This window comes from Phocaeicola paurosaccharolyticus JCM 15092, assembly GCF_000613805.1.
Lineage (GTDB): Bacteria > Bacteroidota > Bacteroidia > Bacteroidales > Bacteroidaceae > Phocaeicola > Phocaeicola paurosaccharolyticus.
In genome coordinates this window covers 1-44,079 of record NZ_BAJR01000028.1, presented here as the reverse complement: position 1 = coordinate 44,079, position 44,079 = coordinate 1, and the positions used below count along the sequence as shown (strand labels likewise).

Sequence of the window (44,079 nt, the reverse complement as noted above, 5' to 3'; positions counted from 1 at the left end):
CTTTCGAATATTTTTTTCTTTAAATATAACCTAGTCCTTAGTTGCACCTCCGTTTTCTATAAACTCACCTGGTTTAACTCCAAACTGCTTTTGGAAACATTTAGAAAAATATGATGGGTTGTTAAAGCCAACCATATAGCAGATTTCGTTTATACGATATTTATTCTCCAATAATAACATTGCTGCTTTCTTAAGTCTGACTAGCTGGATCAATTCATTTGGAGTGACATTTGCTAATGACTTAATCTTAGCAAATAGTCCTGAACGACTTATACACAACTTTTCTGTGAGGAAGTCTACAGTTAGGTCAGGATTTGAGAAATTCTGTTCAATTAGTTCATTCATTCTTTTGAGGAATTGATCATCTAAACTATTGGCAGCTATTGAACTTATTGGCATCAATGGCATCTTAGAAAATTTCTGGCGCAGCAGAGCTCTAATATCTATTATATTTTTAATACAAGCTTCAAGATACTGAATTGAAAATGGTTTTTCAATATATGCATCAGCGCCGCAATCCATTCCTTCAATTTTAGAATTAATATCAGTTTTTGCCGTAAGCAAAATAAATGCGATATGGCTTGTTGAATTATTTGAGCGCACAGCTTTACATAACTCTATTCCATTAATTTTAGGCATCATTAAATCACTTATAATAAATGAGATATCATTTTTCTTAAGTATTTTCAAAGCCTCTTCCCCATCTTCTGCAGTTATTGTGTTATACTTATCACAGAAGTTCACAGACAAAAATTTAAGCATATCCTTGTTGTCATCGACAATCAATATTGTCTGCTTCTCTTTATTATCATCTTCTATTTCTGCATCAGCAATTATATCCTCAGGCACCAATGACAAATCCTCTATAGAGTCCTCTTCAAACATATTTTGACCGTTTCCTATAGGCAAAGTAACGATAAATGAAGACCCTCCCCCTGTTGTAGAATCAATTTCTATTGATCCATTATGAGCATCCACGATATTCTTTACAATACTTAAACCTATACCCGTACCAGGTTTATTATTGGAAGACTGATAAAAAGGCTTGAATATTTTCTTCTTCTCTTCATCAGATATACCACATCCATTATCTTTTACACAAATCGAGAACTCGTTCTTTTCCTCATTTAACGTACAAGAAAGAACGATTATGTCTTTTGTATATTTTCTTGCATTAGTAAGAAGATTACTAATAAGTTTAGTAGCAGCTTCTTTATCAATTAGTGCAGAAAAATCATTTTCTGACAATTCAACTACAAATTTAATACCTTGTTGCTCAATAGTGGGTCTAAACCGATCACTTACAGCAAGAATCAAACTATTGACATTACACAAAGAGTATTTTAATTTTAACCCACCTTGTTCTGCTTTCCTGAAATCAAGAAGTTGATTAACCAAAAAGAGTAATCTCTGACTATTTCTATCAATAATATCCAAATCATCACATATGAATTTCGGCAGTGATGAATTCATCTTTTGTATTTTTTCAAGTGGGGCTATTATCAATGACACAGGTGTACGAATTTCATGAGCAATCATAGTAAAAAACTGAATCTTTGCTTCATGTAGTTCTTTCTCTTTATTTTCATTTATAATGTTTATCTCCCTACTGTGTCTCTTTTCAGAACGTTTTACAAAAAATTTAATCAAGAAAAATAAAGCAATAATAAATAAGAGTACATAAATGATTTTAAAGCTAGTAGACCAATAAAATGGTGGGTGAATAACTATACGAATAGCGGCACCATCTTTATTCCATAATCCATCATTATTTGTAGCATTAACTCTAAAAACATATGTACCGGCAGGTAAATTAGTATAGGTTGCCTTATTTTGAGAACCAACATTATTCCATTCTTTATCAAAACCTTCAAGTTTATATGAATATTGATTCTTTCCAGGTATACAATAACTCAAAGATGCAAAATTCAAGCTTATAACATTATCCCTATACGAAAGATGTATCTCAGGTAGATAGTTAATATCTTTTGTTAAAATTGAAGAACCAATCGGAATATCCTTATTAAAAATTTCCAGGCCGGTTAATACGACTTTAGGCCTTATTCTATTAATATTAATCTGATATGGATAGAATGAATTAAATCCGTTAACAGAGCCTATATAGATTTTCCCATCAGAAGACTTAAATCCAGAGTTAGGCATAAACTGATCGCACTGCAATCCATCACTTTTTGTAAAGACTTGACAACCCTCACCAGGAGTATATCTCACAAGTCCTTTTGTTGTAGTGAGCCAAAAGACATTCTGATCTTCAATGATTGAACAAATATTATTGCTGGGAATACTTAATTTAATCTGTTGAAATGAGTCATTTTTAGGCAAATACTTATATAATCCATAATTTGTAGCAATATAAATTTCATTATCTTGATTTATATTTATACAATTAATCTGGTTCGTAGGTAAACTACCACTCTTGTTATTCGAAGATGTATAATTCTTCCATTGATTACGACGCGGATTATACTTATAAATACCTTTCCCTTGAGTAGCAAACCATAGATTGCCATCCTTATCCTGGTCTATATCTATAGTGAGGGCATCAAAGTTTTTCACTCTCTTAAAATTATCATTTTTCCTATCATACAGATTTATACCCGACATCGTTGCCACCCATATATTATCATGGTTGTCTTTAAATATAGCATACGAGCTTGTGCCGTCAAGAGTATTTGGGTTATTCTTAGTAGAAGAATATACTTTAAATGTTCCTTTTTCAATATTATATAGATTAACACCACCTGTATATGTTCCAATCCATAATTGGTCTCCATCAATACAAAGAGCATGTACATTATGATATGAAAGGCTATTCTTATTGTTTCTTTCCGGCATGAACTGAGTAAATATCTTTGTAATAGGGTTAAATCGATTTAATCCTCCATCATCTGACGCAATCCATATCTGTCCATTTTTATCCTCACAGAATTTGCTAATAACATTTCCTCCAATAGAATTTCTCTTTTTTGTAAAACTGTATGATTCAAAGATTGAATTTCTAGGTGGAATATAATTCATACCCCCATAGTATGTACCAATCCATACGCCCCCTTCACCATCTTTTACTATTGGATAGACAAAACGATTTGACAACGAATATATATTAGTATCATCTTCTTCATAAAGAACAAATTTCTTTGTTGATGTATTAAAGAGCAACAATCCATCATCAGATCCAATTAATAATTGATGCGGAGCATATTCCATTATAGAGTGTATATGCATTGTACCCTTGACATCCGAAGGATGTAGATATGTCTCAATTTTACCGGTATATATATCCAATTTCTGAATTCCACACTCCCAACTTCCTAGCCAATGGTTCTTCTCAGAGTCTTCAAAAAGGACCAATGAGCGTGAATTAATACCCGGACGATCATACACAATATTTACAACCTCAAATGTGTCTGTTGATTTATTCAACTTATATAGGCCATATTCACCCCAACTGGTAACCGCAAAAACTTGATTTTCACTATTGACAGTAACACTAGCTATCAAACCGGAGGAATTAACGAAAGGGTATTGCTTTAGCTTTTTTGTTTTAATATTATACTTAAATATGCCTTGCCCTGAAGTAGAAATCCAGACATTATTGTCACGGTCCGTTGTGATACTATTTACAGTTCCATTTATACCGACTCCCTTATTTGTCTTGGCATCTAAACTCTTAAAATTATTAGATATAGGATTATATATAAGGACTAATTCATCTGTTCCAATCCATATATCCCCATTGATTTCACATAATGAAGATATATACTTATTCGAAAGCGGAAGAGGATGGTTTTTTATATTTATACCATCATATCTATTCAAACCATCGCTAGTCCCAACCCAAATAAATCCATTTTTGTCCTGTAGAATTGCTCGTACAGAATTAGAAGAGAGGCCATCTTCAATAGTAAGGTGACGAAATTTAAGATCATTAGAATATCCTAATATTGAAAAGAAGAAGAGAAAGAAGATAGCAGAAAAAAGAGATCTCATAGTTATATGTTTATAATGTATCCGGTATACAAAGATTAATCTAAAATATAATTATTTCAAAGAAGTTCCATTAATTTTTATCTTGTATGGCCATTGTGCATCCTTACTAGTTGTTTCATTTCTCCAATGTTCAGTTGGAGCACCCATAACAACAAACCACAAGCTCTCAATGGTTTTATCCTTTGGGAATGTATAACTAGTAGTTCCTACTTTATTCTTACATATCTCCCCATAAAGGCTTTCATCTTTATCGGTTATCGCTACAAATCCATATCTCCATCCTGCTTTGTCAGGATTAACATCGCCCTTTTCACCAATAAAATCAATAGTAACTTTACTCCTATCTGAAGGAATAACTAATTCCATCGCATTAAAACCATAGTTTTCAGGAATATTATTTGAGGATATTCGTAGCCAACCATCTTCTAAAGAATCAAATTTTGAAATAAGCCTCTTTGAATATGGTCTTGTCTCTTTAAATACTCTTTTAAAGTCCATATTTACTAAATGAGAACTTGCTTTGAACATTTCATCACAAAAATCTTCCTGTGAAAGATTGTATAACGTCTTATATGTCATTACAGGATCTTCATTCTTCTTCCCTTTAATAAATAAGTCAGGGATAACGCTTAATCCATTCTTTTGACTCCAATATTCAAGTATATATGGAGAGTGATATATATTATCCATATGAAGATAAGCCTTATTAGTAAGTTTTGAAAAAGCATCCCAATGGTACTTCTCATCTGTTATCCATTCCGGGTTAACCTGCCATAACATCCATTGTGAAGCCATTTCAAAGAAGCCACTACCTCCCAGGCCTCACCTTGTCTGTCACAAATTATCTGAGACTGAAAACTATGACCAAGTTCATGAGCAATACAATTTAGCTTTTCATCTTGTATTCTATTTGGAGAGACCCATAATGCACCTATTACTCCGTCATAATCACCACCATAAGCAGTACCTTCCAGAGAGTAGTTAATCATTACCATCATTCTATATTTATCTGCATTTGACTCCCCTCGGACAAATTTCATATCATTTCGGAATGCAGAATAAAATCTCTCTAATTTCTTTATCAGATTATTCAAATCAACCTTCATAGGTTTTCCTTCCAAATGTGGAGGATTATTCAAGTCATCTCCAAATCCTTTCTCCCAAAAGACAACGAAATTTTCAGAGGTGACCATACGATGATAACTCCATTTACTATCATTGCTATTAAAATCGTTTGATTTTAAATCTTTTGGTATGTAAATCTCCTTACCTTCAGGAATGATTATCTTAGCTTTAGAATTCTCACAATTACTTAATATTATAACTAGGAGAAAGAAAAGGAAATAGTTCTTCATAGTCAACAAAAATTTTAAGCAAAAAAAAGAGTATTTTTCTCAAATAGATGAGAAATACTCTAAACAGCTATAATTATAGTCTAAAACCGATGAAAAGAAAATATAATAAAACTACTATTCTCATTTAGACCATTAATGAAAATCAAATATTATCTAAACATATCTAAAGAAATACATAACCCTTAACCCCCTCAAAAAACCCAATAATATTACTTTTAATCACGTAATTGATATGATCTACGTGTTGATATGATATAGATAAAATATAATGGTCATAGTAAATCTTATTAAAGTTGGAGCAATAAAATATTATTTATCTACTCCAACTTTATATATAAATACCTACCTAACCAACAATAAATTTTAAGTTTAGAGTAGCAATATACTCCTTACCATTCTTTTTATAGACCATCTCAATAACTGCAGGATATGTTTCACCGGATTTTATTGCACCTGGCATAAAGCCAACTTCCATATCATAAATTGTACTTAGTTTTGCATAAAATCTAGCATTTTCACCCCACCCTTGAAGTTTACCTAAAGCATCACACCAAAAACCACCTAGAGTTCCACCACAATTGTCCTCATATGAATAAGTTCCATCAGGTTGTTTAAGGCGTATAATGATCTTATCCTCTGCAATTCCTTTAATAGGATGTTGCAATTTTTGTGCTATCTGTTCCGGTGTCAGACAGAAAGCATAACAAATAGCTGCATTATCATAATATGCTAAATTGTAGTGTGCGAAGTCATAAGATGAATCAACATTACCTCTTACGTTTATAGAGACTTGACAGTTCTTAGGGCTTGCATTAGGGTCAATATTAACATCAATAACTTCAACATAACTATTAACATCAGTTCCTGTTATTTCAAAACTATATGGCCATTGCTCATCATCTGATTCCTTATCATTCCAATACTGGCGGTTGTAGGTATCAGGAGCTGCCATTACAACAAAATATAAAGCCTTTGTTCCTGACGGTACAACATAATCAGCAGTGACACTCTTACCTTTGCTCATACTTGAATATACAGGTTTCCCATTAACCATGGCTACATAGCCACAACGGTAGTTTGCAGTATTATTAGCTTGGCTGTTATAGCTATCTGTCTTACTTACTACAGCTCCATCACCATCAACTTGTTCACCTTTATCTCCTTTTGCCAATTTGCTTCCTACACCTAAAGCTGCAAGCTTAGTTGAAACAGTAGTACCGTCAGCAGGGACTTTAAGCTTTATCACGTTGAATCCGGTAGTTCCGGGACAACTAGCATAACCTACCTGATATTTCTGATCACCAATCTTATATAGGTATGTTGTATAATCCCCTTTAACATTCTCAGGAACAGTTACACTTGTAGGAGATGCAAATTTTAGATCATAATTGACCATTCTTGCTGCATAACTATACAATTCAGAATAAAGCTGAGTTTGACTATTTGAGCAATATATTCGTCTGTATGTCTCAAGTGGATCTTCAGGATATACAGATTCTCTCCATATACGCCCATAAGCATCCACACCATGCTTTTCAACCCATACATGTTGTAACCAATAACTAGCATAGCGCATCCATTCATGATTAAAATGACGGTGACAATTTTTCTTCCATACGTCAACATGATATCCGAACATCTCTTGAGGATAATCAATCTGAGCTTGCCATTGAGCACATTGTTCCCAGAAAGCACAACCTCCTGCTCCATCCGGACCAAATCCATAGCGGAAACCATGATGAAGATCTGCTGTTGCTCCTTGCTTACCAATCTTATCAGCATATACCTGATATTGGAATGAATGACCAATTTCATGTGCAATTGTAGAACCTACAGGATGACAAGTTGATGGATTAACCCAAAGAGCACCAATTTTATCATCATAACCAGCACCTGTAGCAAGCCACTCATCTTGATAGATCAGATATATCTGCATTTTATAATTATCAAGCATAGATTTACCTTTTCCTAGCTCTGCCATTCCTAGTACTTCCACGTTTGTCTTGAAATATTGTTCAGCTTTCTTCAATAAATCATCAACATCTACATTCATACCTGCTGCTACATTTTCTGCAGAATTTGGGTCATCTCCAAATTCCGGTGACCAAAAGACAAAGAAATGATCACTCTGTTTCATGCGATGCCATGAATAATAGCTATCCTGGCGAAGCATATATTCAGGACCTTTTTCAAAATGAGGATTCCAGGTTCCCGGACAATTATATTTAGAATAATCCTTTATTTCCTCAGCTTTCAGATAGATAACCTTATAGTTCTGGGTGATAGTTATAGTTTTAGAACTACCTTTAACTGTAGTTATTGTAACTGTTGCTGAACGACTATTCTTTGTATTTTCATTTTCATCCATAGTAACAGTTATTTTCAGATTCTCACCTGCAACACCCTCTGTTGGAGAAATAGTTGCCCATGAGCAATTATTACCTGCAGAGTCAGCTATGGAAGCACTCCAATCCATATCACTCTTGAAGGTTATATCAAGAGTCTTAACATCAGCTTCTACAGTATAGTCAGCCTCAGCACCTGCTACAGAACCTTTATATCTAGGATCATAATCAGCTATGAATTTTGACATATCGAAATCCTCACATGAGATTGTAAGAAAAGATGTTCCTCCTGCAGCCATCATCATAGCTAACAGATAAAAATAGTGCCGTATATTGTTTTTCATATATTTAGTTTTAAGGAAGGTATTGCCTATAGAAATGAACTATAGACAATACCACTTTTTTATTCAAAAGTTACATTTAAAATGAACGACATTGATTTAAGTTTATCAGGTGTAGCCAGACCAAATTTAATCGGCATATTAGTTCCTGATGCTATACCAGGAGCACGTCCAATAGCCAAACATGCAGGGCTATCTTCTAACCATGGTTCTATAAAGAAAGCAAAACCTTCATCACCCCAATTACATATTCCGTTATTTGAATTACACCAATAGCCACCATTATTTGCAGTAGATTTTCCATCCCATACATATGAATTAGTATCTAGTTTCATCATATATATTTTAATAGTTCCATCAGATAAAGCAGTAACCAACTCAGCTGGTGTCTTACCAAATACATAATTTATATTATCAGCTACACTCTCTAGTGACAAAGAATAAGCATTATAGTCACCTGCAGGTATTGTTACATCTTGAATAACAAAACTCTTATCAAATACAGTCATAGCCATTACGAATCGAACTGCAGTATTATAGTTTGGTCCTTCTAAAGCAAAACCAATCTCCACAGAAACAGCTCCACCAGCATTTTCGTCAGGATAGAAGTTAAAGCATTTGTTATCCTTATCAAATTCTATGATTCCATATAGAGATTCATCTCCTGCTTCACAAACATTTCCATTCTTGTTTATGTACCAAGCATATTTCTTACCCTCTACATTTGGTTTTGTTTTATTCCAAACATTACGAGAAACATTTATAGGACATACAGCCACTTTTCCATTATCTATTGCTGTAATTAATTCGTCCACCGACATATTAAGCTGTTGCTTTACAATTTCTTCATATTGTTGAACATTGACTTTAGCAGGAACAGGGTCACCTGCTTTCTTATCAAAAGAACTTACTACTGTTCCATTTTCGTCAGTCTTAACAGGTGGATTTTCATCCGGACCATAAACATGCATACTTGTTGCATCAGAATAATCTTCACTGCATGCAGTTGCCATAAATAATAGGCCGCACATCATCAGTGTATATATTAGTTTATTTTTCATGATTCTGTCATTTAGATTTATTATAACCAGGATTCTGTTTTAATTTTGGATTTGCATCCAAGTTATCTTGTAAAATTGGGAATATATCCTTATGGCGATCATTTGGATCTGTATTAGCGCTCTTACCAAACCATGATTTACCATTAAACACATTACATCCATTAGTCATCTTAAAGCGAATTAAGTCTTGACGACGATGATGTTCGTAAACAAATTCCCATGCTAATTCATCAAGTAATCCACCAAGAATAATATCATCTCCACCCTCATGAGTTTCAATAATCTCAACATTAGTAATATTCTTGTCAGCGTCAAGTGTTCCTTGGGTCTCTCTCAATCCATAATCATATACACTTCCACCCTTCAACTGAGCTACAGTACGAACAGCCTTTTCCGGATTTTTCTTAAATGCTCTTCTACGAATCATAGTAACAATATCAGCAGCATCTTGCTCTGTTTCACCTTTATATCCTCCTAGACGAAGCAGACATTCAGCCTTGATTAGGTATGCATCTGTTAAACGGAAGAAAGGAACATTATCGTCACTAGTACCAATATTTCCCGGTTGAATTTCATACAACCATAATCTAGCACCCTGGTAGTCTCCTGCTCCCGGCTTCTCTATAGCCCACACTTCAGGAGTAAGGTTTACCTCTTTACCATCGGCATAGAGAATATTTCCTTGTTGGTCACGTTGAACGCCCCATTTCCAAGTGTCAGCTTTACGGCTGTCATCATCATCGTAACTATAGAAGAACTGAGGTATACATGCACTACCATTCCATGGATCAAAAGAGACTCCGAAAACATCCTTGCAGACAGCAGGGAACCATTTACAAAAATGGTTGGTACCATGACCTGCATACTTATTATTATACATCAACTCAAAGATGTTTTCTTTGCTACCTGCTACCGAGAATGGCTCTCTGTAATTTTCTGCCAAAGTATAAACGCCGCTATTTATCACTTCATTTACCTGCTCAATAGCTAACCCATAATATTGATTATTTGGACTCTCTGGCAACCAAGCATCATGATTTAAATACATCTTTGCCAACAACATACATGCACCATAATAATTGAGCTGTCCTTTCTCAACCACTTTGGTAAGTAATGGTTTTGATTCCTCTAGCTCTTTAACTATAAAATCATAAGTAAACTGAGGAGTTTCCTGTTCTGGCATATAGTCAGAAGGCACTTTTAAAGTAGTTGTAACAGGGATGTTACGATACAAATCGAACAATACATAGTAGAAGAGAGCACGGAATGTGCGCAACTCAGCTACAGCAACGTCATTACTGCTGATAACTTCGTCGTCAAGTAACTGGTTACAAGAGTTAATTCCTTGATAACATGAATACCATGGACGATATAGATGATTTATTGTAGGATGAAATTCATGCTTATGCAATGACACATATTGAGCACCCCAACCACCATAAGTACGATAAGGAGTCATTATCAAGTCACCACACTCCTGACTAATATCCATATATCCTTCCCAACCATCATACATATCACGTAAACGGTCGTAGATAACACCATATTGAGCTGCAATTTCTGTTTCTGTAAATTTATAACTTCCATCACCAGGGAGCTCGCTATACAATGTTTCGTCCAAATCTGTACAGCTTCCTAGTACTATTGAACTGACAAACAACATGCCTAAGGCAGTTTTCTTAAGTATAGTATTATATTTCATAATTATATTCTTTATTATATTAAAAAGTTACATTCAAACCCACTGTAAATGAACGCACTGTAGGGTACTTGTCACGGTCGTCAACTCCTGCATACCAGAAATTATTACTGCCTAACTCAGGATCTGTTCCTTTATATTTAGTAATTGTAAATAAGTTATCCACACTACCATAAAGACGAATGCTCTTCAGATAAGGGTTCTCCTTTAAATTATATGTGTAACCCAATGTCATGTTTGTAAGCTTCAAGTAATCTCCATCTTCAATATAGTAACTGGTTACAGCTTGTGACTGCTGAGCCGATAATGGACGGATACCACCTATAGCATCAGCTGCTGATTTAAGTTTATTGTATGCATGTGCATTGTTTTCATAAAAAACACGTTGTTGATTAATAATCTTAAATCCGAATTGTCCGGTGAACTGCATAACCAAGTCAAAATTCTTATAATTAAATGTATTATTCCAACCCATTGAAATTTTAGGAATACCATTACCCATACGTTGATACCAGTTATCACGGTCATTACGCATCTCTTGATAGAATTCTGCTGCTTGACCAGTTTCAGGATTTTCTATTAAGAAAAGACCTGTTTTTTCTGAAACACCTACAGCCTTAAGAGAGTATATCTCTCCAAAGCTCTTTCCAACTTCAACTTTATGTGTATACTGAGATACAGGATCGCCAACACCTGTCAACCAAATGATATTTTCTGTCTGATATAAGTCATTTGATAAGCTAACAAGCTTATTGGCATTATGCTGCATTGTCAATGTAGTATTCCACTCAAAATCCTTTGTCTTAATAGGAAGAGCACGTACCATAACCTCTATACCTGTATTACGCATTTTTCCAACATTCGCCAATGTAGATGTATATAAATTTGGAGGGCTTGGTACAGCATATTCATATAACATATCGGAAGTATTCTTAATATAGAAATCAATAGTACCTCCTAAGCGGTCATTTAATACTCCCCAATCCAAACCAACATTAAACTCTTTAGCTATTTCCCATTTCAAATCAGGATTAGCATTTGATACAGCCTTTAATCCTTTGCTCCATTTTCCATTACGATAATAATTACCGCCTGAATAAGTATATCTTACTATTGATTGATATGGAGATGAAGGAATAACACCTGTTACACCATAACCAGCACGAAGTTTTAAATTGTTCAACCACTTACCAGTAGGTTTCATGAACTCTTCATTCATTATATTCCATCCTAAAGAGACAGAAGGGAAAGCTCCCCACTTATTGTTATCACCAAATTTTGAAGAACCTTCATAGCGAATAGAAGCAAGAATATTATAACGGTTATCAAAGCCATAGCTAATACGAGCAAAAGTACCAACCAAAGAAGATTCAGACTTATAACTAGACATAGAAGCTTTTCCATCCTTTAAATAGGCTCCTGAATCCATATTATTATATCCAAAATAGTCAGTTGGGAAATTAGCATTCCACATTCCTGCTGATTCATAAGTACTTTCTGACCAGCTATAACCTACCATTCCCTCAAAACGATGTTTATCAGCAAATGTAGTATGGTATTTTGAAGTTAATTCAAGATAATCTGTACGATCATAATTGTCATTCAATGACGCCTCGCCTGTATAATTGTTTATTGCTGTTGTTGTATGATATTTGGTATTATAAGACCCCGATTTTCCAGTTGTTCTATGACTAGCAATCATAAGGTTAGTATCCCATCCTTTTATAGGAGTAAATGTAATATTTCCAGTCATACGGTTAGTCTGTGACTTAGCCTCACCGGTATTCTCTTTTTGAAGAGATATTGGATTATAATATTGCAAAAGAGAACGTTCTGCATATGATCCATCTTCATTCCATATAGGAGAAGTCGGATTACGTATAACAGCCTGTCGGTAGATATAAGCCGCATCGTTTATTTCATATTTGTAATTGTCAGTAACGATATTCAAGCTTACTTTCAACATATTGTTGAACATCCAATGACTAACATCAAATGACATGCTAAGATCCTCATTACCGGTTTTCTTCATTACACCTTGTGCATTACGATAAGAGACATTTCCATAATATGTTGTTGATGCCGATCCTCCTTGAATAGTAAAACTATGATTATGAGTAATGGCTGTACGGCTTACTGCATCGAGCCAATCTGTGTCATAGCCCTCATCATTATATTGAGTTTTTCCGGCACGGATATCTTCTGAGGTCATAAAATCAGCTTCCTTAGCCCAATTTGAGAAAGAAGCATATCCTGCATAGGTTGCAACAGCTTTTTGTTCACGTGCACCTGTTTTTGTTGTAATCAAAATAACGCCACCAGCACCACGGGTACCATAGATTGCAGCTGCCGAAGCATCTTTCAAAACATCTATTGAAGCAATGTTTTCTGGAGGTACAGTACCCATATCGCCAGGAACTCCATCAATGAGAACAAGCGGAGAAGCATTTCCCGAAACTGAAACGATACCACGGAGACTGATTTCGGTTCCCGCTCCAGGGTCACCTGAAGGTTTGGTAATTGTTAGACCGGCAACTTTACCTTTCAACAACTCACCTGCATTATTATAGTTACCGGCTAAAAAGTCTTCACTTTTTACACTTGAAATAGCACTTGTAACATCTCCTTTTCTCTGAGTACCATAACCTATTACAACAACTTCATCAATCAATTCTGAATCATCGGACATAGTAATGTCTTTAGCATTTGCTGCAATAACCTCTTGCGATTTGTAGCCAATAAAAGAGACTGTTAAAATAGATTTTGAGCTATTTACTTTCAAAGTAAAATTACCGTCAATATCAGTAATTGTACCATTAGTGGTCCCCTTTTCCATAATGTTGGCACCAATAATAGCCTCACCTGATTTGTCTTTAACTTTTCCTTTAACTATCACAGCTTTCTGCTGGACTGTCTCAGTACTAAATTCCCCTGGCGCTTCTGAAACTGCAAATGCAGGCTAATGCCTAAATTTCCAGTTATAAAAAGACAGGTTGTAGCCTTTAGCAATGTTTTACCAAACAATGCTCGTCTTAAGTGTGATTTCATAATTTGTTTTTTTATAAAGGTTTTTAATTAGAACTTTTCATTATTTCATGGCTAATCTAAGCCTATCTATTGCACTCTGAATCATATCATGAGTACCACTTCCATCTGCAACATATTTGATGACCATCTCAGAATACTGTATAGCTGTTTTTAATTCACTACTGGTAGATTCTGTTACATTTCCTGCCCTTCTTAACATGCCTGCTAATGGACGGATATCTTCCATTTCAGGTAAATTCCCTGGACGCATTGTATTTATTGCTGAGTTTAGATTTGATAATAGAGTATTAATCTCAACTTGAGAATAGTTCTTATCAACATTACTGCATCCTCTCTCAGCCTCATATAATGCATATGCCATCCTATCAAATCCATGTTTTGCCCATGGTGCGTATTCAGGTACCTTAGCCTCTAATGCGTTCCATTTTTCCTGAGCGACTTTGCGCTCTGCAGCAACTTTAATCAGTTGACTTAATTCATTTTTATCTACACTGTTTGCTAATACTAATGCATCTATACTCTTCTTTAATAGGAAAGACTGACGATCTAAATCTTTCTGACTATTACTCTTGCTTAATAAATTCTGAGAGGTCACAATAACAGAGTGTAGCTCTTGGTAGCTATTCTGTGTATATAATTTAGCATCATAAGTCTGCGCCTCATCTATTTTACATCTTAAGTCGTCACTATTGAGTTTATTTGATTTCAATCCTTCAACAGCCATATTTATATTATCTATAGCTGATGAAATATCAGTAACTGTAACTGAAGAGTCCTTAACTAGTTTTTCTGCTTTTCTCTTCTCTATCTTCAGATTCTGAAAACTCTTCTTGGTATAATTCTTATCAGAGAAAGCGCTTAGCTCATTTATCTTTTCAGATAGAGCCCTCTTCAGTTCAAAAGTAGGGTCACTTACGTTGTTGATTCTAAAATAATGAGTTGAGTGATCATGTCTATAATAGTCTGGTTGGAAGAGATGGCCACCTTGGAATAAGGTATATAAGCTCCCTTCAGTACCTTCTGCAGCACTTGGTTTACCTACTGTTACTGTAGCTAGATTTGAATCTATATTAAGAGTAGCCTCTTTCCAATTTGTTACATCGGTAGCAGTCATAGCCAAAGGGCCATACATCAAAGTACCAAGCCAAGCACTTTCCGGTTCTGCTCCATCCTTATGCGCAATCTCTGCCGGCAGCTTATCTGCTCCATAATCTATGTGCTTAGTAAATGGCATCACAACTTCTACAATGTCTCCTTTCTTCCAATATTTATTTGGTAGCACTGCATATGAGCAAGGTTGGTATTTTTCTCCAGTAGATTTACCATTTACTTTCACCTCAAATCCTTCAGTTGCCCAATATGGCACACGTAGTTTCATTGTAAATTCACCACTACCTTCTACAATTGTTATTTTTGAACTCTCTGCAGGCCATAAACAATCTTGCTGGATTTTTATCCCTTTTTCCTTCCAATTCAGAGAAGTAGGCATATAGAGTGCTACCCATAAAGAATTATCAGAAACAAAATATGTGGCTTCTTGATATTTTACGTGGTTTTCAGAACCGGTGCCTCCGCAACAAGTAGATTGAGGATTCTCATTACCCCATGGTTTAGATGCATTTAGTCCTACTGCATACTGATATGTTGTCTGATAATGTTTAGGATTTAAGGAACCAACAATCTGGTTATATAATGTACGTTCATAGTAATCCATATAGCGTGCATCATCCGGATTAAAGCAGTTCAACTCCTTAGTAAGTTTTAGTAGATTATAAGCACAGCAAGTCTCGTTAATATATGGGTTAGAATTACTTTCTCCTTCAGAGACTCCATTCATCACCATACTCAACATTTGAGTATATGGTTGTCTGAACATCTCACCATTACCAACTCCACCGGTAGCATAACGATATCTTCCCTGAATAAGATTCCAAAAGTTTTCAGATAGATTATAGTAAGAAGGATCATTATTAGTTATATAACTTCTCAGAGCAGCAACAATCATAGGTATATGCTGATTTGCATGACGAGTACGTATATCATCTATGTTCTTAGATAAAGGATTGAAGAAAGCCGGACTATCAAAATAGTTTGAAGCTTCTATAAGACGTGATTTCTCTTCTGAGTCAGAGACCATCTCGGATAATCTTGCTAACGACTCACCAATACCACCAACTTCTCCGGCTATGTACATATTCCACATCTCATATCTGTTACCAGGACGTGATCTTCTCTCTTCCTGAGTACCTTCTTTATTGACATATGTTCTATAATGCATTCTATTCCAAACCCATAATCCCATATCTTTTGCAATAAGAAGAGCTTTTGATGCGATATCCTTATCATCTATGTATGTAGCAATATCAATAAGTCCAGCTAACTGTTTATGAATTGAATAATATGGTGCCCAAACCCAATCTGAATTATTATAGGCACGATACATCTCTATTAGAGCCGGGTGATGAGCCGGGATTGCGTTCAAGTAACCATAACCATATTTTTTCCACTCTTTCTTATGGTTATCAAAAGCCTCCCAAGTACCTTTCATCTCTTTCAATTCTTCTTCAGGAGCAAAATCTCTCGCCTCATAATATCTATTTAATTCTTTACTCCATACAAATGTCCTCTCTTGACATTCACGCAATTCATTGACCATGCGAGCAATATTTTTGCGTAAAGCATCTTTTTGAGCAGGTATAGTGGCAGAAGCATAGGCTAAAGCCAAGGCAGACATATAGTGCCCCGATCCATGCCCTTTTAATTTTATATCAGGTGAATCCCAGCCATCAGCACGTTTATACCCTTCTGTACTTAACCCATAAGTGTCACGATAATTATATAATTGTTGTGTAACATCCCAACTTATTATCTCATTAATAGCTAAATCTCTATTGGAAGTCAAACGATTATCACCATTTATATGTACATAAGTCAAAGGGACAGATTTTGCTTTAACAACATTAGAAAGTGAATTATAACCTTTTCCAACAACTTCAATATCTGCACTGATAGGATAACCATTATCTGTACTATTATCACCTATGACATATCCTTTTATGACATATTTACTTCCAATAGGATATTGGGAAGGATCAGCCTGTCGCTTTTCTGTATCAAGATTATAATTCATCCATTTTGTCTGTCGATATTCAGATTTTCCATCGGAATAGGTTACCCATACTTGATAAGGCAATCTCGGGACTGTTCCTAATGGAGTTTTTACAGATATGGGATTGACATAACTAATTACTCTTGTACCATTATCGACAATTGAGGTAGATTTGTTTACTATTTCAATTCTACCTGAAGCAGATAGGTTACTAGAAAAAGATAAATACAGACATGCTGCTAACAAAGAGAAAAATTTACTCATTTCAACATTTTTATATTATGCTCAAACGTGTCATTTATCAAGACACTTTTTTTTATAGATTAATTTGTTGGAATCTGAAATTCAATAGATTTATATAAAGTCAAATAACAACATTGCAAATAAACCCCATCTTTAAAAGAAAGGATAGCAAAAAAATATATTTGACTAAAAGAATAGTATAGGCAAGCAATAGAAAAATAAAAATCAAATTATCGATGAAAAGAAGAATTATATAATCTTTTTAGACTTTCTTTTTATCCCCTAGGACTATCGTTGCATAAAAAAATGAGTATTAGGAATTTTAAAGCATTAGTTAAATTGCAAAACGATTGTTATTTGCTATAAAACCACAGTTTGTACTAATTCTTATAATTTTATCAATGCAAACAGATTTGGACTATTTTATCATTACTATATACTATTACTCCACTTTTTGCAGATAGTTTTCTTTTTCTTTGCAATGTCAAAACTTTATTGAAATATGAAAAAACACTATCTTCTCTCTTTGTTATTTTTTGTTCTGTTATTGTTTGTTACTAACAACATCGATGCAAAAAGGTATATTATTTCATCTCCAGATAAAAGAATCAATGTAGCGATTAATGATGGATCTTCATTCTCTTATTGTATTAAATATGGGAAAGAGATTTTATTGAATCCATCCATAATAAGTCTTTGTTTCGAAAACGAAACTGAGAATCATGTAAAAATCAATAAAATAAGAAAGAAAAGGATATCTGAGAGTACAGAAGCTGTTTTATATCGCTTCAAAACAATTAAATCAGAGTGTAATGAGATAGATTTTACACTTAACAATAAAAAAGGAATAGTATTCAGAGTATATAATGATGGTGTAGCATATAGATTATATACAACTCGCAATGATCAATATATTGTTAAAGATGAGATAGCACAATTTAATTTCCATTCAGATTATATTGCTTGGCTCCCCTACTCTACAAACAGTAAAAATGAGTATGCAATGGCTTTCCAAAATGTTTATCACAATACGCCATTATCAAAGGCTGAATCCAAACTTGCATTCCTTCCTGTAACAGTTGATTGTGGGAAAGGTATTAAAATGACCATTCTTGAATCTGATTTGGAAAGCTATCCAGGTATGTTCGTAAAAGCCGATACCAACTCATTAAGTCTAAATGGAGTTTTCGCCAAGTATCCATCGAAAACAGATTTCTACCCATGGAGACATCAGGAATATGTGACAAATACTCATAACTATATTGCACAATCAAAAGGTCCAAGGCTCTTCCCTTGGAGGATCTTAGCAATCACTACAGATGACAAACAAATGCCTGTCAACAACCTAGTATATTCTTTAGCACCACCCAATCGCATTGGTGATACATCATGGATAAAAGCAGGAAAAGTAGCCTGGGATTGGTGGAATGACTGGAATTTGAAAGGTGTTGATTTTAAAGCCGGCATAAATATGGAGACATATAAATTCTATATTGATTTTGCCTCAAAGAACGGAATTGAATATGTTGTTTTGGATGAAGGTTGGTATAATCCTAAAAGTGGAGATATGCTCAAAGTTATCCCTGAATTAGATTTAGAAGAGCTTATTAGATATGGCAAAGATAGAGGCGTAGGGATTGTCTTATGGACAGTATTTAATGTTCTTGATTCACAACTTGAAGAAGCCTGCATAAAGTATTCCCAAATGGGGATAAAGGGATTTAAGGTCGACTTCCTTGACAGAGATGACCAACAGGCTGTTGAAATGGTATATCGTATTGCAGAAGCTACAGCTAAGCATAAGTTATTCCTTGATTTGCATGGAATTTACAAACCAACAGGACTGAATAGAACTTATCCTAACATAATTAACTTCGAAAGTCTATTCGGTATGGAAGAGGTTAAATGGACAGACATTAAAAATAATATGCCTCTTTATGACGTTACATTCCCATTCATCCGTATGATGGCAGGTCCTGTAGATTATACTCCAGGAGCTATGCGCAATGCAACAATTAATGATTGGAAAGCTATATACTATAACCCGATGAGCATGGGAACCAGATGTCATCAACTGGCATCTTATATCATTCATGACTCTCCATTTACAATGCTATGTGATGCTCCAACAAACTATATTAAAGAGCAGGAGTGTGTAGACTTTATAACATCTATAACTAATGAAGTCGATTCTACTAAAATACTCAGCGGTGAATTAGGCAAGTACATAGTAACAGCTCGAAAAAAGGATATTAACTGGTATGTAGCAGGAGTTACAAATTGGGATAAACGTGATGTGACTATTGACTTCTCTTTCCTTGAAAATGGTAGTAATTATAATGTTACTCTCTTCAAAGATGGAATCAATTCGTCAAAACAAGCAGAGGATTATGCAGTAGATAAGTTTAGTGTCACTTCAAAAAGTAAAAAGATTATTGAACTTGCTTCGGGAGGTGGATTTGCAATGAAAATAGAGTATGCTCCTAAGGTCGGAGAGGTAACGGAAATACCTTCAGGGAAAAACATTGATAAATTCTATAAAAAGTATATCGACTCGGAAGGTCTTTATGTTACATCGTCTGCATCTGTTGATGATAAAGCATTGACAAAAGCATGCGAGATTATCTCTTTGATGCTGGCTAAGCGCCATGATATAAAGCAAGCTATGATAAATAAAAGATGCCACGCAATGATTATCGGCCGTAATGAAGAGACTTGTGATATTCCTGAATTTGCTCATATTTGCAATAGTCCTGAAAACATTAAATACTGGAACAAAAGAGCACGTGGATTTGGAGGTGCACCAGAGGATGCTAAGTCCGCAAGCTGTGGGGAAGAAAATATATTGGCACTACAGGATGATAAATATGTAGGAGAAAATATTTTCATACATGAGCTTGCTCATCTTATTCATATGGAAGGAATATGTAAAATAGAACCGGACTTCAATAACCGATTGGAGAACCTATGGAAATCAGCACAAGAAAAAGGTCTATGGAAGAATACTTATGCAATATCAAATAAAGAGGAGTACTTTGCAGAAGGAGTGCAATCCTTCTTTAACTGTAATAGGGTAGCTATACCAACAAACGGCATACACAATTGGGTTAATCGCCGTTCTAAATTATACTCTTACGACCCGGATTTATATAAGTTGCTCAAAGAGTACTTTTATGAAATTGAGATACCCCTTTATAATAAGATAGAGAGATAAAGCCTACTAAATTTAATTAAATCATGAAAAAAATAGCATTCCTACTTTTTATACTATTTCTTGCTAAGAATATATACGCGCAAAAAGATTATAATGCGCAAAATACCGGGAACCCTATTCTTCCAGGATATTTTGCCGACCCGACAATAAAGAAGTTCGGTGACACATATTATCTATATGCTACAACTGATGGAAGTGGTGCCGGATTTGGCCCAGCTCAGGTTTGGAGTAGCAAAGATTTTGTCAATTGGACACTTATGCCAATGAACTGGCCTGACAGCCATTGGATATGGGCTCCTGACGTTATGCAAGACAAGAAGAATGGCAAATTTTATTTATTTTATTGTCAGCCATGCATAATACATTGTGGGGTTAGTGACACTCCACGTGGTCCTTGGAAAAATATACTTGGAGAAAGTGAAGCAGTTCTCGTTCCTGATCGTTTTGTCAAGAATGCAATAACTCTTGACGGGCAGACTTTTGTTGACGATGATGGTTCTGTTTATCTTTATTGGGGTACTTGGGGCATTTATAAAGGATTTGGTTGTGGTGCAGGAAAGCTAAACCCGGACATGAAAACTTTTGCAGAGACACGTCTGATACCTAATACAGAGGCAACAGACTTTTTTGAAGCACCATTTGTATTAAAACGTAATGGTATATACTATTTCATGTACTCATCGGGATCATGTCATGATAATACATACAGAGTACAATATGCTACATCTGATAAACCATTAGGTCCCTACAAATATCAAGGATGTATTCTTGAAACCACAGCAGATGGTACTATACATGGCCCTGGACATCATAGCGTTTTACAAGAGGGAAATGATTACTATATTATTTACCATCGTCATGACAATCCACACTCAAATCGTGGATTTCATCGTCAGATTTGTGCCGATAAGCTTATATTTAATGCTGATGGAACAATAAATAAGATTGCTCCTACTCATGATGGTATTGGAGCTCTAGCTAAAGCTACCGTAAACTCAGAAAATATTGCTTTGGGATGTAAAGTCAGAGCTTCATCTTTTTACGATAAAGATTTCCGCCCGGAATATGCCGTTGATAATAATAATGGCACACTATGGCGTCCACGTACAGATGGGCAGGAATGGTTAGAAATAGATTTAGGTAAAAATAGAGAAATACGTACTATATGGACTCAATTTGAGTATGGTACATCATATTACCAATATGTAATTGGGACCTCTGTCGACGGGGAAAAATGGGATATATTTGCAGATAAAAGAGATAACATGCTTGCGGGTAGTCCCATGGTAGACTTTGGAAAATGTAAAGCTAGATTCATTAGAATTAGTGGAACCGGCGGACAGAAAAATGGTTTTCCGTGTGCTATATGGAATATAAAAGTATTCAGTACAGTGGAGAATAGTTCTCCTCAGCTATGGCTTGGCTTATCAGCTACAGATTGGAATGGTATTGAATGGAAAAATAATGGAGGAATGTTAGGTGGTTCATTTACCTTGCAAGAGGGTAATGCTACTATTAAGCGAATTGATGGGAAATATGGCTTAGTCCTTGAGCCAGGCAGTACGCTTGTATATTGTAATGACCAGTTATCTCCTGACAAAGAGCACACAATAAGTGCTCTAAACTATGAAAATGGTAAATGGGTACCAATAGATATGGAACAGTATTTATCGAAAGGCAAGATAACTATTAAGAGTAAAGATAGAGAGCTTACTATAACTAATTTACGCTACTACAACCATTTACTTTATGAATCAGAAAAGGTGTTTGACCAAACAAATGATATTGTACATACACCTAAAGATAATAATTTGAAAAAAAGACTGATTGTTGATTTGTCCGCCAATGATTTTAATAATGGTGATACAGTGGCTTACATACCTAATAAGGTAAATAGAGGTACATTCATCGCTAATAAAAAGCCTGCAATGGTAGAAACAAAAGATGGAAAGAAAGCATTTCATTTCGATGGAGAGCAGATATTCCGCTCTGACTTTGCACTTTCAAACAGCATAATGAATAATTCTTCATACACTTTGGAAGCATGGATATTGAATCCCGAAATGGAACTAAATGAATGTGTAGCCGATTTTACCTCTTCTCATGATGAGTTGGAAAAGATAATGTTAGTAAACGGAACAGAACCTAGATGTGGTTTCTTAAATCACTATGGATGGTATGAAGATGCCGGTAGTAAAGATGCTAAACGTTTTGAAGGGAAATGGCAACACATTTATGTCTGTTTCGACGGAAGAATTGAAAAAGTATATATCAATGGGGAAAAGATCAGCGAAAAGGACATACAAATAATAGTAAAACCATCTCAGTACATAACTTTAGGACTTAATGCTGAAGGAGACTGGCCTTTTAATGGCTATGTTCATTCAATAAAGCTATGGGATGAATATATCCCATATAAATGAAGTATACTATATTTTAATAAACTTGTAAATAATTCAATTAAATAATTAACCATGAAAAAGCTATTACTTACAACATTAATTGCTACTGCTTTTATAGGTAGCAATGCTCAAGTAAAAACACAATCACACGGTTATCCTATTAACCCGGTATCTTTTACATCAGTAAAGGTGACCGATTCATTTTGGGGACAAAGACTTAAGGCTAGCCGTGAAGTAACAATACCTCTAGCATTCAGCAAGTGTGAAGAGACAGGACGTTACCAGAATTTTGTAAATGCAGCAAATCCGTCAGATACAATAAAAGTAGGCGGGCTCGCTTTTGATGATACGGACGTATACAAAACTATAGAGGGTGCCAGCTACTCACTTCAAACATATCCTGATAAAAAATTAGTAAAGTATATAGACAGCGTATTGACTATAGTAGCAGCTGCTCAGGAGCCTGATGGCTATTTATATACAAGCCGTACTATGAATCCAAAACATCCTCATGAATGGGCAGGTAGCAAGCGTTGGGAAAAGGTAGAAGAGCTGAGCCATGAATTTTATAATCTGGGACATATGGTTGAGGGAGCTATTGCTCACTACCAAGCTACAGGTAAACAAAACTTTCTCAATATAGCTATAAAATATGCTGATTGCGTATGCCGTGAAATAGGGCCAAATGCAGGACAGGAGATAAAAGTACCAGGACATCAGATTGCAGAGATGGCTCTTGCTAAATTATTTCTTGTGACAGGAGATAAAAAGTACCTGAATCAAGCTAAGTTCTTTCTCGACAAAAGAGGATACACATCAAGAACGGATGAATATAGCCAGGCGCACAAACCTGTCATTGAACAGGATGAAGCTGTAGGTCATGCTGTACGTGCTGCTTATATGTATTCAGGTATGGCTGATGTTGCTGCACTCACAGGGGATTCCTCATATATAAAAGCTATTGACCGCATTTGGGATAACATCGTTTCTAAAAAATATTATATCACCGGTGGTATCGGTGCAACTAACAATGGAGAAGCATTTGGAAAGAATTATGAATTACCGAATATGTCTGCTTATTGTGAAACATGTGCTGCTATTGGTAATGTATATATGAACTACAGACTTTTCTTATTACATGGTGAAAGCAAATATTACGATGTATTAGAGCGTACACTATATAACGGACTAATTTCTGGAGTATCTCTTGATGGCGGTGGATTTTTCTATCCTAATCCTTTAGAAAGTATAGGCCAACATCAACGTCAACCTTGGTTTGGATGTGCTTGTTGCCCTTCTAACATTTGCCGATTTATTCCTTCTCTGCCTGGTTATATATATGCAACAAAAGGGAAAGATTTATATGTTAATCTATTCATGTCAAATACAGCTAATCTTAAGGTTAATGGTAAAAATGTAACTATCTCACAAAAGACAAGCTATCCATGGAATGGTGATATAACACTCAACATTGATAATAACAGTGCAAAAGAATTTACATTAAAAATTCGTATACCGGGATGGGCACAAAATAATGTTGTACCAAGTGATCTATATTCATACAGCGATGATTTCAGACCTAGTTACAAAGTCAGTGTAAACGGTTATGATATAGATTACAAAGCAAATATAAAGAATGGCTATGTGTCTATTAACCGTAAATGGAAAAAGGGCGATAAAGTGAATGTGCATTTTGATATGGAGCCACGTACTGTCAAAGCCAACAATAATGTTGAAGCAGACAGGGGACGTATTGCTATTGAGCGTGGACCAATAGTATATTGTGCAGAATGGTGCGATAATGATTTTGACGTGTTAAGTACCATAATGAACCGTAACCCCAAATTTGATGTAGTTAATAAGCCTGACATGCTTTACGGAATAAAACAACTTGAAACAAAAGCTCAGACACTTGGATATGATAAAGAAGGACGTGTAGTTGCAAAAGATGTAAAACTTACATTGATTCCATACTATGCATGGGCACATAGAGGTTCAGGAGCAATGGCTGTATGGATACCACAAGAGTTGAGTGCTTCACGAGCAACAATGGCACCTACGTTAGCCTCAAAAAGTAAGATAGATGCATCACATAAAGTAAAATCAATATCAGCTATAAACGACCGTCTTATACCAAAAGATGAAAAAGATACATCTTCTCCATATTACCACTGGTGGCCAAAACAAGGAAGTACTGAATGGATTAGTTATGAATTTCCTGAAGCAACAAAAGTGAGCAGTGCTATTGTATATTGGTATGATGACTCTCCTTGGGGAGGATGCCGCATCCCAAAATCATGGAAAATATATTATATGGACAATGGTGGAAACTGGCGAGAGGTGGAAGAACCTGATAGTTATGTTGTAAAAAAAGGTTCTGGAAACACTGTAAGATTTTCACCAGTAACTACTAAAGCTGTAAAGCTGGAAGTTACTCAACCTTCTGACGCATCATGCGGCCTATTTGAATGGGAAGTGAAATAAAAGTATAGGTAATGAAAAATAACAAACTACTCTTTTCAGCATTTCTCTTTATTACATCCACAGTATCATTAGCTCAAGGTACTGTGGATGATTATAAAAGAGCATACTCTTTAAGACAAAAATTCAATGCATCTAATGTATATTACTCTGATGTCACACCTAGTTGGATTGATAGCACCAACACATTTTGGTATATCCGTAAAACTCCGGCAGGTAAGATTTATACATTTGTTGATGCAAACAAGAAAAATAAATCAGACCTATTCAACCATAAAAAACTGGCAAAAAAGTTATCTGATGCTATAGGTAGAGAGGTTAATTCTGATAATTTAGATCTAATGAACTTAGCAGTAAGCAAGGGATGTGACACTTTACGCTTTATATTCAACAGCAGTAATTGGATCTATACCTCACGCAACGGGAATCTTATCAATAAAGGGAAAGTCATTATGCCATCAAAGCAAAAACACTGGATGGAAGTAGATAATGAAAATGAGGGAGAGCCTGTAACATCTCCGGATGGTAAATATGTAGCATTTGTAAAAAATCATAATATCTATGTACGCAACATCTCAACAAGTAAAGAAAAACAATTAAGCATTGACGGCACTTTAAGTAACTACTATTCGGTCTATATTAGTTGGTCACCAGATAGTCGCAAAGTTGCATCATGCAAAATCCGTCCTGTTCATAAGAGATATGTATATTATGTTGAATCATCTCCAAAGGACCAATTACAGCCAAAGTTGCACAAGCAAGAATATGCAAAGCCAGGAGACGAGCTACCTTTCCGTGTTCCTTGTATATATGATGTAAATAGTGGAGAATCAGTTATTCCTTCAACAGAATTGTTCAGCCAGCAATATGACCTATCCTATCCAGTATGGAATGATGATAGCAAAGCTATAACTTTTGAATACAATCAACGTGGGCACCAAGTTTATAGAGTACTTGAACTATCTTCAGAAACAGGTAAAGTAAGAACAATAGTTGAAGAGGCACACGATAAATATGTTAATTATACTCGTCACTTCCGCCATGATTTAAAAAATGGTAAGGAGATGATATGGATGAGTGAACGCGACAATTGGAATCATCTATATATGTATGATCGAAAAGAAAGTAAGCCCACTCATCAAATTACTAAAGGTGAATGGTATGTCAGGGAAGTAATAAAAGTTGATGAAGAAAACAAACATATATATTTCTCAGCTAATGGAGTACAGAAAGATGAAGATCCATATTTTATACGTTACTATCGTATTGATTTTGATGGAAATAATATGATATGCCTTACTCCTGACAAAGGTCAACATAAGGCTTGGTTCTCAACAGATATGAAATATCTAGTAGATGTCTACTCGACTGTAGCTGATGCACCCATAACTGTTCTTCGTAATGCTAATGATGGAAGAATTGTAATGCCTATTGAAAAAGCCAATATAGACAAGTTGTTGGAACAAGGATGGAAAGCACCTGAAGTGTTTGTTGCAAAAGGCCGTGACAATAAAACAGATATGTGGGGGTTGATAGTACGTCCAACCAACTTTGACCCATCAAAAAAATATCCTGTCATAGAATACATATATCAAGGTCCAGGAGATCAATATGTACCTAAATCATTTATGCCTTATAACTGGTGGATGACATCTATTGCCGAGCTTGGATTTGTTGTTGTTATGGTAGATGGCATGGGTACTTCTTTCCGTTCTAGAGAATTTGAAAATGTATGTTATAAGAATCTTAAAGACGCTGCATTACCAGATCACATTGCATGGATAAAAGCTGCAGCTAAAAAATATTCATATATCGACTCAGAACGAGTTGGTATTTATGGATGCTCGGCTGGAGGACAAGAGTCAACAAATGCAGTACTTTTATATCCGGAATTTTACAAGGCTGCTTATTCTGCTTGTGGATGCCATGATAACAGAATGGATAAAATATGGTGGAATGAATTATGGATGGGATATCCTATTGGGAATCAATATATAGAATGCTCGAATGTTGAGAATGCCCACCTATTAAGCAGACCATTGATGCTTGTTGTCGGAGAAATGGATGATAATGTGGATCCCTCATCAACAATGCAAGTTGTCAACGCATTAATTAATAATAACAAAGACTTTGAACTTGTTGTTATCCCAGGGGCACGACATACTATGGGGGAAAACTTTGGAGAACACAAGAGATATGATTTCTTCGTTAAACATCTTCTCGAGGTTAATCCTCCCAAGTGGAATGAAATAGGGTATTGATAAGTTATATGTAATATAGGTCAATACACAAAATAGTTTTTTATGTTCATTATGAATTATTACAAATTCATAATGAACATATTTTTTTAATTTATAGACAGAAAAACAAATGCGCAACTTATTATAAAACAGGTTATTAACAAGCTATTTTTAATATAAGGCTCCTACTCTTTGCAACTTTTTCTTTCAAGCATACGTCTAAATGTTATATTTTACAAAAACAGAAAGATGAAAAAGTTGCTATTCTTTTCAATAATGATTTTAATCTCCTCTCAAATATCAGCACAAAACCTACAGCTAAAAGGACGTGTATTATCGGGAAAGGAGTGCATTGAGTTTGCTAACGTACTGCTTCAAACTGAAGATTCAGTATTTGTAACAGGTGGCATAACTGACCAACGCGGTCGTTTTGCTTTCAACAATTTGGAACCGGGAGACTACAGATTGAGAGTTTCAAGTTTAGGATATACAACACGAGACATGCCTCTTAACTCATTTGCAGAGAACAAAGATCTAAATGATATTCAGTTAGATTCTGCATCATTAGAATTAGATGAGGTAGTAGTTAAAGCATCATACGTTGTAAACCAAACAGATCGAAAAATATACTTGCCGACAGCTCATCAAATAAAAGCCTCAACTAATGGTATGGACATACTTATGCAGATGAAGCTTAACAGACTGCAGGTTGACCCAATGAACCGCAAAATAACCTCTTCAAATCCTGGAGAAGTACAGATACGCATAAACGGAAATAAATCGGATATCAATGAGATACAAGCACTAAGGCCTGAGGACATACAGAGAGTGGAATATCATGAGGATCCGAGTTTGCGATATGGAGATAAAGTGGCTGTTGTTATTGACTACATAACCAAAATACGACATAGCGGAGGATATATAGGTATAGATACTCAGAACTCGCCTCATATAGTATTTGGTGATAATGGCATTAATGGCAAGTATAACTATAAGAACTCAGAATGGGGAGTAAACTATTGGGGAATGTATCGTGGACTTAACGGATACTGGAGAGATAATTACGAGTCATTCAACTTTGCCGATGGTTCCCAATTTAATAGAAAAGAGATAGGTGAGCCTGGTGAATTAAACGAAAACCATCATTATCTCTCTTTTAGCTACAGCTATCGTCAGGGAGAGAAATGGTCCTTTTATTCACGATTCCGTCAGGCATTTAATGAGAGCGGCATGTTCACAAAAAGCTATTTATATCCTGTTCAGCAACGTAATGACGGTGTAAACATGGCTGACGATTCAAATAATAGAAATTCAAGCCCATCAATAGACCTATATTTCCAAAGAAATTACCCAAAGAAACAGAAATTGATGTTGAATGCAGTATTGACATATATAAACTCCAACAACTCCAGATTCTATTCAGAAAATCGCGACGGTATAGACTTAACAGATATAACATCTAGAGTAAAAGGAGACAAATACTCATTCATTGCAGAAGGTATATATGAAAAAGAGTTCAAATTAGGGAAGTTGAGCACAGGATTTAATCTATATCATGAATATAACAAAGATATATATTTAGGAAACGTAAATTCAGAGACCAACTTACATGCCACATATCTCAACTTCTATGCCGAATGGAGCGCCAGCATAAAGAATTTTAACTATAGGTTATCTTTAGGAGGTGTTCAGGCTAGATATTCACAGGCAAACAATGAGATGACTAAGCTTCTTCCCACTACAAGAGTACGTCTTGGTTATAAAGTTTCTGATAACCTGAATATCCGTTTGAATGGTTTGTTGAGTTACACTCCTCCGGAATTAGGAGATATAAGTGATGTCAGACAGATTATCGACTCTTTGCAGATTAGGAAAGGTAATCCTAATCTTCTAGAATCAAAAAGTTATACGACAAATTTAATGTTAGACTTTCAGAAAGGCCTGTTCAGTGCAAATATTAATGTCTATTATCAATATAGCAAGAATCCTATGATGGAGAGTATCTATCCTGAGAACCAACATTTTATCCACACTGTAGAGAATCAAAAGAGTTGGCAGAAGCTAAATCCTCAGTTGGAGATTAAAGTTGGCCCTATAAAAGACATTTTAAATGTATCTCTTGCTACAGGAATAAACTATTATGACAGTAAAGGCTTGACATACAATCATACTCACACCAACTGGTATTACAGACTTGAGACATCAGCTATGTATAAGAACTGGATGGCAATGTTCCAAATACAGAATCATAAGAAGACATTATATGGTGAGACATTAAGCAGTGATGAAGCATACCACATTCTTATGCTTCGTTACAGACATAAAAATCTAACTGTTGGAGTAATGACACTCAATCCATTTGTTGGTAAAGACAGTTATCGTCGTCCATCAGAGACACGCAACAAATATATAGCATCTAACAGTTGTTGGTATATACGTGAAAGTAGCCGTCTATATGTGGCTACACTATCATGGAACTTCAGTTTTGGAAGAAATTTCAAGAGTGTTGAGAAGTTGCTCAATAATGAAGACACTAAGACTGGCAGTATGAAAACAGGTAAGTGATAATATCACTTACCTTTATGCCTATTTGCTCTTTTACGGCGAATCTCAGCTTTCATCTTTGATGCACCGGAACCATGAAGACCTGTAATATAGGTCTTCTTTTTTGCTTTTGTCTTCACCTTATCCTCTTTTTGGTAGAAGGAGATTTAGCTCCTTTAAAGACAAGACCTTCTGTTAATATTTTATTTATATCCATATTTTACTTTTTATTATTTTTTAATCTTCACTTTACCGGTTTTAAAACACTCTATATCTTCTTTCTTAATTGTATGATTCTTAGTATCCAGTATTAGATTTGGGTTAAAGTGGTGTCCGTTAAGTCTGAATTCAAAATGCAGATGCTCTGTTGTAGCTCTTCCTGTTCTACCGGTAAGTGCTATTGCCTGACCAGCTTTAACAAAATCACCAGGTTTAACAAAATTCTTTGAGTTATGGCTATATGCGCTCTCTAGTCCATTATTATGTCGTACAACGATTAGATTTCCATATCCCCCATAACGTTTAGCCATTCTTACAACACCATCGAAAACACATCTGATAGTATCTTTTGCCTTTGTCTTTATATCTTGTCCGGAATGTCCACGACGGCTACCATAACCAGATATTACCTTTCCTTTAGGCAGTGGGAAACAATATTCATTATCCTTAAGCTCAGAAAGGCGCAAAGTAAAACTTTTGCATCCATCAAAAAGTCCTGGGGTAACAGCTTGTAGATGGTTTTTCTCCATAGATGTAAAGTTCTTTAATACAGGTTCGCCTGCAAAACCATCCATTGATATGGATAATAAAAGACAAAAAATATTTTTATACATTTCATAAGAATAACTATTTAGAAATATAATATAACTTCATCAGATGAATGAGCATACTCTTTTAACAATCTTACCATATAATCTGCAGCTTCTGATAGATTTCCATTTCCATCATAACCATTGATGATAGTCAGAAGGTGTGTAGTACCAAGATTAATCTTAGTCCTTTCATTATCACTTGTTGGCGTACCGAATCCACCTAAGCTATCACGATAGACAGGCATACCTTCAATATTCAGTATACCACGTCCTATACCTTCGTAAGGTTCATCCTTCTCTCCTACTCCAAGAACAAATCTGTCACCAGATAGTTTATCTGCATCGAACCCTCCAATAGAGTATCCAAACTTTATAGAGACCAGATTTATTAAATCAACAAGTGTATCAATCTGATACAAAGGCATACCTTTAAGTATTCTCCTACATAACGCTTCAGAAGATGGCCTATATCTGCTAGGATCCTTTCCACATCTCTTATATGCTTCACGAGTTGCTTTTATAGCTTGCATATCTTTGATAGAATCAGTGGTATAAATATTGCGATATTCCTCTGTGAAGCGGCCTATTGCATCCCACAGTTCCTTACTGAACTCACTATTTTTAACAGTAGCATAAATAGCTACTCCTGCAAATTCCGGAACTTTGTTACGTATCTCTTCTGAAACTTCTATCTTAAAATTAATATCTGCCATTATCTAATAACATTATACCCGATACAATTCTTCCGGAAGCAATACCTTGACGTCTTGCAGAGAAGAACATATCATTATTATTATATGTGCAAATATCCGAAACCTCTAGATGCTCTCTATTCACTCCTGACTGAATAAGTTCAATCTCATTTGCTCTAGGGAGATCAATATGCCATTTACCTGTAGAACTGTTCATCATTGAAATCTCTTCAAGATCAAAACCACCTTCACAGAACTTATTATAGACCTCATTCCCCACTTCAAAGCTATACTTTGAGATTCCCGGGCCAATGCAAGCATGTATATCCTCTGGATTACTATTAAACAATTCCTCCATTTCAGAGATACATTTTCTTACAATTCTATTGACCGTTCCTCGCCAACCGGCATGAATAGCAGCTACAACATTTTTCTTTTCATCAAACAGAAGTATCGGAATACAATCGGCTGTAGATACGCATAGACATATTTTTGGTAAGTCAGTTATAAGTGCATCTACCCCTTCAAGTATCGTCCTTTGTTCATCATAATTCTTTGAGATGAAATCTCTGTTTATTAGAGCCACCTCAGTATCATGTGTTTGATGCGGAAAAACAAATAATTCCGGATTTTGCGGTAGCAATTTACTAAGAATTTTTCTATTCTCTAAAACATCGTCAATATTATCCCCACAAAATTCATTGCAGTTGAAAGATGAATAATTACCACTGCTTGTTCCTCCGAGTCTTGTTGTTGAGAAACAAAAAATGTTGGAAAATGACAAATTCAATTCATATTCCAACACTCTTTTATCTGATGTCAATTTACTCATTGATCTTCTTCATCAAAGTCTTCATATTCATACTCAAAGTCATCAAAATCTTCTTCATCATCCTTTTCTTCATCAAAAATATACTCTTCATCATCCATTCCCATTTCTGAGAGTTCAGCTTTGAGTGCGGCAATATTCTTTGGCTTATGAACTATATTCTCTTTAGTACCTTCTATTCTGTTACTATCCTTGCTGAGTTCTGTCCATAATATATCTTTCAGTTTCTGTATCCCCATTCCTGTTATAGATGAGATAAAGACATGTGGTACCCCCTCAGGGAGAGTAGGCTCAAGCATGCTAATAAGTTCCTCATCCAACATATCACATTTTGTGATAGCAAGTACCCTCTGTTTATCAAGCATTTCAGGGTTAAACGTAGCAAGTTCATTAAGTAAAATATCATACTCTTTTCTGATATCATCTGCATCACCAGGAACCATAAACAAAAGAAGAGAGTTTCTCTCAATATGACGGAGGAATCTAAGTCCAAGTCCTTTACCTTCACTTGCTCCTTCAATAATACCAGGGATATCTGCCATGACGAAAGATTTTCCATCACGATAAGAAACTATTCCTAAGTTAGGTTCAAGAGTTGTAAATGGATAGTTTGCAATCTTAGGTCTAGCAGCCGACACAGTAGAGAGTAAGTAGATTTTCCGGCATTTGGGAAACCTACAAGACCTACGTCAGCAAGAAGCTTAAGTTCAAGTATCACCATAAGTTCTTGCATAGGTTCACCTGGCTGAGCAAATCTTGGAGCCTGACGAGTTGCAGTACGGAAGTGCCAGTTCCCTTGGCCTCCACGACCACCTTTTAGCAGGACTACCTCCTGACCATCTTCTGTGATGTCACATAGATATTCACCTGTTTCTGCATTGTACACAACTGTACCACATGGCACATCTATGGATTTGTCTTCACCATCTTTTCCAAAGCTTTTTGCTTTAGATCCATTACCACCATGTCCCGCAAATACATGACGTTCATATTTTAGGTGAAGCAGAGTCCAGTAGTTACGGTTACCACGAAGAATAATATTGCCTCCTCTTCCTCCATCGCCACCATCAGGTCCACCGTTTGGTATATACTTCTCACGGCGCATGTGAGTAGAACCTCGCCCTCCTTTTCCAGAGCGGCAATATATTTTCACATAATCAACGAAATTTGATTCAGCCATATTCTTACAGTTTGTTTATAAAAAAAAGAGTTGTGCCACAAAAGATATGACACAACCTTTGTATAATAATATTACAATTTTTCTATTGAAGCAACGATATCTCCAAATATTCCATCCATTGTTCCAAGACCATTGATGTGCTGATATTTGCCATCTGCCTTATACCAGTCAATTAATGGAGAAGTCTGTGAATGATATACAGTAAGACGTTTCTTTATTGTCTCTTCGTTATCATCAGCACGTCCTGACTCCTGACCACGTTTGATAAGACGTGTCATCAACTCATCTTCAGGAACTTCAAGATCCAACATAACAGAAACCTCCTGCTTACGTTCTTTAAGCATAGCTTTTAATGCTTCTGCTTGTGCTATTGTTCTTGGGAAACCATCAAAAATAACGCCCTTACTCTCTTTGAAACTATCGAGAACACTTGCAAGAATATCAATTATAAGTTCATCTGGGAGAAGTTGTCCCTGATCGATATAACCTTTTGCAGTCTTGCCAAGTTCTGTACCATTCTTTATTTCAGCACGAAGAACGTCACCTGTTGATATATGGTTTAAGCCGTACTTCTCTACAATACGTGCACTTTGAGTTCCTTTTCCTGAACCCGGAGCACCGAAAATTACAATGTTCAACATTTTGTTATATTTGTTATTATAGTTTTGTTGCTAACTAATCGATTACTGTATAAATATCACGGTAGTTACGTCCATATCCATCATAATCAAGACCATATCCAACGATAAAGTCATTAGGAATTTTTATTGATACATAATCAATATTAAGAGGAACTTCCAGTTTATCAGGCTTAAGAAGTAATGTTGCAATACTAATCTTCTTAGGATTCTTCTCCTTAAGTATCTCAAGAAGACGTTTCATTGTATGCCCTGTATCCACAATATCTTCAACTACCACTACAGAGCGTCCCTCAATGCTATTAGACAATCCCACTAGTTCCTTTACGACTCCTGTCGAAGATGTTCCACTATAAGAAGATAGTTTGATAAACGATATTTCTGAAGGAATTTTAATATTCTTCATCAAATCTGAAGCGAACATAAAAGAGCCATTAAGCACACTTATGAATAAAGGTTCTTCACCAGCTAGGTCTCTATTAATCTCATCAGCTACACGTTCAACTTCTCTTAAAATCTGCTCCTCTGGTATAAAGATTTTAAACTTTTTGTCTTTTATTTGAATGGTTTCCATAACCTATTTCTTATTAAATTGCTGCAAAAGTAATACATTTATTCTAAGTATAGAAGTTTTCTTCTAATCACTTTTATAAATAGTGTTATCTTTGCAGTATAAAATTCAGCTAAATTACAATGAAAGTATTACCAAATGTAAATTTAAAAGAGTTGGATAAATATACAATAGCCAATGAACCTATTTCATCAATTGATTTGATGGAAAGAGCTGCTGTAGCTCTTACGGAGGCTATTGCAAAGAGATATGACAACTCTTTTACGGCTGTTGTTTTTGCAGGTCCAGGAAATAACGGTGGAGATGGTCTCGCTATTGCAAGACTCCTATCGCAAAAAAAATATAAAGTCGAGGTATATCTTTTTAATACTCAAAACAAACTTTCAGAAGAGTGTAGTATAAACTTATCAAGACTTAAGGAGTGTGGATTAGTCTATTTTACAGAGGTTACTACTGAGTTTAACCCTCCTGCCCTTACAGAGAAACATATTGTTATTGACGCTATGTTTGGATCAGGACTAAACAAACCGCTTAATGGTGGATTTGCAGCAGTAGTTAAATATATAAATTCTTCTAGGTCTAATGTTATAGCTATTGATACACCTTCAGGACTTATGGGTGAAGACAACACATATAACATCAGACAGAACATTATAAGGGCAAACCTAACCCTGAGTGTTCAACTTCCAAAACTATCTTTTTTCTTCCCAGAGAATGAAGATATCGTAGGTGAATGGGAGACTGTTGATATAAACTTAAGCGAAGAGTATATTGCCAACTGTGACACTCCTTACACAATAATAGAGGAGGAAGATATAAAAAGCATATTAAAACAGAGGAAAGCTTTTTCACATAAGGGCACTTTCGGTCATGGACTTCTGATTGCAGGTAGCTACGGTATGGCCGGCGCATCAATTATGGCATCAAAATCATCTCTACGATCAGGCATAGGACTCCTGACTGTGCATGTTCCAATTCACAATCACGACATACTGCAGATGACTGTGCCCGAGGTTATTGTTCATACTGATATACATGAGAGATATTTTGCTGACCCTATTGACTCCGACCGCTACCAGGCTATAGCAATAGGACCTGGAATAGGTCAGGAAGAGGACACTGCATTAGCACTTATGGACCAACTTAAAGAATGCCACTGCCCTATTGTTTTGGACGCGGATGCTTTGAACATCCTTGCATCACATAGAAATTGGTTATCACGCATCCCTAAAAGATGTATTCTTACTCCTCATATAAAGGAGCTCGAAAGATTGATAGGCAAGAGCCTTGACACATATGAAGTATTCCGTAAGACAAAAGAGCTTGCAGCATACCTACAAGCATATATCATAATTAAAGGTAAATGGAGTACAGTAGTAACTCCTAAAGGTGAGTTTTTTATTAATCCAACAGGTAATCCAGGAATGGCTACTGCAGGGAGTGGCGATGTACTTACAGGTATTTTGCTATCTTTGCTTGCACAAGGATATACACAGGAGGAGGCAGCAAAACTAGGAGTCTATGCTCATGGCCTTGCAGGAGATATAGCTGCTGAAGAGAAAGGAGAGATAGGGATGACTGCTACTGACATTATTGATAAACTCCCTGATGCATGGAAACACCTGCAAAAGAGAGACAGATAAAGAATAATTATATTACTGGCATAAATATATTAATATGAAAAAAGGATTAATTTTATTAGGACTTCTTGCTTCAACTGTATATGCACAAGATGTAAGTAAATATACTCCCGGTTTAACTGAAGAGGGAGTTGTATATTACCTGCCTAAGACTGAGATTAAGGTTGATGTCATTGCAGAGAAAATATTATATACCCCAGGTGAGTTGTGTCAATATGCAAACAGATACCTTAAGATATCGGATGTATCTGATAAGGCAGAAGTTCACTGGGAAGTTAAGAGTATAAGGGTTTATGCAGTAGGAGTAGCAGATGTTAATAATGCATATACCATAAAGCTTAAAGACAAAAGTGCAGCTTCACAAGTTGAATTAAGCAAAGAAGGAGTTATAAAAGCTATAAATACAGTTGCCCCTGAAGAGCCTGTCTATATAATTGCTCCTACTCCAAAAGCTGCTAAGTCAATAGATCCTAGGTCTTTCTTGACAGAAGATATCCTAAATTCAACATCATCGGCAAAGATGGCTGAACTCGTAGCAAAAGAGATATACAACATAAGAGATAGCCGTAATAGTCTCACTAGAGGACAAGCCGATTACATGCCAAAGGATGGAGCTGCATTGAAGATTATGCTTGATAATCTAAGTACTCAAGAGAAAGCAATGACAGAACTATTCACTGGCGTTACAACGAAAGAGACAAAAGAGTTCAATTTTGCTGTTGCTCCTGAAGAAAACATTATAGACAAAGTCCTTTTCAGGATGTCTAGCAAATTAGGTGTAGTAAACGCTGACGATCTCTCTGGTAATCCTGTATATATCTCAATAAAAGACCTAGAGGTTATACCTCCGGCTGACATTGAAGCTAAGAAAAAGAAGAAACTTGAAGGTGTTGTATACAACGTGCCAGGTAAAGCTTTAGTTTCTATATTCTCGTCAACAAAGAAATTTTACAATGAAGAGTTACCTATAACACAATTTGGAGAGAAAGAAGTCCTTATAGACAACCTGTTCAATAAAAAGGTAAATACACGTGTTATATTCAATCCTTATACAGGAGGTATATCAAAGATTGACAAAGACATGTAAAAAGATGTCTAATTATATCTGCTCTCGATTAAAGACTCTGTAAAGTTAATAACAGTATAGATAATGACAAAGTTTTTATATTATAGATCCTTAGATAATGTTAATAGATACAGGTTCCCGATGTTAATTTGTTAGCAAAAGTATTTAGGGTATTGTCGTAAATAGTCACCACAATTATTTAATTAATTAAGGAAATCCGGGGATATTTAGTTATATGATTTATAACTTAAGAAGAACGATAGGAGAATAATATTTCCACTCTATCGTTCTTTTTTATATCAGTACTTTTTTGGTGACTGGTTTATCTTTTTTTCGCTGAGACTTAATAAAAGTTCAGGATTCAGATATATGCAAGATGTGTTTTCTATCAGTTTGTGGAGAGTGCTCATGGGCTCAAATTGTTACATTACCGATAAAGCAACGCGATGGGTTCTAATTAGCGATGGTCCTATAGATAAGGCCTTTGAAATAAACGGGGACAAACCAGTCGCTTTTGGAATAAGGCTACAGTTATATTGGGGTCATGTGCCAGGACCTTTAATAGACATATTATGTAATGAAAGCTCACTGCTTTTATTGCGTTCTTATTAAAATGGCGCAAAAGGCTCTATATTACCATTTTTGAATACCAATATGTTATAAATGAACCGATACATTTTTGGGAAATCAGCACATGACACCAACTTGAAGTGTTTTTTTAAAACAATGAAAGAGTTTTACAACTACTTATCAACGATTGGACTTTCTTCCACCGAAATCAAATCCGAAGCGAAGGGCGACATAGCTTGAGTTTTCATATTTTCTAAACCATCCGCCTATACTTACATTGAAGTGCTTGTAGCGATAGCCGACAGAGGGACGGATAACCAGCCCGTGATCTCCGCTAAATCTTAAATCTACAAATGGGGTGTGCTTCCCTTTGAGGATATCGTAACGGAAATCGGCGAGAAGAATAGAAGCGCTTTCGCCCAAAGTAGTGCAAAGGCCGATGCCTAAACCAGCATAAAAGTGCGGATTGAATTGATAGCCATGAGTAGTTTGAATATCATATAAAAGAGGACCACCATCATCGCTAAGTCTTTCAATCTCTACGAATCCACGGTAGCCGTGGCCTAAAATTCCACTCCTTTTTTCTTGATTTACTTCCTGAGCATTCACTATGCAAGCGAAGGTAAGAAGAACAGCAAAAAATAATAGTGCTTTAAAATTCATGTTATGTATAGTATTAATTTTCATATTCTAACATTAAGTTTACAAATCTTGATTATTATATTTATGAATGTTATTATTCCTTTACTGAAATTAGGAAGTCGTCTCTTTTGTATTTGAAATCTCCATTACCGGAATTGGCTGTATCACCCAAGAACCAACCATTATATTGAGTGCTTCCACCTTCATACCATCCCCAATTCATGTGATAAGACCTTGATGTAAAGTTTGATGGAACTCTGTTGGGAATTTCAAATGAATACCAACCTGGCTCAAATGTGCCGTTTCCATAAGGTTGCCACTCCGTAAAATACACCAAATAATTTGTATTTCTTCCTCCTTATAAATATAGTTTAGAGTTTTACATTTATTTGTGAACCTGCTTTTATTTTGTATAATAGATATACATAAACAGTGGTTTTCAAGGGTTTATGAGCATAAAAGTAATAAAATAAATGTAATGATATAAAAATATGTTACAAATATTAGAGAAGATGTAACATATAACAACGATAGTTCTGTAAAAATGGTTTGAAAGTTTGACTTACAAAGAAAAAATTAAAATAATGGCATAAAAGAGTAAAGAAATTAGAATACTCGAGGAAAGAAACAGATATCTGTATAAGGAGAATGAGAGTTTGAAACATGAATTAAAAATGTTGCAGAATCAATATTCATCTCTTCAAGAACAATAGAGAGATATAGATAATACACCTCTTCTGGCTGTTGCTCCGCAAATTTTTTAGTGTTTATAGAAGGTATTGGAAAACCAATACAAGGCATTTCCGAACGGAGTGAGGGTAGTTTTATAAAGAATGATATGACCCCCAAAAGGTTTTGTCTAACTTTTGGGGGTCATATCATTCTTTATAAATTAATTAATAGCAAATTATTTCTTTATGTTTGCATCTTCAAGGCCATAACCTTTTTTCTTATTTTCAATCTTAAGCAAGAAAGCAAATATCAATGCAGCAAAACCAAAACCTGCAAATATCCACATAGGCAATGAGTAGTCGTATGTAGGCATACCATCAACCATAGGTCCCTTACAATATTTCTCCAAAACCCATCCAATAAGCAAAGGAACACCCATCAATCCCCAATTCTGAACCCAAAAGATTAATGCATAAGCAGTACCAAGCTGTTTCTCTGGAACAATCTTTGGAACAGATGGCCACATAGCAGATGGTACAAGAGAGAATGCTATACCAAGTATTATCATTATAATAGTTGCGAACCACCAAATATTCAGTATAGGCAGAGCAAACATTGTATGTACAAATAATAACAATACAGAACCTATAATCATTAATGTTGCACCTTTTCCTACCTTATCGTATACACTACCAAACAGAGGAGTAAGGAAAAGAGTTCCCAAAGGAAGTAAACTTGGTATTGTACCAGCCAGATTAGGATCTACATTATATTTCTGAACCATAAGGTCTGTAGCATACTTCAAGAAAGGGAATACTGCTGAATAGAAAAGCACACATAGAATAGCAATAAGCCAAAAACCTTTATTTGTAACAATCTGCCATATATCGGACATTTTGAAAGCATCCTCTTCATTTTTCTCTTCAGCTAATGACTCATCAAGTTTCTTATCATAGAAAGTATATATAAAGAAAGCAATAGTTCCTATACACAACAAGACCAGACATAACAAGATCGGCGCAGGGATATTAGCATGAAATGCTCCTGCTGCATCTGTATGACCAAAGAAAGTAGCAATAGGGATTGTAACTGCAAGTGCAAGCATTGTTCCAAGTCTAGCTGTAGCCATCTCCATACCCATAGCTAGAGCCAGCTCTTTACCTTTAAACCACTTAACAATAATCTTAGAAACGGTAATACCGGCTATTTCAACACCAACTCCGAAGATAGCATAGCCCAATGATGCCAAAAATACCTGCATCTTAATCCCTAACATGTAACTATCTGGAGAGAAATAAGTAGATATTGCATAATATTTTAAACCACAGCCTAGTACCATTAGTATACATGCACCTAGACCTGTAAATCTCACTCCTATTTTATCAAGTATTATACCACCTATGATGAGCATAAAAGCAAAGACATTGAACCATCCATACGCACTGGTAAAAATTCCATAGTCAAGGCTATCCCACAAAAGTTCTTTCTCTAGCATAGGTTTTAAAGGTGACATTACATCTGTAAGGAAGTATCCACAGAACATTGAGAAAGCCACCAGTGCAAGAACACTCCATCTCAAAGCTTTAGATTCATTTAAAGCATTTTGAATTCTCTCTTTCATTATATTTCGTTTTTATGTATAGTTTCAATAATAGGTTGCAAATATACAGTTTTTTATAGATTAAGGTCTAAAATTGATAAAATGTTATATATTTGTATTCAGTTAATATTTATGGTTTTTATTAATTATCAACATTATATTTATAATTATTATGAAAAAAGGTAGAATTACAGTTGCTTGCGCTTTACTTGCAGGAAGCATGATGTTCTCTTCTTGTATAGGCTCATTTAGCTTATGGAATAACCTTAGAAGCTGGAATGAAGGAGTAAGTAATAAGTTCGTTAATGAACTTATTTTCGTTGCATTCAACATTGTTCCTGTGTATCCTATTGCGTACTTAGCAGACGCAATTGTATTAAACTCTATAGAGTTTTGGAGTGGCGAGAACCCTGTTGCTTCAATTGGAGAAGTGAAAGAAGTTAAAGGTGAAAAGGGTAACTATACTGTTAAGACTAATGCCGATGGATATACAATCACAAAAAAGGGTGAGGATAAATCTGTAGACTTAGTTTATAACAAAGAAAAACGTACTTGGAATGCAGTAGCTGAGGGAGAAAGCTACGAACTTGTGAAAATCAATGAAGACGGTACTGCTACTGTAAATATGCAGAATGGTACTGCTATGACTGTAACTCAAGATGCTCAAGGAGTAGCAAAAGTTAACGCTGCTCTTGGTAATTCTCTGTTCTTCGCAGCAAGATAGTTTCTAAATTTATAAAAAGGAAAAGGTGCCATTCTAATGAATGGCACCTTTCTTATTTGTGAATAAATTATTCAGCTAATTTATCGTTTGAACCAAGAACGTTTACAATTTTATGTTTGTAAAGTTTCTCCATGTTATCACGAGCTGGGCCTAAGTATTTACGTGGGTCGAACTCAGCTGGTTTTTCAGCGAAAGCCTTACGGATAGCAGCAGTCATAGCAAGACGTGAGTCAGAGTCGATGTTGATCTTGCAAACTGAAGATTTAGCAGCTTTACGCAACTCTTCTTCAGGGATACCGATAGCAGCTTTCAAAGAACCACCATATTTGTTGATAGTCTCAACCTCTTCCTCAGGAACAGAAGAAGAACCATGAAGAACGATAGGGAATCCTGGAAGTTTCTCCATAACTGCATCCAAAACTTCGAAAGCCAATGGAGGAGGAACCAAACGACCTGTTGCTGGGTCTACGTGGCACTGCTCTGGAGTAAACTTGTATGCACCGTGAGATGTACCGATTGAAATAGCTAAAGAGTCACAACCTGTACGAGTTGCAAAGTCAATAACCTCTTCAGGATCAGTATATGTGTGGTGATCTGCAGAAACTTCATCTTCTACACCAGCCAAAACGCCAAGTTCGCCTTCTACTGTTACATCAAACTGATGAGCGTATTCAACAACTTTCTTAGTCAAAGCAACATTCTCTTCATATGGAAGGTGAGAACCATCGATCATTACTGATGAGAATCCCATATCAATACAAGATTTGCAGAGTTCGAATGAATCTCCGTGGTCAAGGTGAAGAACGATTTCAGGATGAGCGCAACCCATCTCTTTTGCATAACCTACAGCACCTTCAGCCATGTAACGAAGCAAAGTCTGGTTTGCATAGTTACGAGCACCTTTAGATACCTGAAGGATAACAGGAGATTTTGTTTCAACAGCAGCCTTAACGATAGCCTGCAGCTGTTCCATATTGTTGAAGTTAAAAGCAGGTATTGCATATCCACCTTTAATAGCTTTAGCAAACATATCTCTAGTGTTTACTAAGCCTAATTCTTTGAAATTTACCATTGTTGTAAAATTTATATTTGTTAGTGAATAAAATTCTCTTGCAAAATTAAGTATAAATGTTCTAATTACTGCATTATACTTTCAAAATTATTCTGAATGCAACCGATTTTATCGCTAATTTCATACTATATATATATTATTAATTATATTTTGCTATCTGCATTTTACAATCTTATTTCAATTAATTAATTGTATTTCAATAAAAAAATCAATAAGTTTTTTTCTCTTTCAGATAAAACCTATATCTTTGCAGTCCAAAATATAACCATTACACCTATTTTACCAAAATAGTAAATAATAACAATAAAATAGCATATACAAAAATGAAAAAAGGAATTCACCCAGAAAGCTATCGTCCAGTAGTATTCAAAGATATGTCTAATGGCGATATGTTCCTCTCTCGTTCAACTAGCAACACTAAAGAAACTATTGAATTTGAAGGCGAAACTTATCCATTAGTTAAGCTTGAAATTTCTAACACTTCTCACCCATTCTACACTGGTAAATCTAAATTGGTAGATACAGCAGGACGTGTTGATAAGTTCATGAGCCGTTACGGTAATCGTGTTAAGAAGTAATTTAGAATATATAATTCTAAAATAAAAGGTCATTTCAATTGAAATGACCTTTTATTTTTCTAGGACATAACGTCCATCTTTCCATATATATCTTATTGTTTTGTTCTGCCTATCAAGCTTAAGCTCCATCAACTGTTCTTTGTCTAAGGTATATGGAGATGTATTCTCGAATATCAAATCATTATTAGTCTCTTGAAAGGATATTTTCATCAATGGTATATCCATTATATCGTTAATCTCCTGACTTGTCAAATCTTTAAATGATAGGCTATCATTCAAAGCCGATTTTTCCCTTGCCGGCAGATTTATGAACTTCATATTATCCAATCTTTGCCAGTCTGTAGAGTAGAAAGACAAACTGCTATCAACAGCCTTTGCCTTATAGCTCCTTGAAACTCCAATAATCTTAGTAGAGTCATTTACACTTAGCAGCTTCATCTCAATATATGAGTTTGAGGTAGTCTGAAGCAATAAGTAGTTGTCGGTAAGAGCTTTAAGCTCAGATATATTACCAAATTTGTTTTTTACCTCGGCCTTCATTTTGCTATCAAGAAAATCTACACAATCCTCACGGTTTACCTTTGTTAGAAGAGGTATAATTGAATCCGGCATAGAGATGAAATAGCTCTTAAGGTTCTGTGAAGCTATAGAGTTTGAAAGCATTATGAGCAAAAGAAAAATATATTTTTTCATCATATAA

At 35.4% G+C, this 44,079-nt stretch carries 24 protein-coding genes and 4 pseudogenes; 9 read left to right on the top strand and 19 right to left on the bottom strand.

Going from position 1 to position 44,079, the window contains the following annotated elements; translation table 11 throughout:
* Nucleotides 1-30: 30 nt before the first annotated feature.
* The 7 genes and pseudogenes from JCM15092_RS11125 to JCM15092_RS11095 all read right to left on the bottom strand — a co-directional run bounded on the left by JCM15092_RS11125 (nt 31) and on the right by JCM15092_RS11095 (nt 17,233).
* Nucleotides 31-4,011, bottom strand: a complete 3,981-nt coding sequence (locus JCM15092_RS11125) for a hybrid sensor histidine kinase/response regulator transcription factor (RefSeq protein WP_024994731.1) — start codon at nt 4,009-4,011, stop codon at nt 31-33.
* A 51-nt stretch (nt 4,012-4,062) separates the two neighbouring features.
* Nucleotides 4,063-5,366 (bottom strand): annotated as a pseudogene (locus JCM15092_RS15870) (DUF6055 domain-containing protein).
* A 346-nt stretch (nt 5,367-5,712) separates the two neighbouring features.
* The gene (locus tag JCM15092_RS11115) at nt 5,713-8,055 is read right to left on the bottom strand and encodes a DUF6055 domain-containing protein (protein ID WP_148296652.1); all 2,343 of its coding nucleotides are present in this window, start codon (nt 8,053-8,055) and stop codon (nt 5,713-5,715) included.
* A gap of 59 nt (nt 8,056-8,114) precedes the next feature.
* Nucleotides 8,115-9,113 carry a DUF4859 domain-containing protein gene (locus JCM15092_RS11110; RefSeq protein ID WP_024994729.1) on the bottom strand — a complete coding sequence of 333 codons (999 nt, stop codon included), beginning with the start codon at nt 9,111-9,113 and terminating at the stop codon, nt 8,115-8,117.
* Nucleotides 9,114-9,120: 7 nt separating this feature from the next.
* The gene (locus JCM15092_RS11105) at nt 9,121-10,815 is read right to left on the bottom strand and encodes a RagB/SusD family nutrient uptake outer membrane protein (protein ID WP_024994728.1); all 1,695 of its coding nucleotides are present in this window, start codon (nt 10,813-10,815) and stop codon (nt 9,121-9,123) included.
* A 19-nt stretch (nt 10,816-10,834) separates the two neighbouring features.
* A pseudogene (locus JCM15092_RS15865) lies at nt 10,835-13,860 on the bottom strand (SusC/RagA family TonB-linked outer membrane protein).
* 40 nt (nt 13,861-13,900) lie between these two features.
* Nucleotides 13,901-17,233, bottom strand: coding sequence for a beta-L-arabinofuranosidase domain-containing protein (locus tag JCM15092_RS11095; protein ID WP_024994727.1), 3,333 nt, complete (start codon nt 17,231-17,233; stop codon nt 13,901-13,903).
* A 481-nt stretch (nt 17,234-17,714) separates the two neighbouring features.
* On the opposite strand from JCM15092_RS11095, the gene JCM15092_RS11090 reads away from it, so the two are divergent.
* The 5 genes from JCM15092_RS11090 to JCM15092_RS11070 all read left to right on the top strand — a co-directional run bounded on the left by JCM15092_RS11090 (nt 17,715) and on the right by JCM15092_RS11070 (nt 30,114).
* Complete coding sequence (locus JCM15092_RS11090) at nt 17,715-20,426, top strand: retaining alpha-galactosidase (protein WP_024994726.1); 2,712 nt, start codon at nt 17,715-17,717, stop codon at nt 20,424-20,426.
* A gap of 23 nt (nt 20,427-20,449) precedes the next feature.
* On the top strand, nt 20,450-22,849 hold the full coding sequence (locus tag JCM15092_RS11085) for a family 43 glycosylhydrolase (RefSeq protein ID WP_024994725.1): 2,400 nt from the start codon (nt 20,450-20,452) through the stop codon (nt 22,847-22,849).
* 51 nt (nt 22,850-22,900) lie between these two features.
* Nucleotides 22,901-25,312 (top strand): glycoside hydrolase family 127 protein, encoded by a 2,412-nt coding sequence (locus JCM15092_RS11080; RefSeq protein WP_024994724.1) that lies wholly within the window; start codon nt 22,901-22,903, stop codon nt 25,310-25,312.
* An 11-nt stretch (nt 25,313-25,323) separates the two neighbouring features.
* Nucleotides 25,324-27,570, top strand: a complete 2,247-nt coding sequence (locus JCM15092_RS11075) for a S9 family peptidase (protein ID WP_024994723.1) — start codon at nt 25,324-25,326, stop codon at nt 27,568-27,570.
* 228 nt (nt 27,571-27,798) lie between these two features.
* Complete coding sequence (locus tag JCM15092_RS11070; protein WP_024994722.1) at nt 27,799-30,114, top strand: TonB-dependent receptor; 2,316 nt, start codon at nt 27,799-27,801, stop codon at nt 30,112-30,114.
* Nucleotides 30,115-30,119: 5 nt separating this feature from the next.
* On the opposite strand, the pseudogene JCM15092_RS15860 reads toward JCM15092_RS11070, so the two are convergent.
* The 7 genes and pseudogenes from JCM15092_RS15860 to hpt all read right to left on the bottom strand — a co-directional run bounded on the left by JCM15092_RS15860 (nt 30,120) and on the right by hpt (nt 34,818).
* Nucleotides 30,120-30,310: pseudogene (locus tag JCM15092_RS15860) on the bottom strand (hypothetical protein).
* A gap of 13 nt (nt 30,311-30,323) precedes the next feature.
* Nucleotides 30,324-30,926 carry a M23 family metallopeptidase gene (locus JCM15092_RS11060; protein WP_024994721.1) on the bottom strand — a complete coding sequence of 201 codons (603 nt, stop codon included), beginning with the start codon at nt 30,924-30,926 and terminating at the stop codon, nt 30,324-30,326.
* A gap of 17 nt (nt 30,927-30,943) precedes the next feature.
* Nucleotides 30,944-31,618: a B3/B4 domain-containing protein gene (locus tag JCM15092_RS11055; protein ID WP_034541936.1), complete on the bottom strand. Its 675-nt coding sequence runs from the start codon at nt 31,616-31,618 to the stop codon at nt 30,944-30,946.
* The gene (pgeF, locus tag JCM15092_RS11050; RefSeq protein ID WP_024994719.1) at nt 31,605-32,429 is read right to left on the bottom strand and encodes a peptidoglycan editing factor PgeF; all 825 of its coding nucleotides are present in this window, start codon (nt 32,427-32,429) and stop codon (nt 31,605-31,607) included. The genes JCM15092_RS11055 and pgeF overlap by 14 nt, the downstream gene beginning before the upstream one ends.
* Nucleotides 32,426-33,606 (bottom strand): annotated as a pseudogene (obgE, locus tag JCM15092_RS15855) (GTPase ObgE). The gene pgeF and the pseudogene obgE overlap by 4 nt, the downstream one beginning before the upstream one ends.
* 71 nt (nt 33,607-33,677) lie before the next feature.
* Nucleotides 33,678-34,247 (bottom strand): adenylate kinase, encoded by a 570-nt coding sequence (locus JCM15092_RS11040; RefSeq protein WP_024994718.1) that lies wholly within the window; start codon nt 34,245-34,247, stop codon nt 33,678-33,680.
* 34 nt (nt 34,248-34,281) lie between these two features.
* Nucleotides 34,282-34,818 carry a hypoxanthine phosphoribosyltransferase gene (gene hpt, locus JCM15092_RS11035; protein WP_024994717.1) on the bottom strand — a complete coding sequence of 179 codons (537 nt, stop codon included), beginning with the start codon at nt 34,816-34,818 and terminating at the stop codon, nt 34,282-34,284.
* Between the two features lie 119 nt (nt 34,819-34,937).
* Between hpt and JCM15092_RS11030 the strand changes: the two genes are divergently transcribed.
* Nucleotides 34,938-36,458 (top strand): bifunctional ADP-dependent NAD(P)H-hydrate dehydratase/NAD(P)H-hydrate epimerase, encoded by a 1,521-nt coding sequence (locus JCM15092_RS11030; protein ID WP_024994716.1) that lies wholly within the window; start codon nt 34,938-34,940, stop codon nt 36,456-36,458.
* A gap of 34 nt (nt 36,459-36,492) precedes the next feature.
* On the top strand, nt 36,493-37,542 hold the full coding sequence (locus tag JCM15092_RS11025; RefSeq protein WP_024994715.1) for a DUF4831 family protein: 1,050 nt from the start codon (nt 36,493-36,495) through the stop codon (nt 37,540-37,542).
* Between the two features lie 729 nt (nt 37,543-38,271).
* On the opposite strand, the gene JCM15092_RS16665 is transcribed toward JCM15092_RS11025, so the two are convergent.
* From JCM15092_RS16665 to JCM15092_RS11000, 3 genes are all read right to left on the bottom strand, one after another.
* The gene (locus tag JCM15092_RS16665) at nt 38,272-38,778 is read right to left on the bottom strand and encodes a hypothetical protein (protein WP_024994713.1); all 507 of its coding nucleotides are present in this window, start codon (nt 38,776-38,778) and stop codon (nt 38,272-38,274) included.
* A 49-nt stretch (nt 38,779-38,827) separates the two neighbouring features.
* The gene (locus tag JCM15092_RS11010) at nt 38,828-39,070 is read right to left on the bottom strand and encodes a hypothetical protein (protein ID WP_148296651.1); all 243 of its coding nucleotides are present in this window, start codon (nt 39,068-39,070) and stop codon (nt 38,828-38,830) included.
* A 570-nt stretch (nt 39,071-39,640) separates the two neighbouring features.
* Entirely contained in the window at nt 39,641-41,026 is a 1,386-nt protein-coding gene (locus tag JCM15092_RS11000; RefSeq protein ID WP_024994710.1) for an MFS transporter, read from the bottom strand.
* 151 nt (nt 41,027-41,177) lie between these two features.
* Between JCM15092_RS11000 and JCM15092_RS10995 the strand changes: the two genes are divergently transcribed.
* On the top strand, nt 41,178-41,729 hold the full coding sequence (locus JCM15092_RS10995; RefSeq protein WP_024994709.1) for a DUF3332 domain-containing protein: 552 nt from the start codon (nt 41,178-41,180) through the stop codon (nt 41,727-41,729).
* 67 nt (nt 41,730-41,796) lie between these two features.
* Here JCM15092_RS10995 and JCM15092_RS10990 read toward each other — a convergent pair whose 3' ends face one another.
* Nucleotides 41,797-42,801, bottom strand: a complete 1,005-nt coding sequence (locus tag JCM15092_RS10990; RefSeq protein ID WP_024994708.1) for a class II fructose-bisphosphate aldolase — start codon at nt 42,799-42,801, stop codon at nt 41,797-41,799.
* A gap of 323 nt (nt 42,802-43,124) precedes the next feature.
* Between JCM15092_RS10990 and JCM15092_RS10985 the strand changes: the two genes are divergently transcribed.
* Nucleotides 43,125-43,379, top strand: a complete 255-nt coding sequence (locus JCM15092_RS10985) for a type B 50S ribosomal protein L31 (RefSeq protein WP_024994707.1) — start codon at nt 43,125-43,127, stop codon at nt 43,377-43,379.
* Between the two features lie 51 nt (nt 43,380-43,430).
* Here JCM15092_RS10985 and JCM15092_RS10980 read toward each other — a convergent pair.
* The coding region (locus tag JCM15092_RS10980; RefSeq protein WP_051532542.1) for a DUF3256 family protein at nt 43,431-44,079 on the bottom strand (649 nt) is incomplete at its 5' end.

Bases quoted from the DNA above. Each gene is read 5' to 3' on its own strand.
- JCM15092_RS11125 (WP_024994731.1), bottom strand. From the start codon at position 4,011: ATGAGATCTCTTTTTTCTGCTATCTTCTTTCTCTTCTTCTTTTCAATA.
- JCM15092_RS11115 (WP_148296652.1), bottom strand. From the start codon at position 8,055: ATGAAAAACAATATACGGCACTATTTTTATCTGTTAGCTATGATGATG.
- JCM15092_RS11110 (WP_024994729.1), bottom strand. From the start codon at position 9,113: ATGAAAAATAAACTAATATATACACTGATGATGTGCGGCCTATTATTT.
- JCM15092_RS11105 (WP_024994728.1), bottom strand. From the start codon at position 10,815: ATGAAATATAATACTATACTTAAGAAAACTGCCTTAGGCATGTTGTTT.
- JCM15092_RS11095 (WP_024994727.1), bottom strand. From the start codon at position 17,233: ATGAGTAAATTTTTCTCTTTGTTAGCAGCATGTCTGTATTTATCTTTT.
- JCM15092_RS11090 (WP_024994726.1), top strand. From the start codon at position 17,715: ATGAAAAAACACTATCTTCTCTCTTTGTTATTTTTTGTTCTGTTATTG.
- JCM15092_RS11085 (WP_024994725.1), top strand. From the start codon at position 20,450: ATGAAAAAAATAGCATTCCTACTTTTTATACTATTTCTTGCTAAGAAT.
- JCM15092_RS11080 (WP_024994724.1), top strand. From the start codon at position 22,901: ATGAAAAAGCTATTACTTACAACATTAATTGCTACTGCTTTTATAGGT.
- JCM15092_RS11075 (WP_024994723.1), top strand. From the start codon at position 25,324: ATGAAAAATAACAAACTACTCTTTTCAGCATTTCTCTTTATTACATCC.
- JCM15092_RS11070 (WP_024994722.1), top strand. From the start codon at position 27,799: ATGAAAAAGTTGCTATTCTTTTCAATAATGATTTTAATCTCCTCTCAA.
- JCM15092_RS11060 (WP_024994721.1), bottom strand. From the start codon at position 30,926: ATGTATAAAAATATTTTTTGTCTTTTATTATCCATATCAATGGATGGT.
- JCM15092_RS11055 (WP_034541936.1), bottom strand. From the start codon at position 31,618: ATGGCAGATATTAATTTTAAGATAGAAGTTTCAGAAGAGATACGTAAC.
- pgeF (WP_024994719.1), bottom strand. From the start codon at position 32,429: ATGAGTAAATTGACATCAGATAAAAGAGTGTTGGAATATGAATTGAAT.
- JCM15092_RS11040 (WP_024994718.1), bottom strand. From the start codon at position 34,247: ATGTTGAACATTGTAATTTTCGGTGCTCCGGGTTCAGGAAAAGGAACT.
- hpt (WP_024994717.1), bottom strand. From the start codon at position 34,818: ATGGAAACCATTCAAATAAAAGACAAAAAGTTTAAAATCTTTATACCA.
- JCM15092_RS11030 (WP_024994716.1), top strand. From the start codon at position 34,938: ATGAAAGTATTACCAAATGTAAATTTAAAAGAGTTGGATAAATATACA.
- JCM15092_RS11025 (WP_024994715.1), top strand. From the start codon at position 36,493: ATGAAAAAAGGATTAATTTTATTAGGACTTCTTGCTTCAACTGTATAT.
- JCM15092_RS16665 (WP_024994713.1), bottom strand. From the start codon at position 38,778: ATGAAAATTAATACTATACATAACATGAATTTTAAAGCACTATTATTT.
- JCM15092_RS11000 (WP_024994710.1), bottom strand. From the start codon at position 41,026: ATGAAAGAGAGAATTCAAAATGCTTTAAATGAATCTAAAGCTTTGAGA.
- JCM15092_RS10995 (WP_024994709.1), top strand. From the start codon at position 41,178: ATGAAAAAAGGTAGAATTACAGTTGCTTGCGCTTTACTTGCAGGAAGC.
- JCM15092_RS10990 (WP_024994708.1), bottom strand. From the start codon at position 42,801: ATGGTAAATTTCAAAGAATTAGGCTTAGTAAACACTAGAGATATGTTT.
- JCM15092_RS10985 (WP_024994707.1), top strand. From the start codon at position 43,125: ATGAAAAAAGGAATTCACCCAGAAAGCTATCGTCCAGTAGTATTCAAA.